At 43.0% G+C, this 57,671-nt stretch carries 44 protein-coding genes, 1 tRNA gene, 1 rRNA gene and 1 pseudogene (1 of these 47 running past the window's edge); 18 read left to right on the top strand and 29 right to left on the bottom strand.

Translation table 11 applies throughout. The features are described from left to right. The 3 genes in view from ACHA99_RS04740 to ACHA99_RS04730 are tightly spaced (at most 23 nt apart) and all read left to right on the top strand, a layout consistent with a single transcriptional unit that may run on beyond the window. A protein-coding gene (locus ACHA99_RS04740) for an RHS repeat domain-containing protein (RefSeq protein ID WP_393941362.1) crosses the window boundary here: on the top strand, positions 1–1,381 show its end. It extends 3,032 nt beyond the left edge of the window; the window shows 1,381 of its 4,413 coding nt (coding positions 3,033–4,413); its start codon lies beyond the left edge, outside the window; its stop codon occupies positions 1,379–1,381. Positions 1,382–1,404: 23 nt separating this feature from the next. Further along, positions 1,405–2,268, top strand: a complete 864-nt coding sequence (locus ACHA99_RS04735; protein ID WP_393941360.1) for an RHS repeat-associated core domain-containing protein — start codon at positions 1,405–1,407, stop codon at positions 2,266–2,268. A 1-nt stretch (position 2,269) separates the two neighbouring features. Beyond that, positions 2,270–2,557 carry a hypothetical protein gene (locus ACHA99_RS04730; RefSeq protein WP_310187288.1) on the top strand — a complete coding sequence of 96 codons (288 nt, stop codon included), beginning with the start codon at positions 2,270–2,272 and terminating at the stop codon, positions 2,555–2,557. 1,397 nt (positions 2,558–3,954) lie between these two features. Here ACHA99_RS04730 and ACHA99_RS04725 read toward each other — a convergent pair. From ACHA99_RS04725 to ACHA99_RS04705, 5 genes are all read right to left on the bottom strand, one after another. Next, positions 3,955–4,179, bottom strand: a complete 225-nt coding sequence (locus ACHA99_RS04725; RefSeq protein ID WP_219235984.1) for a bacteriocin-like peptide — start codon at positions 4,177–4,179, stop codon at positions 3,955–3,957. Between the two features lie 363 nt (positions 4,180–4,542). Beyond that, positions 4,543–5,229 carry a signal peptidase I gene (gene lepB / locus ACHA99_RS04720; protein WP_219235986.1) on the bottom strand — a complete coding sequence of 229 codons (687 nt, stop codon included), beginning with the start codon at positions 5,227–5,229 and terminating at the stop codon, positions 4,543–4,545. A gap of 103 nt (positions 5,230–5,332) precedes the next feature. After that, the gene (locus tag ACHA99_RS04715) at positions 5,333–5,518 is read right to left on the bottom strand and encodes a hypothetical protein (protein ID WP_219235988.1); all 186 of its coding nucleotides are present in this window, start codon (positions 5,516–5,518) and stop codon (positions 5,333–5,335) included. A 193-nt stretch (positions 5,519–5,711) separates the two neighbouring features. Continuing rightward, the gene (locus ACHA99_RS04710) at positions 5,712–7,886 is read right to left on the bottom strand and encodes a peptidase domain-containing ABC transporter (RefSeq protein WP_393941356.1); all 2,175 of its coding nucleotides are present in this window, start codon (positions 7,884–7,886) and stop codon (positions 5,712–5,714) included. After that, positions 7,886–9,133, bottom strand: a complete 1,248-nt coding sequence (locus ACHA99_RS04705; protein WP_219235991.1) for an HlyD family efflux transporter periplasmic adaptor subunit — start codon at positions 9,131–9,133, stop codon at positions 7,886–7,888. Before ACHA99_RS04705 ends, ACHA99_RS04710 begins: the two co-directional genes overlap by 1 nt. A 1,591-nt stretch (positions 9,134–10,724) precedes the next feature. Here ACHA99_RS04705 and ACHA99_RS04700 point away from each other — a divergent pair. The 3 genes and pseudogenes from ACHA99_RS04700 to ACHA99_RS04690 all read left to right on the top strand — a co-directional run. Continuing rightward, positions 10,725–11,651, top strand: coding sequence for a hypothetical protein (locus tag ACHA99_RS04700; protein ID WP_393941354.1), 927 nt, complete (start codon positions 10,725–10,727; stop codon positions 11,649–11,651). Positions 11,652–11,998: 347 nt separating this feature from the next. Next, positions 11,999–12,388 carry an H-NS family nucleoid-associated regulatory protein gene (locus ACHA99_RS04695; protein ID WP_393941352.1) on the top strand — a complete coding sequence of 130 codons (390 nt, stop codon included), beginning with the start codon at positions 11,999–12,001 and terminating at the stop codon, positions 12,386–12,388. Positions 12,389–12,680: 292 nt separating this feature from the next. Beyond that, positions 12,681–13,117: pseudogene (locus ACHA99_RS04690) on the top strand (IS5/IS1182 family transposase); the annotation flags it as partial. Between the two features lie 69 nt (positions 13,118–13,186). On the opposite strand, the gene ACHA99_RS04685 reads toward ACHA99_RS04690, so the two are convergent. From ACHA99_RS04685 to ACHA99_RS04675, 3 genes are read right to left on the bottom strand one after another with little or no spacing between them, the layout of a single operon-like run. Next, on the bottom strand, positions 13,187–13,606 hold the full coding sequence (locus tag ACHA99_RS04685) for a hypothetical protein (RefSeq protein WP_393941350.1): 420 nt from the start codon (positions 13,604–13,606) through the stop codon (positions 13,187–13,189). Next, complete coding sequence (locus tag ACHA99_RS04680; RefSeq protein WP_393941348.1) at positions 13,593–14,444, bottom strand: RHS repeat-associated core domain-containing protein; 852 nt, start codon at positions 14,442–14,444, stop codon at positions 13,593–13,595. The genes ACHA99_RS04685 and ACHA99_RS04680 overlap by 14 nt, the downstream gene beginning before the upstream one ends. A gap of 21 nt (positions 14,445–14,465) precedes the next feature. Beyond that, positions 14,466–18,692 carry an RHS repeat domain-containing protein gene (locus tag ACHA99_RS04675; protein ID WP_393941346.1) on the bottom strand — a complete coding sequence of 1,409 codons (4,227 nt, stop codon included), beginning with the start codon at positions 18,690–18,692 and terminating at the stop codon, positions 14,466–14,468. A gap of 942 nt (positions 18,693–19,634) precedes the next feature. Here ACHA99_RS04675 and ACHA99_RS04670 point away from each other — a divergent pair. From ACHA99_RS04670 to ACHA99_RS04660, 3 genes are all read left to right on the top strand, one after another. Next, positions 19,635–19,907 carry a hypothetical protein gene (locus tag ACHA99_RS04670; protein ID WP_393941344.1) on the top strand — a complete coding sequence of 91 codons (273 nt, stop codon included), beginning with the start codon at positions 19,635–19,637 and terminating at the stop codon, positions 19,905–19,907. Between the two features lie 97 nt (positions 19,908–20,004). Further along, positions 20,005–21,057, top strand: coding sequence for a hypothetical protein (locus ACHA99_RS04665; RefSeq protein ID WP_393941342.1), 1,053 nt, complete (start codon positions 20,005–20,007; stop codon positions 21,055–21,057). A gap of 91 nt (positions 21,058–21,148) precedes the next feature. After that, positions 21,149–21,757 (top strand): GIY-YIG nuclease family protein, encoded by a 609-nt coding sequence (locus ACHA99_RS04660; RefSeq protein ID WP_393941340.1) that lies wholly within the window; start codon positions 21,149–21,151, stop codon positions 21,755–21,757. 162 nt (positions 21,758–21,919) lie between these two features. On the opposite strand, the gene ACHA99_RS04655 is transcribed toward ACHA99_RS04660, so the two are convergent. Both ACHA99_RS04655 and ACHA99_RS04650 read right to left on the bottom strand, forming a co-directional pair. Beyond that, positions 21,920–21,995 (bottom strand) — tRNA-Lys (locus ACHA99_RS04655). 113 nt (positions 21,996–22,108) lie between these two features. After that, the gene (locus ACHA99_RS04650) at positions 22,109–23,335 is read right to left on the bottom strand and encodes a DNA cytosine methyltransferase (protein WP_393941338.1); all 1,227 of its coding nucleotides are present in this window, start codon (positions 23,333–23,335) and stop codon (positions 22,109–22,111) included. A gap of 515 nt (positions 23,336–23,850) precedes the next feature. Here ACHA99_RS04650 and ACHA99_RS04645 point away from each other — a divergent pair. After that, positions 23,851–24,087: a helix-turn-helix domain-containing protein gene (locus ACHA99_RS04645; protein ID WP_393941336.1), complete on the top strand. Its 237-nt coding sequence runs from the start codon at positions 23,851–23,853 to the stop codon at positions 24,085–24,087. 69 nt (positions 24,088–24,156) lie between these two features. Here the strand turns inward: ACHA99_RS04645 and ACHA99_RS04640 are convergent, their stop codons facing one another. The 4 genes from ACHA99_RS04640 to ACHA99_RS04625 form a co-directional block, all read right to left on the bottom strand. After that, positions 24,157–24,417 (bottom strand): hypothetical protein, encoded by a 261-nt coding sequence (locus ACHA99_RS04640; RefSeq protein WP_393941334.1) that lies wholly within the window; start codon positions 24,415–24,417, stop codon positions 24,157–24,159. 77 nt (positions 24,418–24,494) lie between these two features. Beyond that, positions 24,495–24,827, bottom strand: coding sequence for a hypothetical protein (locus ACHA99_RS04635; protein WP_393941332.1), 333 nt, complete (start codon positions 24,825–24,827; stop codon positions 24,495–24,497). 195 nt (positions 24,828–25,022) lie between these two features. Beyond that, on the bottom strand, positions 25,023–26,030 hold the full coding sequence (locus ACHA99_RS04630; protein WP_393941330.1) for a DUF1566 domain-containing protein: 1,008 nt from the start codon (positions 26,028–26,030) through the stop codon (positions 25,023–25,025). 127 nt (positions 26,031–26,157) lie between these two features. Continuing rightward, positions 26,158–27,459 carry a DUF2628 domain-containing protein gene (locus ACHA99_RS04625; protein WP_393941328.1) on the bottom strand — a complete coding sequence of 434 codons (1,302 nt, stop codon included), beginning with the start codon at positions 27,457–27,459 and terminating at the stop codon, positions 26,158–26,160. A gap of 167 nt (positions 27,460–27,626) precedes the next feature. Here ACHA99_RS04625 and ACHA99_RS04620 point away from each other — a divergent pair, with 167 nt between their 5' ends. Continuing rightward, positions 27,627–27,872 (top strand): helix-turn-helix domain-containing protein, encoded by a 246-nt coding sequence (locus ACHA99_RS04620; protein ID WP_263164851.1) that lies wholly within the window; start codon positions 27,627–27,629, stop codon positions 27,870–27,872. Here the strand turns inward: ACHA99_RS04620 and ACHA99_RS04615 are convergent. From ACHA99_RS04615 to modA, 4 genes are all read right to left on the bottom strand, one after another. Further along, positions 27,869–29,173 carry a tyrosine-type recombinase/integrase gene (locus ACHA99_RS04615; protein WP_393941326.1) on the bottom strand — a complete coding sequence of 435 codons (1,305 nt, stop codon included), beginning with the start codon at positions 29,171–29,173 and terminating at the stop codon, positions 27,869–27,871. The genes ACHA99_RS04620 and ACHA99_RS04615 overlap by 4 nt on opposite strands. Positions 29,174–29,409: 236 nt before the next feature. Beyond that, positions 29,410–30,495 carry a molybdenum ABC transporter ATP-binding protein ModC gene (modC, locus tag ACHA99_RS04610; protein WP_263174492.1) on the bottom strand — a complete coding sequence of 362 codons (1,086 nt, stop codon included), beginning with the start codon at positions 30,493–30,495 and terminating at the stop codon, positions 29,410–29,412. Then, complete coding sequence (gene modB / locus ACHA99_RS04605; protein WP_393941323.1) at positions 30,489–31,226, bottom strand: molybdate ABC transporter permease subunit; 738 nt, start codon at positions 31,224–31,226, stop codon at positions 30,489–30,491. Before modB ends, modC begins: the two co-directional genes overlap by 7 nt. Before the next feature lies 1 nt (position 31,227). Further along, on the bottom strand, positions 31,228–32,019 hold the full coding sequence (gene modA, locus ACHA99_RS04600; protein WP_393941321.1) for a molybdate ABC transporter substrate-binding protein: 792 nt from the start codon (positions 32,017–32,019) through the stop codon (positions 31,228–31,230). 205 nt (positions 32,020–32,224) lie between these two features. Here modA and ACHA99_RS04595 point away from each other — a divergent pair, with 205 nt between their 5' ends. The 4 genes from ACHA99_RS04595 (at position 32,225) to ACHA99_RS04580 (ending at position 38,155) form a co-directional block, all read left to right on the top strand. Beyond that, the gene (locus ACHA99_RS04595; protein ID WP_393941319.1) at positions 32,225–33,004 is read left to right on the top strand and encodes a TOBE domain-containing protein; all 780 of its coding nucleotides are present in this window, start codon (positions 32,225–32,227) and stop codon (positions 33,002–33,004) included. A gap of 438 nt (positions 33,005–33,442) precedes the next feature. Next, positions 33,443–34,675 (top strand): efflux RND transporter periplasmic adaptor subunit, encoded by a 1,233-nt coding sequence (locus ACHA99_RS04590; RefSeq protein ID WP_393941317.1) that lies wholly within the window; start codon positions 33,443–33,445, stop codon positions 34,673–34,675. A 2-nt stretch (positions 34,676–34,677) separates the two neighbouring features. Continuing rightward, positions 34,678–36,696, top strand: a complete 2,019-nt coding sequence (locus tag ACHA99_RS04585) for a MacB family efflux pump subunit (RefSeq protein ID WP_393941315.1) — start codon at positions 34,678–34,680, stop codon at positions 36,694–36,696. A 7-nt stretch (positions 36,697–36,703) separates the two neighbouring features. Continuing rightward, complete coding sequence (locus tag ACHA99_RS04580; RefSeq protein ID WP_393941313.1) at positions 36,704–38,155, top strand: efflux transporter outer membrane subunit; 1,452 nt, start codon at positions 36,704–36,706, stop codon at positions 38,153–38,155. 140 nt (positions 38,156–38,295) lie between these two features. On the opposite strand, the gene ACHA99_RS04575 is transcribed toward ACHA99_RS04580, so the two are convergent. The 10 genes from ACHA99_RS04575 to ACHA99_RS04530 all read right to left on the bottom strand — a co-directional run bounded on the left by ACHA99_RS04575 (position 38,296) and on the right by ACHA99_RS04530 (position 49,726). Next, a complete protein-coding gene (locus tag ACHA99_RS04575) occupies positions 38,296–39,438 on the bottom strand; it encodes a site-2 protease family protein (RefSeq protein ID WP_168826794.1) in 1,143 nt (380 codons plus the stop codon). 231 nt (positions 39,439–39,669) lie between these two features. After that, the gene (locus ACHA99_RS04570; protein ID WP_028759298.1) at positions 39,670–40,047 is read right to left on the bottom strand and encodes a DUF4144 family protein; all 378 of its coding nucleotides are present in this window, start codon (positions 40,045–40,047) and stop codon (positions 39,670–39,672) included. A gap of 233 nt (positions 40,048–40,280) precedes the next feature. Beyond that, positions 40,281–41,969 (bottom strand): DUF342 domain-containing protein, encoded by a 1,689-nt coding sequence (locus ACHA99_RS04565; RefSeq protein WP_393941310.1) that lies wholly within the window; start codon positions 41,967–41,969, stop codon positions 40,281–40,283. A 480-nt stretch (positions 41,970–42,449) separates the two neighbouring features. Then, positions 42,450–43,493 (bottom strand): methyltransferase, encoded by a 1,044-nt coding sequence (locus ACHA99_RS04560; RefSeq protein ID WP_263255723.1) that lies wholly within the window; start codon positions 43,491–43,493, stop codon positions 42,450–42,452. A gap of 183 nt (positions 43,494–43,676) precedes the next feature. After that, the gene (locus ACHA99_RS04555; protein ID WP_393941308.1) at positions 43,677–44,999 is read right to left on the bottom strand and encodes an alkaline phosphatase; all 1,323 of its coding nucleotides are present in this window, start codon (positions 44,997–44,999) and stop codon (positions 43,677–43,679) included. A 74-nt stretch (positions 45,000–45,073) separates the two neighbouring features. Continuing rightward, a complete protein-coding gene (gshB, locus tag ACHA99_RS04550) occupies positions 45,074–46,027 on the bottom strand; it encodes a glutathione synthase (protein WP_168826802.1) in 954 nt (317 codons plus the stop codon). A gap of 93 nt (positions 46,028–46,120) precedes the next feature. After that, entirely contained in the window at positions 46,121–46,852 is a 732-nt protein-coding gene (gene rsmE / locus ACHA99_RS04545; protein ID WP_105251496.1) for a 16S rRNA (uracil(1498)-N(3))-methyltransferase, read from the bottom strand. Between the two features lie 8 nt (positions 46,853–46,860). Next, complete coding sequence (endA, locus tag ACHA99_RS04540; protein WP_393941305.1) at positions 46,861–47,637, bottom strand: endonuclease EndA; 777 nt, start codon at positions 47,635–47,637, stop codon at positions 46,861–46,863. Between the two features lie 129 nt (positions 47,638–47,766). Continuing rightward, the gene (locus tag ACHA99_RS04535; RefSeq protein WP_393941304.1) at positions 47,767–48,426 is read right to left on the bottom strand and encodes a SprT family zinc-dependent metalloprotease; all 660 of its coding nucleotides are present in this window, start codon (positions 48,424–48,426) and stop codon (positions 47,767–47,769) included. 148 nt (positions 48,427–48,574) lie between these two features. Continuing rightward, entirely contained in the window at positions 48,575–49,726 is a 1,152-nt protein-coding gene (locus tag ACHA99_RS04530) for a hypothetical protein (protein ID WP_393941302.1), read from the bottom strand. 330 nt (positions 49,727–50,056) lie between these two features. On the opposite strand from ACHA99_RS04530, the gene blaOXA reads away from it, so the two are divergent. Continuing rightward, positions 50,057–50,881: a class D beta-lactamase gene (gene blaOXA / locus ACHA99_RS04525; RefSeq protein ID WP_113941554.1), complete on the top strand. Its 825-nt coding sequence runs from the start codon at positions 50,057–50,059 to the stop codon at positions 50,879–50,881. A gap of 165 nt (positions 50,882–51,046) precedes the next feature. On the opposite strand, the gene ACHA99_RS04520 is transcribed toward blaOXA, so the two are convergent. Next, positions 51,047–51,958, bottom strand: coding sequence for a LysR family transcriptional regulator (locus tag ACHA99_RS04520; RefSeq protein ID WP_105251501.1), 912 nt, complete (start codon positions 51,956–51,958; stop codon positions 51,047–51,049). A gap of 121 nt (positions 51,959–52,079) precedes the next feature. Between ACHA99_RS04520 and ACHA99_RS04515 the strand changes: the two genes are divergently transcribed. Together ACHA99_RS04515 and ACHA99_RS04510 are read left to right on the top strand one after the other, a co-directional pair. Next, positions 52,080–56,633, top strand: coding sequence for a biotin carboxylase N-terminal domain-containing protein (locus ACHA99_RS04515; RefSeq protein ID WP_393941299.1), 4,554 nt, complete (start codon positions 52,080–52,082; stop codon positions 56,631–56,633). A 950-nt stretch (positions 56,634–57,583) separates the two neighbouring features. Next, positions 57,584–57,671: ribosomal RNA gene (locus tag ACHA99_RS04510) — 16S ribosomal RNA — on the top strand; the annotation flags it as partial.

Raw genomic sequence — 57,671 nt, 5'->3', positions numbered from 1 at the left:
ATGGCGTGCAGAAGGGACTAATGGCTCAACAACGGCTTGTGATGCAAGTGCTGTCCCTGCGACACACAAGGTATTATTGAGTTATGACAATTTAGGTCAGTTGAGAACCGAAAATTTTCCTGATACGACACCCGATAAAACCTATAGTTATGATGCCAATGGTAACTTGACCACTTTACTGGCTGGTTCAGTAAACTGGACCTATTTGTACAATAGTTTGAATACTCTCGAAAAAGAAACTCTTGCACTCGATGGCAAGGACTTTGTACTGGACTGGGAATATAACAACTTAGGCGGGCTGAGCTCTCTTAAATCTCCCTCTGGAGCAATAGTTGATTTTGCACCTAATGCACTGGGTCAAGCGACTAAGGCCGGTAGTTATGCCTCTGGGGTAAGTTATCATCCTAACGGACAGATTAAGCAATTCACGTATGGTAATGGGATTATCAGGAATGTTGCGTTAGACACGACAGGACGTATTGATGCACTGACTGATATCAAAGCTGGCTCAGTCAAAAATAGTCTCGACCCGAGTTATGACTATAACGACAATTTGGCCCGTCTAATCGATTGGGTGGACCGCAACAATGATGTGGATAATCTCACTTATGATGGGGTAGATAGGCTTAAGTCTGCTGATGGCAAATGGGGCGCAGGTAGTTACAACTACGATGGTCTAGGTAATGTCCTCAGCCGTAATCTAAATAATTCTACCATTAATTACAATTACAATACGACGCTCAATCGCTTAAACAACCTCACTGGTGCCTATGCCTACGGTTACCAATATGATACTCGCGGCAATGTGACTAATAACGGGCGCTATAGTCTTGATTATAACTTAGGCCAGCAAATGACAGCGGCTAAGGGGATTAGCTATGTCTACGATGGTAATAATAAACGAGTCAAACAAACTAAGACTGACGGCAGCCACTACACAGTTTATAGCCAAGGCGGACAGTTGTTATATCGTGAGGCTGCAAATGGGACGAAAACAGATAGTGTATATCTAGGGAAACAGTTAGTTGCTGAAGTTGATAATGCTTTATTTGTAGGTACTCCCCCAGTCATAAGTTTAAATGTTCAATGGGTATTATCTGGAAGTCCATGTCCTCCAAAGATGCAATGTCCCGAGGTTCTTAATACTTGGGTACATAAAGTTACTTGGAGTAGTGCAAATACCACTTCATGTTTAGGAACAGTAGATAAAAGTGTGAATGGTGTATATCGAGGTAGTGAGTCGTTATCTGGAATTAACGGTAACCATTTGTATGCAGGTGACGGCACTGTTTATCAGATAACATTGACATGCTCTGGAGATGGCGGTCAAAAGACGGTACAAGCAATTGCAAGTGGGATTGGTGGTGGGAGCGATATGTGATGAATGTAAACAAAGGATTAATAATGAAATTATGGACACAATTCATTTTGCTGCTAGTGGCATTAATCAGTATACCCAGCTATGCAGCGACAGTGCGATACCAGCATACCGATATGTTGGGCTCAGTGGTGTCCGAATCTGATGCATCAGGCAACATTATCAGCCGCAGCCACTTTGAGCCCTTCGGCAAGCGCATCGGAGGCGATAAAGAAGGAATTGGTTACACGGGACATCTGCAAGATAAAGACTTAGGCCTGACTTATATGCAGGCACGATACTATGATCCATTAATAGGGCGCTTTTATTCCAATGATCCTATTGGATTCAGGGATGTGCATTCATTTAATCGGTATGCGTATGGAAATAACAACCCGTATAAATACACCGACCCAGATGGAAAAGCGGCCGAAAGTTGGCTGAACAGGCCAGCAGGTGTAACTATTCAACAAAATCAGGATGCTTACACTGGTGCAGCAGCGATTGCGGCGGTTGTTTGGACTGCAGGAGCTGCTTCGTCTTCCCCACTTTTGGCTGTTACGCTTGAAACAGCGGAGGTTGCGACTATTGCAGCTAGTGATGGCCCTGTTGGATTGCCGACAAATTTGGGCCTCAAGGCGGGAACAATTCAAACTGTTGATCCTAAGACATTATCAACAAATAGAACTGGGTTGGATGCAGGTAGACTAAAAACCCAACAATCGCTAGTAGCTGATGGTGTGAAGAGGGATAGTATGATTACAGTTGACACCGCAGGTAAAGTTATCGATGGAAATCACGGCGTTAAGGCGTCAAGTCAATTTGTGGGAGAAAAGGTGGATGTGAAAGTTATTGATATGCCAGATCCTGCACCTGGAGAACGGTTTGTAAAAGATTTGGAGGTTCATTAGTATGGTATGCCCAGATTATGTAGCAGAACATTTACTAAATATAATTGAGCGTGGTGTTATCAACTCTAGGTATTTTTCGGAAAATAATGATATTAAAAAAGTGTTTATTGAGACTAATCATATTCATAATTTGCCGTCTTTGATGAAAAATTTCTCAGTTAAATTGCTGGAACATTATTTAACCGTTGAGGCCGAAGAATATAAAAGATGTATGACCTCATCTTCAGTTGCTGTTTTAGAAGAAGACTGGGAGGGACTCAAAAATTATTTAAAAATGCATAAAGGGTGATACTGGGCATCCAAACCTTTTAGCCCTGCCTAGCTTTTGTAGTATGTGAAGAGTGGCCAGCTTTCTGCGGAACACTGGCCAACTTTTTTCGTAATGGTGGCCAATCTGTTTCGGAATCGTGGATGCGTTAGGGCGGAATATACATTTGTATATTCCGTCTTTTTTGACCAGCTTTCCGATTTTGTTTGGCCAGAAGTGTCAAAACAATCTGGCCAGCTTTCCGTGTATGATTGGCCACTTGGTTAGTGCCTTATGCTCACTTGTTGATGTTTGGCTAGGTAGCAATTAATTACCTCAATGAGTTCATTACAAATTTCAATCTGAAACTCACGAATTAGAGCTTGGAATCTAGCTAGCTTTTGTCCCAAAGTGAGCTACTTACTCTTCTGTCATGCTATTGCGTTTTCTCTGCTGATTAGAGAAACATTAAAGACTAATAGATATGTGACTATTTATGCACATTGTGCTGCATAAGCTTAGTTTAAGACAAGTTTGTCACTATAATGTGCAAAACACGTCGATTAAGCGCTAAAACACTCAGAAATCGCACTTTAATACATATTAAAGTGCATTTTTTACCGTTTAACATAATTGCTATGTATTGGTAAAATGAGCCTGTTACTGTAAATTATTTATACATTACTTACAGACAGAGTAGTGCAGCTTAAATTTTTACTGAAAAATTTAAATTTATGACTTTATATTGAATGATTATTTCATAAGCATTTGAACGAATCTATACTCGCTCATTCCTGTAGCGTCAGAATGGCTGATGCATGATTAATAATGAAATTCTTAATCATGATAAATCTGTCTTTCATTAAAGCTTTATGCGCAATTAATAAATGTAATGCAACAAAATTAATTGGCTATTATAAGTTAAAAATAATAAAAGCCCGCCCCCCAATAGAGTCGATTGCGAAAATGAATAATATTGTAAAAATACATAAGCTCTACTAAAAAGATGCCCCCTACGTTTGGGTGGGCTAAGTTTTTAGTCGTCGTATATTAGCACCTTTTTTCTATTTTACCCAACTAAACTGTGTCTAGGAAGTTAGTGGTGATTCAATGGTGGCTAAACAAAAACTTATAATGAAAATTACAAATGATAACCACATTAATTTTTCATGTTTCAAGTTTTTTATTGACTCGTCCAGTTCTTTAATGTTTCTAGAAAGCAACAAGTTTTTATTTTTAAATAAGAAATAAAAAAATACAGCTCCTGAAAATAAAGTTGCGCTAAGGAATTTATCACTGCTTGAAAGATATATTCCCAAGATGAGTGTTATGCATATAAATGAAATAATGATAAAGTTGACTGTTTTAATTTTCATATTATACCTAAAATTAACAACATTACTTGCGCCACAGGATGTCAGTGGCGCACATAAAATTGATTATTTACTGCCTAATAATTGTCTAGAAATTACAGTTCCTACCCCCCATCCTGCACCAAATGCAAAGCCTAAACAACCGCCAATGATCCCTCCTCGTGTTGCGCCGATTGAACTTCCTGTCATTACGGCTCCACTAACCGTTCCCGCCGCAGCCCCCCAATTAAAACCAGTTAATGCATCACCACCATTAATCTGCTCAATCTCATTCATTGTTAATTCTTGCATAATGATTTCCTTCCATTACAATTTCATAGTTATGTTTGCTAAGTCGGTCTAACCGCTTAGCGGCTTTCCAAAGGCTCGGTTTCCGGCAAAAGTTACCGAGCCTTTGTTTTAACCTGCTAAATGAAGATGTTAATCGGCATCTAACAGTCTAAAAAATCCTAGGCCCTATATTAAGTCCTACTTAAGATGCTGACTGGACTTGTAGAATTAGTCATTGGACTTTGCTTACCTTAGATGCATCCTTACCAATTAAAACAATTCTAGTTGTCTACTTAACGATTCCCTGTCTATGTATAAAGCAATTTGAAGTGAATGTTAATTCATATTTATAAATTTTAATTTAATGTTGGCTTTAGTTTTTACTTATAAATATACGACTTTTGAATCCGTAGATATTTTATATTGCGCCATTCCATCTACATTATCTATACTCACGGTGCCAAAGTATCTAGAATCATAACTATCGAATTTATTATCCCCTAAAAGATAAATTTCGCCATTTTTAATCAATATGTTTTCTTTATGAAGACACTCAGAAATTGGCTTTGGATTTTTATAAAATGTAATTTCATTAATGTAGACTTCAAAATCACAAACAAAAACAGCATCACCAGGAATAGCTGCAATTCTTTTTCCAACAGTAATAAAACTTGAGTCATCAGGTGATGGAATATTTTTCACTCTGACTATTTTATTTCTTTCAATATTCTTCCCTGTTTTATACATGATATAATCGGAGATGTTTATAGTGGGTGACATAGATGAACTTATAACACCAATCACTACATATCCTAATATAATTGCAGAGAAATTCTTAATAAAATAAAACCATATAAAAAATATTGCTAAAAAAGATGGTAGAATAAAAAAAATCTTTTCTCCTGAAAAATAACACAAAAAAACAATAAACAAAAAAGATGTAAGAGGAAGTGATTTAATATAAAAATCCATCAATTCAAAACTCGATGGCAATTGAAATAATCTAATTAATATAGTGTTTAAAGCAAAGTAGAAAGCCAATAACACTATAGTTGATGATTTTTTATACATTACTATAAGCCTATATAATATTCAGTCCCAATATTTTTGCGTAGAAATTATAAAAAATCGTATTTAAACCCGCCTTGTTTAAGGCGGGTTAATAAATAATATTCTAGTCTATTCTATCGCAAGTCGGAAAAAAATCAGTCCCACCTGTTTGATAGCCATATCCAGCTCCCATATTATGATCGCTTATAACGTTAAGGTAAGCATGCCAAACTGCACCGCCGCTAACCTCTAATAGCTGAGCAGTTGTTAGAGTTTCGATTTTTTTGTTTTCTTCAGAATTAATTTGCATAATGATTTCCTTTCATTAGAATTTTAACGTTATGTTTGCTAAGTCGGTTTATCCTTATTAGCGGCTTTCCAAAGGCTCGGTTTCCGGCAAAAGTTACCTGGCCTTTGTTTTAACCTGCTAAATGACTATGTCAATGTCATCTAACAGTCTAAAATGCTTGTCTTTTCTATCTTAAGTCATTCTCTGGGCATTACTATGCCGGCTGGGCTTGCTGTAATTCTTCTGCACTCATCATTTTCCCTTGGTGCATTAAGACCACTCTATCTGCCTGTTTAATAGTTTCTGGTCTATGGGCAATGATGATGCGAGTCATGCTCAGTGCTTTTATCTGCTCACTGATTTTTGCTTCATTCATAATGTCCAGATGACTTGTTGCTTCATCCATAAACAAAATCGAGGGAGACTGATATAAGGCTCTCGCAAGCAATAAGCGCTGCACTTGCCCACCGGAAAATTGGTTACCCATATCGCCCACTAAACTGTTATATCCCATTGGCATACGTGCAATATCCATATCTATCGCTGCATGCTGCGCGCATTGTTGCATCTTCACGTAATTAGGCTCTGGGTCAAAAAAAGTAAGATTGTCAGCAATTGAGCCTGATAGCAGGGTATCGTCCTGCATAACGGCTGCGATTTGTTGCCTATACTGGGTTAAGCCAATATGGTTTATATCTTGTCCATCAAGCAAAACACGTCCATTCGTTGGTATTAACAAGCCCAGCATTAACTTCACTAAGGTGGTCTTGCCGCAGCCAGAAGCCCCTACAATAGCTACCGATTCACCGGCCTGAATATCAAGGCTAAGGTTACTAATCACTTCAGGTTCATTCATTCCGTAACTAAAGCTGACATTCTCTAAACTTAAGCGTCCTTTAACGATGTTGAGCTGTGTAAAACTCTCTTGATGCGCCTCTTGTTCATGAAGAGCGATATCAGAAATACGGTCAAGGTGTAATCGCAACATACGAAACATAATTAACTGTTCAATTAAGCTTGCCACTCGATCAGTCATTTGATTTTTGTAAGCAATAAAGGCTAATACCATGCCGATGGTGAGGCCACCGCTCATGACAATCATTGCCGCCAAGTAAATCACAATGATATTTTCAATACCGAACAACAGTTTATTCATCGCATCGAAGCTGATTTTTAGCCTACCTAAACGAATATCTGCGTTAATGACTTCACTGTAACGATTTTGCCAAATACCTTGTCTCGCACTTTCACAGGTAAACAACTTAATTGTTTGAATGCCCCTGATATTTTCTAAAAAATTACTTTGCTCCTTAGCTTGAGCTTGAATCGACTCTTCGGTGGCTCTATGCAATGGGCGATATAATGCAAAACGCATCAAGGTGTATAATGCCACAGCAGCTATAACGACAAGTGTCAGTTTTACGCTGTAAATAAGCATCATTACCAAAACCGCAATTGACATCACACCATCAACAACCGTTTCAACTAGACCCGTCGTTAGCCGTTCTCGCACTTGTGCCAGCGAGCCAAAACGAGACACTAAATCACCAATATGACGCTTTTCAAAATAGCTCATGGGTAAGCGCAGGAGGTGGCGCAGTAAATTTACCCCCATTTGCATATTCAGTAGACTCGATACTCTCAACACTAACCAGCTACGCACACTGGTGGTAAATACATTAATGGCCACCAGTAGGCTAAACCCAATTGCCAGTACAATAAGCAAAGGCTGGTCTTGGCTTACTAATACCTCATCAACCACCCATTGCATGTAATAAGGTGTGACTAAAGCAAATACTTGTAGCAGTACTGACAGCACAAATAGCGTAACTAATGCAGCATTTACACCGCTGATTTTGGTCCACAATTGGCTTAAGCGCATTTGTTGGCGCTCATCTTGCTTTACAAATGCCTTCGTCGGTGTCAGTTCAAGCGCAATGCCCGTAAAATGCTTGGCAAACTCTTGTAGCGATAAAGTGCGCTTGCCAACAGCGGGATCATTTACGCTGATGTTCTTCTTGGTTACACCTGTCAGTACAACAAAGTGGTTCATATCCCAGTGAAGGACACAAGGTAAAGCTAATTTACCTATTTCTTCAAGCGGACATTTCAGCGCTCGGCTTGAAAGGCCAATGGAATCACCTAGCGCAATTAACTGCTGTAAATTCATCCCTTTTAAATTAGCGGTGAAGCGCTTGCGTAACGCCCCCATGTCTAACTTGTGACCGTTGAAGCTTGCTATCATCGCCATACAGGCAAGGCCGCATTCAGCCATTTCAGCTTGTAAAATAAGTGGCACACGCTTATTGCCAGAGAACTCAAGTAAGTCAACGGGACTATTGCTCTCGCTTGCCATCAAGGCGGCATGTTTGTCAGTTGCAATTGTCATTAACTCACCCTTCCACGCAGGCTGTAAATTGGGTCAAGTAGCCAATCGAGCAACGTGCGCCTGTCCAGAACGATGTCAGCCTCTAAGAGCATGCCGCTTTTAAGGGGGAATGCTTCACCATAAGCCTGCATATCTTGCGCGGATAAGGTTGTCCTTATGCGGTAAACAGGCTCTAATAACTTAACGGGTAAATCGGCTTCGCCATCGAGTAGTAGCGCTTTATCTACGCGCAATACTTCACTGTGCAGAAAACCAAACCGTTGATAAGGAAATGCATCAAAGCGCAATCTAGCCTCATCACCCTGTTTAACAAACCCCGCACTTCTTGTTGGTAGTAATAACTCTGCTACCAATGAAGAGCCCTTTGGGATAATGCTCATTAATGGACGATTACTTGCAATAAACTCGCCCTCAACAACACTTACTGCCGCCACAGTACCTGATTCTTGAGCGATTATAACAAATTTGTAACTATTCTCCGCTTCATTTAATTGTCTTTGAATATCAGATTGGCGCTTATGAACATCTGACTGTTTTAAATTAAATTGGAACGGTAAGCTCACTAATTCAGAGTGAGTTTGATTTAACTCGCGGTCAATCGATATTTTGTTCGACTCTAAGTTTTCTACTTCTTGCTTTACTTCAATTAATTTTGATAATTGAAGCTGATAATCAAGCTCTGATAAATAACCATCTTTGTAGAGCTTGTCGTGTTGTGTTTTCTGTGCAACTTGTATGTTTAATTTTTCTGCTAACAACTGTTTTTGTCTAGATAATACCTTCATCGATTCTGATAAGTCAGACAACCTTTTTTCTAGCCTAAGAGTCTCGGCTGCATTCAGCTCTATGTTGTTATCTAATTCTTGATTTAAAATACTTTGCTGTTGTTTTAACTCACTTATCAGTGTTTCGCTTAACTCAAAACCAGATGCCATGCTGCTTCTTATTATGACGGTGACTAATGGGTCGCCTGCATTGACATCACTACCTTCCTTTACGTGCAAGATATCCACATTGCCACTGCGATTAGCGTAGGTTTTTATCACACCCTTGTCAGGCACTAAATATCCGCGAACCGTTTCCTTGCGAGCGTAATGTGAAAAATATAAAAATAAAATAATCGCAGTAACTATTAATAATATAGATAGGGATACGGTATATATAGAAAGAGGTTGAGCTAAAGATATATCTCCATAAAGCCGTTGTTTTTGTTCGTCTACAACCTGCTGACGAAATAGATTTGACATAAGTTCCCTTTAACATTGCATCATTTTGGCTTGAATAATTAGCAGTTGCAATGGTAATGGTGTTACCTGTTGCTTATTTGAAACACATTAGTTTCAAATGTATCAAATTGAAATAATACTTTAGTGCCAATTCTTTTTATGACTTAAATTTATTGATATCCAATAATAAAGAAATGTATTTCGCGGCCATGTTGTTTTTTTATTGTGATCAAGTTGTTTTTGATTTTATTTTGTTTTGTTGCGGTTATTGTTTTTTTTGATTTTTATTTTATCATTTAATTGTGTTTTCGTTGGTGGCTTCTGCTTTGTGTTGTGGCACATTGAATCTGGCCCTTTAGTAAGAAGCTTAGACTTTACTCATCTCAATTTAGGAACTCTACAAATTCAAAGCTGTTAAGCGATACTTTATTCTGAGTTCAGTCTGAGTTGATTTTAAGAGTGAAACATTAAAATTTGATGGGTATGTGACTATTTATGCATATTATGCTGCATAAACTGAGTTTGAGAGAAGTTTGTCACGATAATGCGCAAAGTACGTCGATTAAACGCTAAAACACTCAGAAATTGCACTTTAACTATTATTAAATGCAGTTTGTTTAGAGTTGATGATATGTACGGTATTTTCACATAACATATATCAAGTTGGCCAATTTTTTCGGTCACAGTAATATTAAAATAGTACGGACTTTAGAAGGGACGTATCACTTTTCATAAAAGAGTGCCTTTCTGTATTTATTGTCAAAAATGGAGTTTTGATATATACGTCACATATGTAATTTGTCATAAATCAATAGATAAATGGTATTGGAAGTCATGAAAAAACAAAAAATCATTAACACTTAAGGAAATATTTTCAAAGGTTCTAAACTTTAACATTTATAACCTTAAACAATACGTTCGACCACTAGTGTTATTGATAGTGTTAATTATTTCAGTCTATCTAGTATTCCTTATTGGACGAGAAATAAAAACTGTCTACGATCACTACAAACACGAACAAAATAGAGATAAGGCTCTCGTTCGAGCTATCTCTAATCATCGAGGTACTTTGCAGTGTATAGAGTTAGCAGGCAAAAAAGGACTAGAGTTTAGTAGCCTTGAGCATCGAATAGAGTTTAGTAAGTGCTTTTACAAGTATCAATATAAAGTTGAACCTTCACTAAATGAGATAGAGATTATAAAAATTCATGAGGAGGCGAATATGGCCTATACACCTCCTTATTGGTTTTCCCCTAAATCACCAGTACCAACGAAGTGTGTGGATAAACCAAACAATTTAGAATGTAAGTAGCATATTCAAGATAAGTAAATGAACCACAATAACCTAATCTAACTCAAGGGGAAATTAGAGTGTCGCAGTTATTATCTGAATTCTGGCTTTATTAGCAAGTACTATTAAATTAACCAACTAAGATGCTGTATATATCATAAGACCTAGGTTTATCTATACCAAAAATCTGTAACAAACATTAGAGCATAATGAGTTTACATTTTGAGCTAAAACAATTAAAGTCAATAGGTTAACAATCTAACTAAATAGTTAAGTATCATAAAAACTGCATCTAATATCAGTATGCTTATAGAGAATAATATGGATTGGTTTGAGTTTTTTCCATCTTTCATGTCTGCAGTTGCTTCAGTAGCAGCAGCAATTACAGCTTTTGTTTCATTACGTATAAGTAAGCGATCAACTTCAATAGCAGAGTCAACTGCTCTAGCTGTTCATCATAATTCTGCATCTTTAGAGTACACAAAAGTAGTTGAAAATTTGAGTATTACAACAAGAGAATTGTCTGATTTTAGCTATAGTATGTGGGTAAATTGGGCAAGTGAACTAGAAGCCAAAGATAACTATAACTTAGGGGGCTGTAACCCAAGACCGTTACGTCACGTTCTCTCTAATGGTAGTGAAATGTTAGCAAATCATAGCTTTAATAATAACTCTTGGGGAGGCACACCTCGCCGCACCATACTTTCTGTGATAAGACATGGAATTGGTAGCTTAAGTGAAAGTGAATATCAAAAACTATTAAACAAAGCAGATGGTGCATATCATGATTTTGAAGGCGTATTTGGTATTCCTTCCAAGTCATCAGCAATAACATCTTCTCCAGCATTTCGTTGGGTTTGTTATCAATTAATCAAACGAGTTAAAGTCAAAGATTGGAAATTGGTTTGGCACGAAGCATGGGACGAAAACGGATGGTTATCTAGATATCAAACGATGTTCATAAAAATTAAACCAATGCTTCAAGATGCTCAAACAGTATTAAAATCAGAAAAATCTAAGTTAGCTCATACCTCATTCCCGATTAGCTATAATCCGGATCTTTGTGCAAAATACGATGAAATTCTAGAAGTACTAGATTATCTATTAGAAGATTGTAATGGAGAACTTCTAGAGGTTTATAAAAATTACCCGTTTAATGAAGATTTAAGTCAGTTAGTGTTGTGTTCATTGGCAACTGCATACTTTACATATATGCAATTGAACACTATTTATAAAATTAATTATTGAGTTCTATATAAAATCACTAAACTTAAGAGCTATTTAAAAAATCTATTTTGAATAACTCTTTTAAAATTTTTTAGTTGACTATTATTGAGCGATCTTGATTTGGAGTAAAATGTTCATTTTTATCTATATCAAGCTAATATAGACATAAATATGACTACTTATGCACTGTATTTTGCATAAAATCAGTTTTACTTCAAATCAGCAGAAGTACATACAGATACTTAGATTAAGCGCTAAAACACGCTAAAAGTGCACTTTAATAACTATTAAATGGAATCTCTTTGTGTATTCATTACAAATTGAAAATCAGCTATATTGTTGCGATACAAACTTATTAGGGAAATACAATGTCTGAATTTTTAGAGATTTTAACACATGCTCGTCGTTTAAAAGCTTCTGTTAAAGAGTTATCTGTTGCAGAACTAAAAGATGTGTACGAAAAGTTAGGGAAGATCGTTGCTGAAAGAGAAGAAGAAGCGAATGCTGAAGCAGAAGCAAATGCTGAGCGTATCGCTAAAATTGCAGAACTCCAGAAGATGATTGAGTCAGCTGGTTTGTCACTTGATGATCTTGGCGGTGTTACTGCTAAAGTAAAAAGCGCAAGAGCACCACGCCCAGCTAAATATTCAATTGTAGTTGAGTGCGAAACCGTCACTTGGACAGGGCAAGGTAGAATGCCAACTGTTTTCAAACAACAAATTGAAAATGGCCGTTCAATCGAAGACTTTTTGATCTAAATTCCTCGTCTATAACAGAACAGACTGATGATAGTCTGTTCTGCCCTAAAGCCTGTTTTATAGTTCAAAATGTAAATAGGATGAATCATAATTTAGCTATAGAAAAGTTAATGTGAAAGGACCTCGTTCAACCCTAGAAGTTATGCATGTCCCATCTTTTTTATCTTGCCTCAGAGAGGCTATCTTGCGACTTTTGATGACTCTAATGCAAGTCATTTTAGCCAGAGCGGGTTGGAGGTAAATCGAAAGTGCATTATGTTGTTGATCAAAATGAATGGCAGGATTTATTTACCTGTCGACCTTGCTCAATCCTTTACGGCGAAAATAGCTCAGGTATCGGCAGATGGGGCTAATAATATAAAGGGTTGTTATCAATTACTGCGACGTAAAGGCTGCAAAGATACCATCCCACCACGCTCAAATGCGGGGTTATGGGAAAAGGGGCATTCGAGCGATGAAGCGGTTGAAGTACTGAAAGCGGGTCAGCTGAAACAATGGAAAATCGATAACGGCTATCACCAGTGCTTTCTAACAGAGACAGCCATGAGCCGATATAAACAGTTGAATAGTCCAATGCTAAGTTTGCGTGATTACAATGCACAAGTTTCAGAGGCATTGGCCGGTGTAAAGGCGAAGAACAAAGTCGTTAGACTGGGTAAGCCCGTTCACAAGCAAGTTGCTCAATCGGGCAGAAGCCTTGGAATGATTACGTTCTATGAAATGATTTAATCAACAGCTCCAACAAAAAGCCCCTACCATTACCAGAAATGGTAGGGGTTTAAAGTCATTTTTATTATGTCAATACAAGCAATTCTCTTTGACTTTAACTATACTAAATCTTCTTAAATCCTCGGTTTCAACCTGCATATCAATATTCCAATGTACTTTGTAATCCAGTTTACCATCTTGATTTAACAACATTCTTTCAGGGTTAAAACTAGCAACACTATCAATATAAATATTTGATGTGGTCTCGCTGCCTAAGCCAAGCTGAAAACAGCTCAAATCAACGTAATTCTTCACTGAAGCCTGTGGTGTCAATGCAATTTTTCCGTAAATGACTGAATAATTAGCATTTGTATCTTTTTCAACTTTTGATAAGACTACAGACACTTTTACTTCTTTAGATTCAAAGTAAATTTCTGACATATCATTAGCTTCTCCACACCCATTAAGCATGAATGCAATTGCATATAAAAGTAGATTAATTTTCTTCATTTTTACCCATTATTACAGAATCTGGATTCTCTTTTACTTCTTTAATCCAACTGTTAGGTTTAACCGTCGTAGCTGGATTAGAAACAGATATTCCAGCACCTGAATTGTTAACCACATTAACAGCGGCATCAGTGCAGTTGTTGCTATAGATATTGTATTTAACTTCTCCAGAATTATGAGCAGACATACTACTTTCGGCACTTGATGAAATTTGAGCATCTTGCTCACTCGTAGTTGATATTCTTAGCCCATCAGTTGGAACACTGTCAGCACTTATTTGTTGGATTGAAACTCCAGCAGACGCATCCTGCCCTATTAGAAAACCTAGATTACCGCCACTAGCAGTTTCGCCCGCTGCACCTTGGTTAAAGGCGTTCCAATCACCTTTTCCGTCTTGGAAGTATAAAGATGTATGGCCGTTTCCACCGGCTGCATTAGGGGTAACCGCAAACACAACGTCATTTCCGTCGGGATCAACGTATTTATACGGATTGTTGTTGGCGTAGGCATACCGATTAAAGCTATGCACATCCCTGAATCCAACAGGATCATTCGCGTAGAAGCGACCAATAAGTGGATCATAGTATCGTGCCTGCATATACGTTAAACCTAAGTCTTTATCATGTTGATGTCCAGTATATCCAATACCATCTTTGTCGCCGCCCATGCGTTTACCAAAGGGTTCATACTGGCTGCGGCTGGTAATATTACCCGACTCATCAGATTCAGATATAACTGAACCTAGCATATCAGTGTGCTGATATCGCACAATACTAGCCATGAGATTAAAAGAAGCTATATAAATTAAACAAAAAAATATCAAGCTTTTATATTTCATATTTCCCCCTAACTAATAGATCTACAAGCTATAATTCGCAGTTATAGTTTGATTAGAATTTGTTAGACATGTCATGGTTACATTTAATGTAAAATACTGTCCTAAATTCAAGCTGCCAGACGTGCCTGATATTTCTGTCGTACCATTAATTGTTGTTCCTATTAAACGTTGAACTTTCCCTGTACATGAACTGACATTCAGAGTTATCCAACTAAATCCTTTTTTATCTTGTGTGCAGCTTAGTTTAGTTTTGCTCGAACCAGGAATAGGTACTTGTCTACATACTTTTGGAGGATTAGCTCTCTCAAACTTTATATAATGACTTTCTGCATTGTCAACCTCTGCGACTAACTGCTTCCCTAGATAGATATTATCTGTTTTCGTCCCATTCGCAGCTTCACGATGCAATAACTGCCCAGCTTGACTGTATACAGAATAATGTAAACCATCTGCTTTAGTTTGTTTAACCCTTCGATTATGACCATCATAGACATAGCTAATCCCTTTAGCTGAAGTCATTTGCTGACCAAGGTTATAGCTAATATCATAACGACCATTGCTAATAGTATTGCCTCTTTTGTCATATTTGTAGCTATATGCATATGCGCCACTAATATTATTTAATTGATTAAGATCGTTGTAGTGGTATTTTATTTTTGAGTTGCTTATGTTGCGAAGGGTAATATTTCCAAGACCATCATATGTATAACGAGCAGCACTCCATCTCCCATCGGCAGATATAAGACGATTCATGCCATCATATGCCATATTGTCGATTTCATTAAGACTATCTACATTATCAATCGAACTTACTAAATTGTCATTGTAATTATAACTTAGCTCAAGGCTATTCTTGACAGAGCCTGCTTTGATATCAGTCAGCGCATCAATACGCCCTGTCGTGTCTAACGCAATATTCCTGATAATGCCATTACCATACGTGAATTGCTTAATCTGTCCGTTGGGATGGTAACTTACCCCAGAAGCATAACTTCCGGCCTTAGTCGCCTGCCCCAGTGCATTAGGTGCAAAATCAACTATTCCTCCGGAAGGGTATTTAATCGAGCTCAGTCCCCCTAGATTGTTATACTCCAAGTCCAGTACAAAGTTCTTGTCATCGAGTGCGAGAGTTTCTTTTTCGATAGTATTCAAGCTAGTGTACAAATACGTCCAGTTTACTGAACCAGCCAGTAAAGAGATCAAGTTACCATTACCATCATAGCTATAGGTTTTATCGGGCGTCGTATCGGGAAAGTTTTCGGTTCTCAACTGACCTAAGTTGTCATAACTCAATAATACCTTTTGTGTCGCAGGGACTGCACTTGCATCACAAGCTGTTGTTGAGCCGTTAGTCCCTTCTGCACGCCATATCTGTTGGCGCTGTTCATTGTAACCAAATGCCGAAATCCCCGTTTCAGGACGCACCCGCTTACACAATTGTTGATAAGTATCATAAATTCGCGTTTCAGTCACATTACCTTGCTTAATGCTTGTCATTTGGCCAAATACATTATAATCAATTGCAACATCATCCGTATCAGGTGCCTCGATTAAAGTCGGTTTATCAAATGAGGGTTCACCGTAGGCAAGGTAAGTTGTTGTGGTTGTATTGTTTTCTCCATCAGTAACGACAACTTTATTACCTGAAAGATATTCACGACGACTGACGCTACCATCGCTCGTTCGAGTCTGAGTAATTACTCGTCCCAAAGCATCATATTCAGTTTCCATTCCAATCCGGTTACTTGCATCGGAACTTGGGAAACTGGCTAATGTTTGACGATTATCATGGTCATATGCAAGCGATTGATATCTGGCCGTTGATGGGGTGGATATATCACGCTCCTGTGTCAAAACAGGCCTCAACATACCATCATGATAAACCCGTTTTTCGTAATTCCCTTGTGAAATAGTCTGACGCAGGCTACCGAGAGCAACATCACTGCCACTAATTCCATCTCCTAGACTAGTAACAACAGCATAACTGATGACTTTGTCAGCCCACTTAGGGTCTGCATAGTCAATCTTTGTTAACCAACCAATGCGGTTATACGTGTAAGACGCATTATTGCCATTAAAGTCTGTGACACTTTTAGTGGTACCATCAGAATTAACTTCTAGTAAAGCAACGATGGTGTTTGATGTACTGCCGTTTGCAGTGTTACAACCATTAGTTATTGCACAGGGAAGAGTTATTTTTTGCGCTTTTCCACGGTAGTAGTTTTCTTGCTTTGTATATTTATTAGAGCCTGCATAATTAGTTAAAAAAATATTGCCATCTGAATGATATGTAAAGTTTTTTAATGACTTTCCATGCATTAACTCCTCTGCGACCAGAGGTATGTTTTTTGGACCTACTTCTTTATATATATAACTAGTAGTCGATGTGTTGTTGTCACCATCAGAAATCTTGATATTTGAAACCTGATTAAGGTGCCAGTTTTTAACGTCATGGAAATAATCTGTTTGTGTGTTCCTCTCTAAATTTAAAGGGTCGTATTTCGTCACACTTATAATACCATCAAATTGGTTGTATAAAAATTTAGAGAAGTAAGTGGTTTGATCTTCAATAATTTTAGTATTTTTAATTAATGGACTGTATATTAACAAATCCTTGCTCTTGGAATAATCTTTTGGAATTCCTTTATGACGAGTCCGTTCATATTCATACATAACTGTTCTACTTGGTTCTTTTGCATTGCGATTGTACACTTCAGTAGCCAAAATACTCCCGAAAAGATATGTATTTGACGCTCTGTTAATAAAATGCTTTACAAAAGAACCATCAGGATTATTTATTGTCAATGTTTTAGTGTGTTGAGGGTTAACACCATTTGGCACAGAGCCTGTTAAATAACTACCTGATGGACCTGCTCCATCCTCTATATCAAAAGCACCCAATGTATTAGAATAATCATAAGACCATACGTAACTGTCATTATTCGATGTGATTGACTTACTCATTAGTGCAAAAGTATAATGACATCTTTTTTCTGGGAAAATTACTTTTCTCGCTTCTATATTAGAGACATCACTCCTAATGTATTTATAAGTTAGCTTCATTTCTAAACCGTATGGGTTCTTAATTATCATAGGTTTCAGTCGAGACTCATCGGGGGCAAAAGCTCTGTCACAAGTGTACCTTCCTGATGAGTCTCCAACCCAATCAACATCTGTCGAATGTAGGTCATATGTCCACGTTTTCCCATCAGGCTGAGTCACTAACAGATTATTACGTAATTTTAAATCCCAAGTGTCTGTACTTGTGTTGATATATTTCCAAATACGGCCTGAAGAGTGAAGAACTGTATCACTTCCAGCTCTGGTTACGCTTAACTCTCTATTGTCACTGCTAATAATTCTTTTTAATGATAAATGGTTATACGTATCTCTCTCAATATCCGTTATCTGAGTATGGTCATATTCATATTTTACCCAATTACCAAACTTATCCTCAATCTTACTAACAAATAATGAATATTCTGCATATTTCATTTCGTAGGGGTCGATGGGTTTACGGAAAAAATACATACTTGTTGTAGCGTGGCCAAGAAAATAGCTCACACTTGGTAATCCATCTTCCCGTTTTATTGTGCTAAGAAAACTACCTATTTGATCAAAATAATATATTATTCCTTCAGGAGAAATGGCTTTGAAACCATCAACCCCATTTTCTGAAGAAAAACATTCAAATTTCCAATTTGATTTTGTTATATATTTTGCCGAAGAATATGAACTATTAGTTTCGTCAGGTATTAGCAGCTCTTCATCACTTATCCTTCCGGGCACACTTAGTTTTTTTTGAGAAAAAGCATAAGTATTATTCAGTCCTTGCATTGCTGTATTCGACGTTCTATCTGCTGATTGCTCGCCACCACGACAATATTGACCAATTTTCCACGATAGGGGTAAATTGCTATGACTCCCTTTTGTATAGCCATGCGATGCCTTTCCATAACTTAACCATATTCTAGGCACATCCTCTTGCCAACCATGAACGATTGGGAAATTCACGTTATATTTAAGCCTATAACTCACTTCAATTGGAAAATTCCCAGGGATATCTCCATCTTTACGCGAAAAACTCATGGTACCTGATGATACATCAAAGTGATCACCAAAATCCCCATTGATATTTAATTTATCATTACTTAATGTTTTGACCTGATCTGTTATTGATGCTTCATCCGCTTCAGAAAACAAACTAACAAACACCACCATGAAAAATAAAACTCTTATAAAATCCATATTTATTGCACCTCCATACTTCAATTTAACGCGCCGCACCATAATACATTCATCATAATGCAACCATCACCAAAATCATAAAATTCACGAATTCAAGATTATATTTATCATAAAATAATAATTACAGTGCAACGCCCTCAGTAAATTACCGCACGAAGTCTTTAATACTTGGGAATCGTTGTCTTCATATAACATGCTATTAACACCTCCATTAAGGCGAACAATCTTTATTGTTTAAATTTTTCGCTACTTTAACTCTAATTAATTTGAAACTAAAGAGTATTTACAATTTAGTGATATTATCAATTTACAGTACTAAATACTGCAGTTAATGATATTGGGGGTTTTATTTCCTTAGGAAACAAAACCCTTAAAATTGTTCAAATATTAAACTACATGGTTTGTTTCAGGCATACTGTAGTGGTATCGTGAATTTGGCCATTAAGTAAGAAGCTTAGACTTTAATCATGGCAATTAAGGAGCTCTACAAATACAAAGCTGTTAAGCGATACTTTGTTCTGAGTTCAGTCTGACTTGATTTTAAGAGTGAAACATTAAAGACATGATAGATGTGTGACTATTTATGCACATTTTCTACATAAATCGAGTTTGAGACAAGTTTGTCACGATAATGCGCAAAACACATCGATTAAGCGCTAAAACTCGCGAGAACTGCACTTTAATGATAATTAAAATGCAAAACTGAAGAGAGAGAGCAGTATGATAATTGTTGCTTGCAGTGTAATGGCCAAATTGTTTGGTCACTACAGTGGCCACTGTAACGGTGGCGATTCGTTTCTGTAAAGTAAGGTCAGAGAATAGATTTGGAAAATGTGCATACGCATTTTCCCGGATGGTTTATTTGAGAAAAAACTGATAGATTCTTTGCAATACAATCGTTAAATAATGCGTGTTAATAAAATATGGAAAGGAAATGTAATTATGGAGTTACAGATATTAGAAACACAATGGGACTTCAGGACTGATACTTTAGGGTTCTCTGTTTCAGATGAAAATGGGAAATTTTATAATTGTGGCGTTACACGAATCGCAATAAATGACTATTACGATACTAATGATAGTATAGAGCAAGCAGAAATAAACTTTGACGAAAACCAAGATTATATCTTAGATCTTGCTTCTAATTTAATTGTTAATGGTCAAGCCAATGAAAGAGGTCACTACATCATTACTAGTGACATTATCGGTGTATAAGTGTACACATAACTCGTCGTTTCATCGTTTCATCGTTTTAGCGGTTCGCCTTTGGCGCACCTGAATTCACGCGTTATACATCATAGGAGTAGCGCTTGTGACTCGTGGCTATCTAGATAATCTTGTGGGTAGTCCAGCTTACGCTGAGTCGACAAAGAATTGGCACATCACGCTTCAGCAATCTTCTTGTTATTGGTACGACCTGATTGTTAATCCGCCGGACTTCGTAAATACCAAAGACAGCATTTCCTCGCAACTAGAAGACCTCAGGGCTACAGTCGAACAAACCCTAGAGAAACGATTTATTTACTTCTTTGCGTCCCGAACTAAAGTCCGCTTCGACGTTACGCGCCCGCCGAAATATTCATTTTGGAACAAGTGGATTATCATTACCCTTCTGGTAGGACGAGATAGAAAACGCTACAAAATCAAAATCAAATTCCAAAGCGCAGAAGGGCAAACGTTAACTCCCAGAATAGAGGTGTCTGAACGCTTTATCCGCATAATTCACTGCGCGAAGGTTTCACAAACATTCTCCATTCACGACTTCCTTCAAACCTTTGATATTTGGATCGGAATTTCTACACAGGTGCACTACGTAGGCATTACCAAAGATCCTGCCGACAGGCCTCTCAGCCGAAAGCATCGCGGTATCACAGATACACTGTACAATGTGTCAAATGAAGAGAACGATTTTTTTGTCTTCATAAACCTGTTTAAAGTAATGTCGAACGCAAAGAACAACGCCCATCAATTGCACTTCGTGGTTGCGAATTCAATGATTGACGAAATTCCTACTGAAGAAGAAGGTGTCGTCGTTGAAAGTGCGCTGATAGCGTACTTTGACTGTGCATCACAGCAGATCAACCGTGGAAATGAGCGTGCAAAATTAAGCAACAGACTCGCATTCCTTGCTGAGAAGCACAATATTCAAAGTGTCTCCGTGCATCTCGAAATGGAGTCCCCAAACGAATATTTTGCTTTCGGGTCAGATTCCATTTCGGTGGCACTCAGCCATACGTTCTTATTTCGCTATGCGAATGGAAAAATTGAAATGGAGCGCTTCGCCTCGGAAGATGAACTTCGAACTAGTCAAGATGAAGCCAATGACATAACTTTTCATTCGAGTGGATGTTCTACCTATTGGTGATCCCCTAATTCCAAATTTCATTATGTTACAAATTGCATTAAAGTTATAATTGTTTAAATTGATTTGTTTTTAAAAGGGAGTGGATTCCTAGATGAGCCGTGATGTAAAAGTGCAAAGAAGTAAGGCGCTTGAGAAGTTAATTACTGATGTTGGTGTTTATGCTCTCTGCGATTTAGATGGTATCCCTCTTTATATTGGGCAATCTGCTGATGGGATTAGAACGCGGGTACAAAGGCATCTTACGAGCGCAAGAAGTGATGTTATTGCTAACCGACAGCTCGATATATGGGAAGTAAGTGAGGTGTGGGCTTGGCCACTAGGTAAGAAGCTGACCAACATTTCAACTAAAGAGGAAAAAGGTACTCAGAAAAAAGCTATAAACGAATTAGAGAATTACCTAATTCATTTTTACAATGAAAAAAATCCCTTGGTTAACGGTAATTTGCCGGCAAAAACTTCAGACCTACCAAACATTCCAGAGAAACAAGTTGTGAAAATTATGTCTATTGAAGAAATCTCTTCTAGGCAAGATCCTGCACGAAGATTACCACGACAAATGGAGCACTTGACCCACCTGTTTAGCCATATTCTAGAAGTTAAAAACAACTCTGAGCAGCGTAGAATGTTGAGGGTACATTTTAATCGAACTCAGAAATACTACACCGAATTCATGAAAGAATCTGGAGAGGGAGAGATTTGATCATTTAAGGTTACTAGTCAGTGATTTGGTGGTGTGCGAGTACTACACCACTGAGTAATCAAATTTCTATGTAAATTGCTTTTATTTAGTCAGGAATTGAATTTAGATAGATATTTCTATTGGATTATAAAAAAATCTTGAGATGTGAAATCTATGAAGCTTTGGTGGGTCGTGAAGGATTCGAACCTTCGACCAATTGGTTAAAAGCCAACTGCTCTACCGACTGAGCTAACGACCCTCGTCAAAGTGGGGGCATGTTACCCTGAACATACCTCCTAGGCAAGAGGATATTTATGATTTTAGATACAAAATTGCATATTTTTGGCGTGTTAAAGTGTGATTGAGTGAAGTTTAACCTGCCAGTTTGTTTGTCTTCAGATCTAGCCTCGAAACGGTATTCAAATAATCGTTTCTCATCTCGTTCTGGTTGGTAATGAAGTATTCGTTCATTCTCTTTGCTAAAGGTGAGAGAAGATGCTTACTTAGGTATCTAACTGCTGGTACTGCTACTGCATCACCCATTGCTTTGTAGCCTTGGTTGTATGAACCAGGGATGACATAAGTATCACCAGCGCCCATTAGCCTTGCTGTTTCTTTTATTGATAGTAATCGTGTACCTAATTCACCATTTCGATAAATTACAAGGTACTGCCTGCTACTTCCCCCTGATGGTGTTCTTAAGCATCCTGCTACATTATCAAAGCGAATTTCTAATACTTGTTTACCATTTCTAATTCTTTTATAACCGGGAAAAACAGTATGACCTTTTTTAATGGCATCTTTTAGTTTGGCCATGTGGTTTTCAGGGATTAAGCTGATGTTGTGTTTTACTTTTTCTTCCGTATCGAAAGGTAGGTCTAACTCAATTAGTTCATCTAATCCTACTGTACGTTTTGTCGGAGGGTTTAAGTTCCACCACATCCAGTTTTGGACTTTCGTTGATACATTGATAATGGCCTTTGAGTGAGCCCAATTTGGCCCATCACAAATAAACCCATCAAGAGGGATGTTTTTATCGATGCCAATGACAAATACTCTTGGGCGAGATTGTGGCACCCAATTCACTGCATCCAACATTACAGCGCCCACGTTATACCCTCTAGATAACAATGAGTTGTGAAGAGCAATGTAATGCTCTCCTTGTTTGGAAGATACCAAACCAACCACATTCTCAGCCACTACTATAGGGGGTTTTTGTGACATTTCGTCTATTATGCGTAACCACTCCCAAACCATCCCACTTCGATTGCTCATAATACCATTCATATTTCCTGCTAAAGACAAATCTTGACAGGGGAAGCTTGCCCACGAAAGCTCATGAATTGGCAAATCCAATCCACTAACTTTTTCAATCGAATCGAGGTGAAAGACATCTGGGCTGTGGTTGGCTATGAAAACTTTTTGCTTCTTTACACAAATATCGTTTGCCCACACAGTTTCGAATTCAGCTTTGATTGCTTCAGATACAAGGCCGCTACCTGCAAAAAAATCGACACATCTAAACTTAGAATTATCATTTGATATTGAGACTATATCATTTGTAGCGTATTGAATTTTAATGCCATTTCTCATTTTCATAATATTGTGTCTATTCTTGCTTCTGATAAGAAGTGTGAATTCGGGAGGCTAAGTGCAATCAAAAGAGTTTTTTCGATCTTACATGAGTGAGCTCGCCAGTTGCACCATTTTTGTTTGCTTTTGGATTCTGCGTTGACATGTAAAGTAGACAATAGCCTTATGTGCTTAATAGTATTACAGTAGTTCTAAGATATCTAATTAGGTTGAAGTACTTCAGATCGCAAATTACATTTGACTGTAAGGTTAGTGAGCTGACGCAATTTGTTGCAGATGCGCTGCTAATTCTGATGAACTTTAAGTTGCCATTACTTCGTTCTCTTCACCCGCGTATATTTCTGGCTCAGTTTCAGTTCCTTCATTGGTCGCCGTAATCACGACATAACATTTTGGTTCATATTCTCGTTTTTCTGGCCTTAGCATCGGATCTTAATCACTATCGTATGTGACTCATCGTCCGTTGTGCCTAAGACACAGATTTGGGAACATCCTATCTTTTGTTATGTATGGGGCTGGCTATGAGTATTAAACAGGCAACAGCGTTAACTTTGAAGCAATTGCGCAACGAGGTTGGACTAAGCCAAGAACAATTGGCAAGGAAGTCTGGCATTGATCGCACTTACATTTCTGGAGTTGAACGCTCAGTTCGCAACATAACCCTTGATTCGCTCGAAGGCCTAATTGATGCGTTAGGTGTGACTTATGAAGAGTTTATCCGTAGATTACATATTGAGCTGATTAAACAGGGGTCATAGCTGCTCAGTTTGAGTTACTTTTATAGGCTGTTTTCATCTCAGGCAATGCGTAGTATCAAAGTAATGGAGTTAACCCAACTCATTAACTAACACAATCATTGAGTTATCGTACTTTTTATTTCCTTGAATAACTCTATTTGCTTCATTTTCGGCAGCGTACCAAGCCTGACCCAGTTTAGAATCACGATCCTGCTTGTAGGCGGCATAACATTCTTCGGGGTCTAAATCGTGTTCCTCAAAGTAAAGAACAGCTAATTCTAATCCCTCTTGCGCTAGATAGTCAGGAACATCACCAACTCCTTCAGCGCCTAATTCAAATTTATCCATCATTGTTTTTCCTATGTTTTCTTTCAATTGAGGCGTTTGCAACAGTCGTCGCTAAATCGCTCAGGATTGTGGTCCCATGATTAATGGGCTGAGGCTAACTGTCTCAGATATGCCGTTAATTCAGAAGGGCTTTCAGTCGCCAATACCACTTCGCTATCCTCACCCGTGTAGATTTCTGGGTCAGCCTCTGTACCTTCATTGATTGCCGTCATCACAAGATAGCGTTCTTGGCCGAGTTCGCGGCTATCAGGTTCTTCATAGTCGACCCAAAGGACAAGGTACTGAGAACCTGCTTTAAAGGTAAAGCTTGGGCTGACATCATTGTGCCAACTCTTATCTATCAACCAAGGAAAATCTGCGAGGTTAAAGCCTAAATTAAAGTTTTCACCAAACTCGCGTTTATAGTGTGTCATTTCAAGCTCCTGAGTTTTATGTCGGTATCCTATCATTTGAAACCATCTAATGGCGAGGGTATGACAGGACAATGGCTTGTTGATATTGCCAGTCTCTTATTTACAGAAAGGTATTCATTTCAAAAGGTAATCTTTGGACTGGAAGTGGTAGGCATTGCTGCGCTTTACCTGCAATGCCCACCTGATTGGTTATTGTTATTTAGAGACGTTTCTTATTAACCTAACATGCATGTTAACGACTGAATAATTCCAACTCCCGTATCCATGTGCAAAATTAATGTTCCATGCATACCCAATATTGATAACATTGCCGCTTGCGGTAGATGTCCAGAATGGTGCGGCGGGAGTTTGTGGAAACGCAGCTTGTGCAATAACTGGACTGTCAAAATCACCCTCACATACCCTATCGCCAACCTTCCAATATCTTGGTTTGCCTGATGAGCAGTAAGTGAGTAAATTCAGCTCATCTTTTGTCGGTAAGCGCCAATCGGAGTAATTACCATCTGAGTATGACATTGCGTTTGCAACCGCCCAAGTGAAGCTGCTTGCCTTACCTTGGCAACTCTTGTTCTGCCATGTTTGCCCGATACTGCAACGCATCCACATCTGATTGGACAACAAGTCTGTAATGGTGCCATCGCCATTATCAAGATAACGCGTAGCAAGCGAACCATCACCAGTTGGGGTAAATGTAGCATTGATTTGGCAATCTGATGTCACTGTGCCTGTGGTGTACTCATTGTTATTGAGCGTACCGTTACAGCCTGTGACGGATTCAATTTGATAGCCGATGTTCGTTGAGATAGTAAAGCTGGTATTGGTGTTGTAACTGACATCAATACTCTCGGGACTGATTTTGCCTCCGGTTGTTGCTTGCGTGGTGATTTTGTACGTGCTGAGTTTGAAAGATACGGTGACTGCACACTGGGCATTTATGACCGCTGTTGTATAGCTGTTTTGGGTTAATGCGCCGCCGCAACCACTGATATCATCGATTTGATAGCCGGTATCGGGTGTCACGGTGAAGGTCGTTGCATGGCCCGATTCAACCATGTTGATTGCTGGGCTGATTTTCCCGCCAAGGCTTGCGGTTGCAGGGATGCTGTAGACCGTTGGGGTGACTTGTCCGTTGTCATCGTTGCTGTCACCCTCCGAGCCGCCACAGCCAGCGAGTAATGTTGTTGCAAGTATGCTTAAAAGCAATGTGTTTGCCTTTGATTGTGTTGTCTTTGACGACGTTATGGCGAGTTTGATGCTTGCGTGTATGCAATTATTCATAGATGTTCCCTGTTATGTTGTCCTGATTAAAGCAGGCAGTTGGTCGTGATGATTACTTCGTTACTTGATTGATGAGGATGTTTTCTGGTGTGAATATTTCGCCGATAGCCTTGTTGAGTGAGTTACTGTAGATGTCATCTAGGGCATTGTTGGCGGTGATATACGGGGTGTACTCTTTACCTTCTCCCAATGACAGTTGCCACCTTGCGGTATTCACTTCAAAGGTATCGTCGAGATTGATGAGGAACTGAATCGTCAATGATGCGCGTGTGACCTGAGAGATAAAGGCTTCATCGACTTTTCCAGTTACCGCTTCAGAGGCTTTTTGACCCACTTGCTTGAAGTGTTTCAGCTTCATATTGCAGGTATATACAACAGTGGTAATGCCATTACTGGCTTCTTGCTCGCCCCAAGCTGTGCTGGCGCAAGGCGTCCATTTATCAAACGCCTGACCTATGTTGGTTTGCTTATAGTCTTCGAGGAACCCCTCTTTTACATAGATAATATTTAATGGTTCACCGAAACGAATGCCGAGAATGATTAAGACGATAAGGAACGCAACAAACGTAATAACCGCAGAGGCTATGATACCTAACCAGCCCGTCATCCACTTTGGCATCCAAGGCCATGTGGTTTCACCAAGCTTGTAATAACGGTAATAGTCATAATTAGCCGTAAGACCAAAGACAATAGAATTGATGATAAAAGGAAGCTTGCTCAGGTTCTTGTCAGTAATGAGTGATGCAACTGCTATGATTATCAGGTTCAGCAGCATTAGCATGAGAAACAGATAAATGCCTTTCTTCCACATGCCCTTAGCGAAGTAGTACCCCGAGCCAAACACAAAAGCGAGCGCATTCATGTTAACCACATTCTGCCCCTTTAATTGTTCCTTTTTAGGCCTTGAGGTATGTGCAGGACTTTTTGCTGAAGCAAAATAGCCCAACTTGTCAGCTTGTCTAAGGTCAAATTCAGCAAACACCTTTTGCCAGCCTTTACTTAAATCATCATAGGACTTCACTGTAGGCTTGGTGGCCGTAGACGGCTTAGTCTCAATCGATGGCTTCGCTACTTGTTGTGGTGTAACTGGGGCGGTGGCTACAGGGACTGCCGTTGCGGCTTGAGTTGTCACGGGCTTGATGTAGGTAATGATACCCACACCGTTCAGCTTGGCTTTTAGTGCGTTAGCCTCACTTTCGCTCAGAGCTTTCTTAATGCATATCGGATTACCTGAGAACAACAGATGTGCTTTTTCCTCGGGGACTTTTAGAAACTTTGCCAGTGCCTGACTCAGCTTATGGCGGTCTTTTCCTTCTGCTATCTCACCTTTAAAAATGACGTTGTAGGAGTTCATTACCTTTCCTTGTAATACGGGTTGAGCTATAGGCTTTACTAGGTCAAGTAGACCTATGTTTGCTCAAGGGTTTAAATGAGGATTATATGCACCAAATGCGGATTATAATCCGTGGTTAGTTGGTAAGCAAATTCCCATAGTGGTTGCCTTGTGACGAAGGAGACACTATGAAAACATTAGCGACTGAATTTGGTCATGCGATGCGTAAAATGAGAAAGCACAAAGGCTTGTCTCAAGATGAATTGGCGTTACGTGCAGAGATTGACCGCAGTTATATCGGCCGTATAGAACGAGCTGAGGCGAACATCACGCTCGATATGTTGTACAAGATTGCAGAGGTGCTCGACTGTGAGCCACATGAGTTGCTACCGAGTCGAACATCACTAAAAGGTCAGGTGTTACCTAAATCTTAAATACAGCCTCGCTGTTTGTAGCTGGCTTGCCACTCTTTAAACAGCTCAGTCAGTCTTGCTTCATTTTGCTTACCACCAGACGCTCTTTTGGCTCTTACTTTGGATTTAGCTTTGCCTTTGCCTAGGTCAACACCCGACAGCTCTTTACTGTACATCTTCGGCGTCACGTGGCTGTAGTGCTGTTCAATCATGGCAATGCTAGTGCCACATTGTTTAGCCAATACTTCCATGCTGACGTTACCTGATATCAGTTGCCAAGTAATGTAGGTATGGCGCAATGAGTAAAGTGTTCTAACGCCATGGGGTGATGACTTTAAACCTGCCGCTTTTATCGCTTTATCAAAGGCTTTACCGAGTTCATTGGTTTCACTTCCGTCGACTAAGCGAAACAGCTTGTCAGAAGGCTTTCTGTTTGGGAAACGCTCTCGTAACTCTTGAACGCTGGAGAAAATTTCATCACGGCAAACCACTTCTCGGACGCCCGTGTGTTTGACTGTTTTCCCCTTGGTCACAGTGATATAGAAGATAATATTGTGCTCATTGGTATCGATGTGGATGTCACCCCATGTCAGGCTTTCCATTTCTGTTCCTGGTCGAATACCTGTGTTCACCGCAAACTCCATATAGTCCATCAGTAGCTCACGAATTTGGCGGGTTTTCTCTTTACGGCTGTTTTGCTCAAGCTGATATACAGCATCGAATGCTTTGTCGTATTCCTCTGGTGAAAAATGCGCGCGACGTTGTGATTCAACCCCTTTGGTAGATAGTGAGGGGACTTGTGCTGCCAGCATCCACTTACAATCTACGGCTTCCTTAAACACTAATTGCAGGGCTGCGTTGTGGTTCAGTAGCGTTGATTTTGCGGGTTTCCGGCCAAGTAACTTTTCACGCCATTCATCAAAATCACGCAGCTTTTCATTATTAATCGAAGTGATGAAAGTGCGATCGAAGAAGGGGATATGGTACTTGCGAAGCACCTGAATGTAGGTCGTAAACTTGTGATTTTTGTCTTTGTCTTTGTCCTTCTCCTTTTTGATAATATCTGCCATGGTATTAATGGTTTTTTCAGCCACATCACGAAAGCGCTTGGAACTCACCAGTTGATTACGGTCTGCCATAAATTGGTATTCGATTTGAATCCGATAGGCCATACCAATGGCTTTCTCTTTTTCTTTCTGCTTGGTGGCTTTAGAGTGCCACTTACCAGCCACTTTGATGCGGGCATACCAACGCTCGCTGTTATCTTGTTTATAGACGTATAATTCGTCTGAAATGTCATGCCGTTCGACTTGTTTGCTCATGGTCTGATTCTGATGCTATTTTGCAAAGAATTTGCAAAGTTTGTACTTGTGTCGTAACTATATGAAAAGTAATAGTGATATTACAAGCGTTCTATTCAAAATTCCCCGCCCTTAAAAGCGTGCCAGTTCGAGTCTGGCCACTGGTACCAAATCCTTCTGATGAAGGAACTAAAACCGACCTAGAGTCGGTTTTTTTGTGCCTGAAATTTGGTTTTCGCTCGGTGCTCTAGGTTGAGCTAGTGGGATTCGGCGATATCCATTTGCGTCATAGTCACGCCTTTGATTTGTGCATAAATCGCTTTTCCATGAGTGAGTTGCAGTTCGTCGCAGGCCCAAGGGGTGATGTTGGCCCAAAGTTCATCACGGCCTAGGGCGATTTTTAATTGGATTTGCTCGCCGTTATCACTGGGGTATAACTCTTTAATTTCTCCCTTTAGCAGGTTGCGGATACTTGAGCCTTTGGGGAGCTCAGTGCAAACCGAGACATGATTTGCCTGAATACGCACTTTGAGTTTCTTTGCCGTTTCAGCCAGGTAGCCACTTACCCACAAATAGTTTCCATCATCCATCACGAGTCGAGTCATGGGGTAGTCGGGATGTCTGTCGGCGACCTTTGCACTGAGGAGTGAGCTGAGTTCCTGCAATGGCACCCAAGGGCGCATTTGCTCGCTATTCCACACTTCACTTAAGGCCCCTTGGGCGATCAATTTCCCCTGATGCAGCACCAGCATATAATCCGCCAGTTGTAAGATCTCATCTAGGCTGTGGCTCACATACACTATCGGCAGTTTTAGTTCCTGCGATAAGGTTTGCAGGTAGGGCAGCAACTCGCGTTTACGGGGTAAATCGAGTGACGCTAGCGGTTCATCCATCAACAGCATATCGGGCGATGTCAGCAGGGCACGGCCAATGGCAACCCGTTGTTTTTCACCGCCCGATAGCGTGCTGGGATAACGACTGAGGAGTTTTTCAATCCCTAGTAGTTGCACAATTCTATCGAACAAGACTGGGTTAGCTGTACGCATACCATAGTTGAGATTGCCCTTCACGCTATAGTGCGGGAACAGTCGTGCTTCTTGAAATACATAGCCAATTTGGCGCTTCTCTGGGGGAAGGTTCACTTTGCCTTGTTGATAAAGCAGTTTGTCGCCGAGGCGGATTTCACCGCTATCTGGGGTCGAAAGCCCGCCAAGTAGGTTCACTAGTGAGGTTTTACCCGCACCCGAGCGGCCAAAAACGGCTGTCACGCCCTGCAATGGCAATTGGGTATCGACTTTCAGTTGCAGTTGTCCGAGTCGTTTTTCAATATTGATTGTTAACATACGCTTGCCGTCCTCTGCAGGGCTTTTTTACTCAGCCATTGAGAGGTGAGTAAAGATGCTAGTGCGATCACTATCGAGATAATGCATAGACGCATGGCCTGATATTCGGCCCCTGGGGTTTCAATAAAAGAGTACATGGCGAGCGGAATTGTACGAGTTTCACCGGGAATATTAGAAACGAAGGTAATAGTCGAGCCAAATTCCCCTAGGCTGCGAGCAAAGGCGATAATCATGCCTGACACTATCCCTGGAGAGGTGAGCGGCAGTGTGATGGTGAGAAATACTCGCCATCGACTGCTACCTAAAGTGCGTGCGGCCTGCTCGAGTCGAATATCAACAGTTTCAAAGGATTGGCGTATGGCTCTGACCATCAGCGGGAATGACACTATCGCCGCCGCGAGGGCAGCACCGCGCCAACTAAAGCTAAAACTGATGCCAAACCAATTAAATAACCACTGGCCGATAAAACCTTGGCGGCCCATGCTGATCAGCAAGAGGTAACCCACTACCACGGGCGGTAACACCAGTGGTAGATGGAGCACACTGTCAAATATAGCCTTGCCAGGAAACTCGACTCTGGCCAGCACCCAAGCGCATAAAATGCCCAAGGGTAAACTGGTGATAACGGCAACGGATGACACCTTTAAACTGAGTAGTAGTGCGGCAATTTCATAGTCGCTTAAAAGAGAGCCACTTAGCAGAGAGCCGCTTAACAAAGAACCACTCAGCACCCTAATTCACTCCAAAGCCATATTTCTCAAACACATTTTTTGCGCTTGGGCCCTGCAGATACTCATTGAACGCTTTGGCGCTTGCAGTCGATTCTTGTTTGACTAAGGCGATAGGGTATTCAATTGGGCTGTAACTCGTTTCTGGGAAGGTGCCAACGATTTTGATCTTTTGGGCGACTTTCGCATCGGTTGAATACACTATGCCTAGCGGTGCTTCACCCTGTTCGACTAAGGCGAGGGCGGCGCGGACATTGTTAGCGCGGGCGAGTAATGGCTCTGCGACTTGCCATAGCTTAAGGTTTTCGAGGGCTTGCTTGGCATATTGTCCAGCGGGCACATGATCAGGGTCGCCAACAGCCATACGGCCGCCTTTTAATGCGGTTTTAATATCCCAATCGCCATTGAGCACCACTTCTGTGATGGGACTATTTTTCTCGGCAATCAAGACCAAGGTATTTTTTAGTAAGGTTTTACGACTGTTAACATCGACCGCTTTAGCATCGACCAGATAATCCATCCACTTTTGATTGGCCGAGACAAACAGATCTGCGGGCGCACCATTAGCCACTTGTTTTGCCAGTGTTGAAGAAGAGGCGAAGGAGAAGACCACCTTAGTATGGTGTTCTTTTTCATATTGCTGGCCGATTTCGTTAAGGGCATTGGTGAGCGATGCCGCTGCAAAAACAGTCACTTGCTCATTGTCTGCCGCAAAAATTGGGCTAGATGTCAGTACCATTGTGAATAATGAAGCCGTGGTAAAACGCAGTAATTGCTTAAGGTGAATGGATTTCATTGTATTCCTCCGTGATAAAAAGTGATCGATATATACCAATATACATATCGATCATTCAAGCCCTAAACAATCAATTAGTGATCTGTGTGCGGTTTCTTGCGGATTAATGGTATTGATTCGCTGAAATATCTCGGCAATCTTATTGGTATCCTCAAGACGATGAAGGACAATAGGACTCAAGTCAGACTTGGGTGCGGGATAAACGATGGATTTACATGCATTACTTACGCTTTCCCTCGGGGATAAGCCCTTCGCCAATCCTAGGCGGATAAGCCTGCTTGAGCAGGTCGCCAACACCGGCTCGATCAGCCAAGGCGCCAAGCTTGCGGGGATCAGCTATAAAGCGGCGTGGGACGCGATCAATGAGATGAACACCGCTATGCCCGAACCCGTAGTGTGTAGCGAAAAGGGCGGCAAAGGCGGTGGCGGCGCGAAACTCACCGAATTTGGCGAGCGTTTGCTCAAGGTGTATTCCATCACCTCCCAAGTACAAGCAATGGCCTTGGCCGCCTTGCTTGATGAGTCCGTCGACATGCACAGTTTATTGGATGTGATGGCGCATTTCTCACTCAATACTAGCGCCCGTAATCAGTTAACGGGTCGTATCAATGGCATTGATTCATTTGGATTAAATGACGAAATCAGCGTGACCTTAGCGGGCGGGCAACAGATTCAGATTTCAGTGACCCATTCGAGCCGCGAACGCTTGCAGTTAGCCATGGATAAATCTGTGTTGTTACTGTTTAAAGCGCCCGCTGTACTGGCGACGACTCATGCTTGCGAAGTAGATGGGCAAAATTGCCTCAGCGGCCGTTTGCTGAGCGTGACTGAACTTGGTGGTAAGGCCGAATTAGCTATAGATATTGATGGTAAAGACATCATCTATTCAGTGATGCCACTGACTCAAACGCAGGCGTTGGCTGTCGGCGAACCATGTTTCGCCTGTTTTGATGCCACGCAGGTGATCCTCGCCAGCATGAATTAGCCGGATGGAGTGATTAATTCGGTTAATCATTGGGTTATTCACTGGGGATGGCCTGTGACTTGGTGTTATTGTTTTCGCAATGGGTTGGTGGGGAATCTAATGGTTTCTTTTGTTTGCAAACACGACGTTGATTTTTATTGAAAAATAATTAAGCGAAGAATAACGAGTATTGCTTAAATTATACGGCTGTAAAATATAGACCCCGACAATTTATCACCTAACGATTTGGTATCGCGCTAAATCGGCATCGCTGCCTAAGCACTACTCAGCCGTACTTGGCATGCAAATTTCTACACAGATATTTGCAAATCTTTACCTGTTAACGACACTTCCTTCGTCTACTGTCTTTGGCTAACTCTATATACTGTTGGAACAATTTCAGTTCCCTAGCAAGATGCATGCTTGCTGTCTTTAGCATTGATGGACACGACAATACCGATGAAAAAATCCTCAAAGCGTAAATTGCTGCTCGCGTTAAGCGGCTTAATCCTCCTGAGTGGCGGTGCTTATTTTATGTGGCATAAGCCTGAAACGGCACCTGCCTATGTGACAGAAGCGGTGCGCCGTGGCGATATCGAAAACTCAGTGCTGGCCAATGGCATGTTGCAGGCATCCAAACTGGTGAGTGTGGGCGCGCAGGTATCGGGGCAAATCTTAAGTTTGCCGCTGGCACTGGGGGATGAAGTAAAGAAAGGCGATTTAATTGCTCAAATTGACAGTCTAGCGCAGCAGAATAATTTGAAGGATGCCCTCGCATCACTCAAGAGTATCAATGCCCAGTTCCGCGCCAAACAGGCGCAGATCCGCCAAGCCAAGTTGGAGTTCAGCCGCCAGCAGCAAATGCTTGCCGATAAGGCAAGTTCCCGCGCCGATTATGAAGTGGCCGATGCTAATTTAACGGTTTATCAAGCCGAGCTTGAGCAATTAGAAGCGCAAAAACAACAGGCTGAGATTAACGTCGACAGTGCCCGAATCGATTTAGGTTATACCAAAATCACCGCGCCGATGGATGGCACTGTGGTGTATTCGGCGGTGGAAGTGGGGCAAACCGTTAACGCTAATCAAACGACGCCGACGATAGTGGAAATGGCGCAGCTGGATACCATGACAGTAAAAGCACAGATTTCCGAAGCCGATGTCGTCAATGTCCATCCGGGTCAAGCCGTATATTTCACGGTTCTTGGTAAGCCGAATCATCCCTACCGTGGCATCTTGAGGGCGATTGAACCTGGACCGATTTCGATGGATGGCGACGATAGCAATATGAGCTCTAGCGACTCAGACGCCATTTATTACCATGGGTTATTCGATGTTGAAAACCCAGACCGCACCTTGCGTATCGGCATGACGGCGCAGGTGTCCATAGTGTTAGCTAAGGCCGATGATGCGCTATTAGTGCCTGCGCAAATATTACGTATAAAGCCGAGGGAGAAATCAGCGTCTCCAGAGGCTAAGTCTGGCGAGCCTAAAGCCCGCAGTGGCCCGCAATATCAAGTGCCTGTACTAGTCGATAACCAAGTGCAATATGTGGATGTCACGGTTGGGATCAACAACAAAATCAATGCCGAAATCATCGCGGGCTTGAAAGAAGGCGATCAGGTCGTGCTTGGCATGCCGTCCGCCGATGATGGCAGCAGCAAATTCCGTCGTCCACCTAGCGTGAGGTTTTAACAGTGACAACGGCATTACTTGAAATTTCAGGTTGTTATCGCACTTTTCAGGCGGGTGAGCAGCAACTCACTGTGCTGAAAGATGTGAACCTGTCGATTGGCCGTGGCGAGATGGTGGCGATAGTAGGCGCTTCTGGCTCGGGTAAATCGACCCTAATGAACATTCTTGGTTGTTTAGATAAGCCGTCAAAGGGCGCGTATTGTATCAATGGCCAAGATACCTCAACGATGGACGTGGATGAGTTAGCGCAGCTGCGCCGCGAGCACTTTGGCTTTATCTTTCAGCGTTATCATTTACTGGGCGATTTGACCGCCATAGGCAACGTCGAAGTGCCCGCCGTGTATGCGGGTAGAGAACGCACGGTTCGTAAAGACAGAGCCGAGCATTTGTTAACGCGTTTAGGCCTTGGCGACAGGCTCGACCATAAACCCAATCAGCTCAGTGGTGGTCAACAGCAGCGGGTCAGTGTGGCGCGCGCCTTGATGAATGGCGGCGATGTGATCCTTGCCGATGAGCCGACTGGTGCGCTGGATAGTCACAGTGGTGAAGAAATGATGCAGCTGTTGCAGGAGCTGCACAGCGACGGTCATACCATCATTATCGTGACCCACGATATGCACGTGGCCCAATATGCCGACCGCATTATCGAAATCAAAGACGGCGTGATCATCAGCGATGAGCGCAGTCAGGATAAACAGACGGCTAAGCCGCAAAGCTCGACGTCGCAAAGCTCAACGTTACAAAATACGGCGTCACAAAAGCCTAACGGTGCAGTGGCAGCAAAAGATGGCTCGCGTGCGCGGGTGGCTTCGTGGGACAGATATGTCGAAGCACTTAAAATGGCGCTGGTGGCGATGTCGACCCACAGGTTACGTACCTTCTTGACTATGCTCGGGATTATTATCGGTATCGCCTCTGTGGTTTCTGTGGTGGCCTTAGGTGAAGGCTCGCAGCAGGCCATCCTCAAAAGTATCAGTTCGATGGGGACTAACACGATTGATATTCGCCCCGGTTCTGGTTTTGGCGATAGACGCTCGGCGCGGGTGCGCACCTTAACCGCAACGGACGCCAATGCCCTTAAAAATCTGCCCTATGTTGATAGCGTGACGCCAAGCATTGGCTCTACTGCAACGGTTCGTTTTGGTAATAAAGCGGTATCGGCATCGGTGAATGGTGTGGGGCCTGAGTTTTTCCGTGTAAGAGGGTACGAGTTAGCGCAGGGCCAATTTTGGGATGATGCAAGTGTCGCATCGCTCGCCCAAGATGCGGTGATTGATGACAACACCCGTAAGGAGCTTTTTCCTAACAGCGCTGCCGACAATAACTCGGCGATAGGGCAAGTGATTTTCCTCGGAGATTTACCCGTACGTATCATAGGTGTGACTCAACCCAAAGAAAGTGCTTTTGGTAACAGCGATGCGCTTAATGTGTGGGTGCCTTACACCACAGTTTCTGGCCGTATGGTGGGTAAAAATTATTTGGATGGCATTACCGTTCGACTCGATGAAACTGTGCCGAGTAACGCGGCGGAGCAGGGCATTATCGCGCTGCTTAAAATGCGCCACGGCACGCAAGATTTCTTCACCATCAATACCGATACCATTAGGCAGAACATCGAAAAAACCACAGCAACCATGACCTTACTGATCTCGGCTATCGCGGTGATTTCCCTTGTCGTTGGCGGAATTGGGGTGATGAATATTATGTTAGTGTCTGTGACTGAGCGGACCCGTGAAATCGGTGTTCGTATGGCGGTGGGTGCGCGCCAGAGTGATATTTTGCGCCAGTTCCTTATCGAAGCCATTTTAGTGTGTTTGTGCGGTGGCACCTTAGGCATCGCCTTGTCCTACTTGATTGGCGTGGTGTTTGCTCAAACGGGAGGCAGTTTCCAAATGATTTATTCCACCACCTCCATCGTTGCCGCCTTTGCCTGTTCGACCTTAATTGGTGTGCTATTTGGTTTCTTACCCGCCCGCAATGCGGCGCAGTTAGATCCCGTTGATGCATTAGCCAGAGAGTAATAACACCATGAATACTAAACTTTTTAATCAGCCATTTTCGCTTCGTAGCAGTACTATTGCTGTAGGCGTGGCTTTGGGAATCGCTTTGCTAAGTGGCTGCGGCAGTGTTATGCGTTCAGACTTTGAACCGCCTGCATTGGCAATTCCAGAACAGTGGCAACACACCACAGTGAACGAGCAAGTAAAAGTCGACCCTTGGTGGCAGCAGTTTCATCAGCCCGAGCTCGATAAGCTGGTCAGCCAAGTGTTGATCACTAACAATGACTTAACCCTGGCGACCTTAACGCTGCGTAAAGCACGCTTGCAGGCAGGGCTAACGCGGGATGATCTATACCCACAGTTATCGGCAAACCTTGACGCTTCCCGTAATCAGCCATTTGAGGGTGGCGATGCGACTAAGAGTTATCAAGCGAAATTGTCCGTGAGTTATGAGGTGGACTTGTGGGGCAAAGTGTCGGCCAATATCGACCAAGCTCAATGGGCTGCGCTGGCGAGCGCCGAAGATAGAGAAAGTACCACCCAAAGCCTAGTGGCGACCACCGCATCCTTGTATTGGCAGATAGGTTATTTAAATCAACGGATTGATTTAAGCCAAAAGAGTATCGAGTACAGTCAGCAAACGCTGGCATTAACCCAAAGGCAGTATGATTCTGGGGCCGTGACGCAAGTGAATGTGCTCGAAGCTCAGCGCAGTATGGCGGGACAAGAGGCTGCTCATAGCCAGCTTATTCAGCAATTAACTGTGGCTAAAAATGCTCTCGCGATATTACTGAATCAGGCACCTGCAGCTGTTCCTGCGCAGAGTTTAGCCTCAGGGGGAACTTGGGTTGAGATTAAACAGCTCCCCGATATGGCGGTGCCGGACGTTAGCGTGGGTGTACCCGCAGATTTGTTAGTGAGACGCCCAGATGTGAAGGCCTCCTTGTATCAACTGCGCTCCGCCTTGGCGAGTAAAGATGCGACCTATGCGAGTTATTTCCCAAGCCTGAGTTTAACCGGCGGTGTTGGGGAGTCGACCTCTGAGTTAAAAGAGTTGTTACGCAATCCCGTTGGCAGTTTAGGCGCAGGGCTAGTCTTGCCCTTTTTGCAGTGGAATCAAATGCAAATCAATAATGACATTGCCGATATCGATTATCAAACCGCAGTGGTGAATTATCGCAAGACGCTTTATTCCGCCTTTGAAGATGTCGATAACGCGATTTCGGCTAAGCAGCAATATCGCTATCAAGGGGAGAAATTGGCGCAGCAATTCAGTGCCGCGGCAGCCGTTGAAGCCATTTATGAGAGCCAGTACCGCAATGGCGCTATCGGTATTCAGAATTGGATTGATGCCCAAGAGAATCGTCGCAGCGCCGAGGCGGCTTTACTCGAGAATCGCTATAACCAACTCACCGCCCAAGCGACGCTTTATCAAGCCCTTGGCGGCAGCGATATCGCTCCGCCTTTGGCAAAGGAATAGCGCATTTTTGTAAAAGCATCACAGCGCGACAGAAAAATAAAAAACCGCTATTAATAGCGGTTTTTCGTTTTTATATAACTCAGGCAAGCGCAAGTCTCTGAGTGCTAGTGCCTTTGCGCTGTGCTTAGCCGTTAAGCGGATTAGCTGCGTAATATTTGCAGCGGCAAGCTGAGCATATCATCGCCCGTTCCCGCTAAGTGCCAGATGATGCCGACTAAGGCACCAACCGTGAGCAAGTACCAAATAACCGAGAAGATTTGCCCGTATCTGTCTAATGGCAGCAGGTGGCTTTGATGGCGAGTGCGCCACTCGAAGATGATTTCTAAGCTACCGATCAACAGCAAGAAGCCCAATAGCGCTAAGCCTAAGGTGTAGCTGATATACACACCAAAAGCGGCACCAGCGGCGCAGGCGACCAAGCCCATAATGCTGTTCATCGAAAAGCTGATGCTCTTTAAAATATGGCCACCATCGAGTGGCAGAATAGGCAATAAATTAAATAGGTTAAGCAGCGCATTAAAGGCGGCAAGGCCAGCAAAAAACACATTACCCGTTGCGTGGTAAGCAATCAAGGAAGCGATGGACATCAAGAGCCCAAAGGTCGGTCCCATGATAGAAATCACCACATCTTGCCAACGCGTATTAATTTTCTCATCGGAGAGCGCGAGTCCGCCCATAAAGGGAATAAGGTAAATCCCTTTGGTCTTCATCCCAAAATATTTCATTGCGCGAATATGGCCATATTCGTGAAATACCAAACAGGCGATAAGTGCGAGGGCGAATTGGAAGGAGAATAGCCAAGAATAAGCGGCAACACTGGCGCCCGCTAACACTACCTTTATGACTTTAGCGCTTTTTAACAGCTTAAAGCCGAGGGAGGCGAGTCCTATCATGCTGATTTTTTGCTGCTTAACGATGGGCGTTTCTGGTGTTTGGCGTTCGATATCTTTCTCTGTCCGTCGCCCTTGGTCGATAATCTTGTCATCCATCAGCAAGCAGTAATCGAGGCGGAAAGGCTGCCAAACGAGATCGGTTTCGAGGCGAACTTGGATTTTAGCTTCTGTTATGGCGATGGCTTGCTCACCACTTTCTGTCACCAATGGGCTGCTGTGGTGGGTGAGCTCAAAGACATGGACTTTGAGGCCGCCATTATCGACGGAAGCTTCTTTTTGTGAGACTAAGGTGTTGTCCCAGTAGAGTTGTTGCCAGCCCGCGAGCGAGCCTTCTAAGCGCAGTTGTTTGCCTAAGCAGTCAATCTTAAGTAGTTCCAATTTCGGTTCCATCTATTTGTATATTTAGTGCCAACTTAAACGTCATCCCTTGAGTCGACGCAGAAAACGGTTATTTTGGAGTGCATCTTAAGCGCTTTACCGTCTGGCTTAGCGCTGTTGCACCGCGGCAAATTATGCCTGTGAATTGATTATGAGGATATTAGCTTTTAAGGTCATATTGTTTTTTATTGATTAACTGAGTCATTGATAGCCATTTATTATGGCTTATCATGTGTTTGCTGTTTATTCATCGAGGGTACGAACAATTTCGATTCCTTGGGCAATTGTCGTGAAAGCCAGTTTAGCAACACAACATTGTCCTAGTGCTTGGGCATGATTTTGAACCCATTTGATAAATTCATTGAGTGGTAAATCCTGTTTTTGGCGCAGTAATCGAGGTAATTCGCCAACAGGATCTTCATGGATTTTTTGTGGACAGGCACTGATAAGGTATCGCTGCCCTTTGGAGTCTAATAATTGATCGGTTTCGATGAAGTGATGCTGATAGAGACAGGCCAGTTCGAGCCAATCTCTTTGATGTTCTAGGTAAAGTAATTCGTCATTTTGAGTCAGTTTTACAATCGCTGGCCATTCAATACTGGACATCTTAACGCTAGTCATTTCAGATCCTTAGGAAGTTTAAAATGGGCTCTGAGGTATTCTCTGAGATCAATCGGCGGCAGTAGACAAGGATTAGGATTTAGCAAGAAGGTGACTTGGCATACTGCTGCGTGCGTTTATCTGTGAGCAGTATGCCACGCTTGGAGAAGATAGATAGAGGCCAGAACGAGTTCAGAGGTTTGGCTACCGAGCGAAAGCCGCCTCAGCACTGGCGTTAAGGACCCTAGTGAACCTTATATGCTCGGTGCAGCTTTGGCTTTGGCGTTATAGTCAAAGTTAATCTCTTGATTAACATTGGCAATACAACAAGTGCCGTGTTCACGTGCCGTACGGTGATTTGCTGGACCTATATGCAGCTCAACGTTAAGGAATACGTGTTTAAGCACTTCGATACGGTATTTTTCGTAGTAGCCTTCGACTTCTTGTTTAAAGGTATCGAATTCAAGCTCTTCACGGGTACGTTCGTCCATGATGCGATTCTTTTCATCAAGCATCATCTTGATTTGCTCAATCATAACCGCGTCAGCTTGCCATTCTGACTTGGGGGGCAGTTTATTGAGGCGAGCCTCGATATCTAAACTGGCGACGACCATAGCTTTAACACTCTCATCGAGTAGCTTGAGATCTTGCTTGAGTTCAGCCTGTCCCATTGCGCAGTAAACGTCAGTTTTAGTCCCTGCCGTTGCGCCTATGACAACCGCCGTGATGCCTTTTTCAGCGTGTGCAACTCCGCCAACCAGATCACCACGACGACCGCTAGGATCGCTGACCGTTAAACTGCCGGCGGTTTTGGTATTACTGTGCAGCAACTGTTTAGTGACTAAGATATTTCCTTTGGCAACTAATTGAGAATATTGCACAAATTGGGCGCTGATCTGCCCTTGAGAATAGATATTGGTAGAGTATTCATTGGCTTTAATCTGGCGGCCAATGATGCCTTTACTCACAGTGACATCACCTTCTGCTTCAAGGGTGGCGGAGTCTACAAACCCCATCACGGTAATATCGCCTGAGCTTTTAACTATCATGCCCTCGTGGACATCACCTGTGATTAAAATACTGCCCTTGAAGGTAACATGGCCTGTGCTGATGTCGACGTCTTTAAGTTGCAGTACATCATCGACATTCATACCTGTACGGGTTTCGACGGGTTGCCCTGGCACTGTGGCGATCAGCTTATTGGGATCTTTGGGATGAAAAGCTGTGCCTGTACCCGCTTGAAGCACGGCATCCTTACCTGGTTTTTGTTTAAGAACTTCGCCCTTGATGTTGTAGCCCGGAGTGCCTTCGGTGGCTAAATGTTTAACCATTAAGAGATCATTGGCTTTAACAACGATCATTGCGCCTAAATTGCGCATATCGACACTGCCATCTTCGCGCTCTTGTGGCTGAAGCAAGCGCTCCCGCGCAAGGAATACTTTGCGTTCTAATACCGCATTGAGTCCATTAACAGGGGCTTTGCCTTGGGCTATTTCACTTTGGCAGATTTCCCCTGGCTTGAGTGTGCTGAGTTGCTTTAGTAGAGCTTGAATTTTGAGTTTGCTTAGCCCCATGCAGACGTTGTTTTTTTTGAGGTGAGTGAGGATCTCTGGCAAATCTATCTGTTTACCACCCCATGCTGCGGTAAGTTTAAGACTGGCTTGCATTTTATCGGGACTAATCTCGATAGCTATGCTGCCATCGCGACGTTCGGCCAAAGTAGTATAGAGCTCAAATTTTCCATCGTCTTGATTACAAAGAGAGTTGATTTTAGCGACGGTTTTAGTAATGGCTGGCTCTAGCGGAAACAGGGCGGCGAATTCAGGTAAAGACAACAGGCGCATTATGTCTTCATGGGTGACTGGACCATGGACATTAGGGATCAGGCGCAATTCAGCTTTTGTCTTATCGCTGTTTAGCTCTATGAGTTCAGGGTCCAGCATAGGGGCATTCCTAGTAATTGCGTTTTATTCTTGTTAAGAAGCTGTTTTGAGTATAACAGTAGAAACTTAGGGTAAAGAAGCCTTTTTGGCTGCAAAATCAGCAAATGTTGTCATTTTGTTGTTAATGGTCTATGAGTGAATTTTAAAATAGTTTTTTATAAAAAATTGAGTCTTATAATCAGTGTTATCTCTGGTTTTATAACAAAAATTACTGAATAAACCACAACTTATATTGATTTTAGGTTTAACCATTATTTTGATGTTTTAAATCGAATCCCTATGTTAGGAACGGCTATTGAGTGACTATAAGTGAGAGATTGTCAGAATCGCTGGCATGCGGCAGATCACAATATTGAATTTTGTAACACGATGAAAGTGAGGTTTTATCTGCAAACAAACAGGGATTGGGATAAGAGTGAGTGGCTGGTGTCGACAATAACGCGCTTCTGCGAAAGCATCTGCGCGTTATTAATCAAACAGCTATTTGTGCTGGAAGTAATACAATTTGTACTTGTTGTTATCGGCAACCACTTTCAATTGGCCAAATTCGGCGGCGATAATATCGGAATAGGGCAGGTGGCGATTGGCGACTATTTGCCAAATACCATTATGTTGTAATTGCTTAGCACTATCGGTGACAAAGTTCTGCGCTATGCTGGTGGTGCTGGCGAGGCCATCATGAAACGGCGGATTAGAGATAATGCCGTTAAATTTTCCTGTGGTTTGCGCGAGCCCATCGGATGGATACACTTTTGCTGTCATGCCATTGGCCGCCAGGGTGAGTTCACAAGAAGCTAACGCCATGGCATTAATATCAACACATTCTAGGGATAGGCTCGGTTGTGCTTTTAGTAGAGCTGCGGTGATCACGCCTGCGCCGCAACCAAAATCGAGCACTCTGCCCGAGAGTGTTGGTAGGTGTGATAATAATAATTCAGTGCCGAGATCTAACCGTTTTTCGCTAAATACCCCGACTAAATTACAGATACTGATCTCGCCTTGCGGCGTTGTGAGTTGATACTGACTGACCCAGTCGCTAAGTTTCATTGCCGGGGCGCTGCCCTCTAAATTGCTACCAAACAGCAGGCAGTGGCGGGCGTTATCGAGCTTCATCCCCGTCGCAAAATACTCAGGCAAGAGTTTAACTAAAGACTTAATGCCGCCTTTGTTTTCCCCAACCACTAACAGTTGGCCGTTAGGCACAAGATGGCTGGCGGCGAGGTTAAATAGATAAGGTGCGAGGGGTTTAGCCTTGGGGAAATAAACGATAACCGTATCGTACTTTTCAGGTTTAATTGGGTCTTGATGTGGCAGTTCGTGGCCGAAGTAGCAACGCAGTTTTGAATTCGCGTGCGGCGCTAAGTGTAAATAATGGTGATAATCCAAGGCGAGGGCATCGACCGAGGCCGCGACATCGAGCAGGGCTTTTGGCAGTAGATCGGCTTCATGATTGAGCACTAACACCTTATGTTGGCTTAGGCTGTCTTGATTACGAATAATGACTTGCGATGGATTAGTTAACACAGTTATAGGCACCTATAAACTTAAGTGTGGGCATTATACCCGTTATTCACGCCCGAGCCAGTTTGCATCGAATCACTGCGCTAGACCTAATAAAATCCCTAATAAAAAGACCCAATAAAAAAGGCAACTGCATTATGCGGTTGCCTTATGTGATTGCCTTTAATGAACGGAATCGATCAACGCTTAGCTCTTAGGTTTCTTCGGTTTTGGCAATAAGCTGAAAATCTTATTGGCGATATCAGTATTGTCTTGATGGCCGTTAAACAGCTCAGATGCGGGACCTGCGGCAAACACTTGTACGTCTGTGCCTGTATGGCCGTCGGTTGTCCAACCCGTATCAGTTCGCTTATCAATAACATGGCGAATTGCAACCGCTATGGTTTCTAACCCTTGCATTCTGGCGACCGTTAATTTTGCGATTTCTTCTTCGTTGAGCTCAAAACCTAAACCGCGGGCAAGATCGGCCTGCCATTGTTCACCGCTGATGGCGGCTAAGGCTAATGTGTCGGTACTGGCTGAAATGTTACGTAGGATTTCAGGGTTCCAGTTGTAGTTTCCATCGACGCCAATCGATAGGCCGCCGGTATTATGGTCGGCGGTGATCACCATCAGGGTATCAGGATGTTCACGCACGAATTGCTCAACCACTTCAATGGCATTGGAGAATTCATCCATTTCACCCATGGCTGTAGCTATGTCGTTATTGTGACCCGCCCAGTCGATGAGGCTTCCTTCGACTAACAGTACAAAACCTTGGTCATTCTGCGACAGTAAACTGAGTGCTTTTTGGGTTAAAGTGCTGAGTTTTTTCGCATCTTTTTCATCAATTGCCCAAGGTAATTGGACTTCGGCAAACAAGCCCAGCACTTTAGGTTGAGTGATGCTGGCGAGGTCTTCAAAACGAGTAATATGTTGATAACCCTTGGCTTTAAATTGCGCTAATAGTTCAGGGGTAAAGTATTTTTGACCACCGCCTAAGAATACATCGGCGTTGGTTTCTAGATAGCTGAGTGCTAAAGCGTCGTAGTTTTTACGGCTCTCGTTGTGGGCTAAAAAGGCTGCAGGCGTGGCGTGGTTTATCTGGGATGTAACAGCCACACCTGTGCTGAGGCCAAGGGATTTGGCTTTTTCGAGTATGGTCGGCAGCGGTTGCTTTTGGGTATCGACCGAAATCGCCCCATTGTAAGATTTAACGCCAGTGGCGAGCGCTGTAGCTGCCGCGGCTGAGTCGGTAACATAACCACTGACACTGGCAGGATAAGTGCTCGCCATCCCTACAAGTAAACGGTCGAATACGGTTTGTTCGACTTCCTCTGTGTCAGGATTATCTTTGTAGTAACGGTAAGCGCTAGTGTAAGACGGTCCCATACCCTCACCTATCATGATGACAATGTTTTTGGGACGCGACGGTGCTTTCGTTGGACCTGTTTCTATGTTGGCCCAAGTCGGAGTCGATAGTAATAAACCTATGCCGAGTAACAAGAATGGCGCTTTGGTGAAACTCATATCACATCCCTAGAAAGTGGCTAGGCGCTTGTGATGTCAAAGCGCCTTAAATCAACAAACTCGTTGGTAAATTTTTATGCTTTGGTGTTAATGCGTGCTTCAATAGCATCCATTAACATGCCGGTGATGTCGACATCAAATGCTGCTTGGATCTCACGGATACAAGTTGGACTGGTTACGTTGATCTCAGTCAGCTTGTCACCAATGACATCGAGGCCGACAAAAATCAGTCCACGCTTTTTAAGTTCTGGACCAATGGCGCGGGCAATTGCCCAATCGCTGTCGGATAAAGGTTGAGCCACACCGCTTCCGCCTGCCGCTAAGTTACCACGGGTTTCGCCTTTCATTGGGATACGCGCCAAGGCGTAGGGCACAGGCTCACCATCGACCACTAAAATGCGTTTATCGCCTTTGGTTATCTCAGGGATAAAGGCTTGCGCCATGGCATATTGTTGGCCATAGCTGGTCAAGGTTTCTATGATGACCCCAAGGTTTGGGTCGTCCTGCTTCACGCGGAAAATCGAGGTGCCGCCCATACCATCAAGTGGCTTAAGAATAATATCGCCCTTCGCTTGGTGGAAAGCGCGGATACGTTTGGCATCACGGGTTACGATCGTTTCTGGCGTGAATTCGCTAAACCATGCGGTAAACAGTTTCTCGTTAGCATCACGTAAGCTTTGTGGCTTGTTAACGATCAACACGCCTTGTTCTTCGGCGCGTTCAAGCATGTAAGTTGCGTAGATAAACTCAGTATCAAATGGCGGGTCCTTACGCATTAAGATCACGTCGAGTTCGCTCATCGGCGTGTCTGTAGCTTCGCCGAGTTCAAACCATTTGCTTGCATCATTGAAAACAGTTAACGGACGCATATTGGCCATAGCCACACCGTTGACCATGGCAAGATCGGCCATTTCCATATAAAACAGCTGATAACCTCTTTCCTGCGCGGCCATTAACATGGCAAAACTGGAGTCTTTCTTAATGTTGATCTCACTGATGGGGTCCATCACTATGCCGAGTTTTATCATTAATCTGTTCCTTATTTGTCGCCGTTTGCAGGCAAAAAAGCATTTATTGGATAATGGGGTGCCATACCACCGCTGTGTGCGGCTGTGGACGGTCTAGCCTAAATCACCAAATCTGAGTTGTAGTGCCGTAATGGCGGTGAGCGAGGCGGTTTCGGTGCGTAGCACTCTAGGGCCAAGCAACACATCGGTAAACTGATAGGTTTCTGTCATGGCGATTTCTTCCGCCGACAAACCGCCTTCTGGGCCAATTAATAGTCGCACGCGGGTATGCGCCAAATCTAAGCCATTGATGCCGTGTGCGGCACGTGGATGCAAATTGAGTTTAAGCGCTGAGGTCGGCTCACTGCACCAATCGTGCAAGTCCATCGCTGGGCGAACCACGGGCACTTGACTGCGTCCCGATTGCTCACAGGCGCTCACGACGATCTTTTGCCATTGCTGAATTTTTTTCTCTAGGCGTTCGCCGTTGAGTTTCACACCGCAGCGATCTGAAAACAGCGGCGTAATCGTATTCACGCCAAGCTCGACTGATTTTTGAATGGTGAACTCCATTCTATCGCCACGGGAAATCACTTGGCCTAAGTGCAAGTTGAGTGGCGACTCAGATAAATTGGCCTCACAGGAGAGCAGTTTTACTGTGACATGCTTCTTACCTGCGTCAACAATTTCAGCAAGATAATCATTGCCATCACCATTAAATAGACTGATATGTTCGCCGTTGCCCATGCGTAGCACCTTGCCGATATGGGCCGCGCCATCTTCGTCTAAGTTCAACTGTTGATTGATGGCTAATGGCTGAGGTTGATAAATTCTTGGGACTCTCATTGTCGACCTTATTCGGCTAATTGTTGACGCTGTGGTGGCGCATTACAGGCATTCTGCACAAAGGGGTTATGGTTACCTTGGGTTTGCGCTATGGCGTTATCACGTTTGCACTCAATAGTATCAACTGGATAGGTTTTATCCCATGCCTTAAATAATTTTAATTGGCTAGAGGCGATTTTAAGACCATAGGTCTGCTGCATATATAGGTAGGTTCTGGCTATCTTACCGCGGGTATTCGCGGGAGGTTGTGCTTGACGATTCTTAAAGTCGACTACCATAGCACATTGGCCATATTGGTCGGCCTTACCGTTCCATTGGCTAAATCGGAAGTTGCTGCGATCGCCATTGACCTCACCAATTGCGGGCACCAAATTATGCATGTCCGATTCCATCTTATTAAATTCATTACTGTTATCGGCACAGTTTTTACGGCCACCCTTTTGCCAGCATTGGAGTTGATGGCCAAATTCCCAGGCGGGGACTATGTGTTCCCACTCGATACGGTTGGCACGGGTTTCCTGTTTACGGACTTGATAACCACAGCTGGCGAGATCGGGTTTCCACGATTTGCCTTTGATCTGAATTTCACAGCCACAGTAAAAGCTAACTGCGGGCAGAGTACCTTGGCGACTGCCTGCGTAGAGCGCCTGTGACTTGGTTTTCGCTTGGCTGAAACTGCTGGGATGTGACACTGAGGCACTTGCGGGCACAGATAAGGTCGCCGCCCAAGTGATTAGGCACAACAAAAGTCGCCGTGAATTAATGGTTAAAGAAGCTTTGTTCAAAATTTATCCCAAAATAACAAACACTACGCGAGCCTTTGGCTCATCTTTTATGGCGTGATGGTAAGGGAAATATCGCTGTTTATGCAAATTGAGTCGTACTTAGGTGGGGGTTTTGTTTGCTGAAAGTCGCTAGATCGCAGTTAAATGGGTCTTACAGCGTTTACAGATATAACGACTTTCACCACGCAGCACCTTGTTATGGCGGCGAATACTCAGTCGAATCGGTCCACAGGCGCAGCGATACTCAACATCGTGACTCGTAACTGAAGTGGTATTAAAGCTATGTGTGGTACTCGGATTGACCTTAAATACCGTTAACATCAAAGATTGCCATTCTTTACCGTGGGGCTTGGTTTTGCCAAAAAGCTGAAAACACAGCAAATGACAAATTTCGTGGGGGACGACCTCAGTCAGAAATGCCTCGCTGTTTTCGCGTAGCAATACAGGATTGAATCGCAAGCGATTCTGTTGCAGATGAGCTGTACCCGCACTCTTACCCCTTAAACTAAATTGAGTGACTGGGCGTGGAAAAGTGCGCTTAAGCGATATCTCGGCCTCTTGATAACAGGCTTCAATTCGCTCTAGTACTTGAATTTGTAGTGACGAGAGTGGGCGTGATGAACCGGTGAAAATATGCGCCTGAGTCGGATTGGGTGCTGGTGGACTCGTTATCACCTGCGACTTATCTTGGCTTTGGCCTAAGGCTGCGTGCGTCGACCTTGACAGCGGGGCAAGTGCTTCACTGCTGCGACGGCGTAAGGCATTGAGTAAGTCAGCGGGGTTCAGCATAGGGTTAGCGTTGGATCTCGTCGGTTAAAGATAAAATTGAGTGCTTAAAACTTATCGGTGATTAAGCCTGCCTAAGCGTTCATATCAGAAGCGTTCGCATCATAGCGAACGCTATCTGACAATGCCAGTTTCAGCCAGTGTGACTTGGCTATAAACTCGCTGTCGCTTGCATCACCATAGTGCGTACTTGTTCGACTATGGCTTGCTCAGTATCGGCGTCATAGCCTTTGACTCTTGGGGTGTGAATGTGGCCGACCTTGGCATGGCTATTAAACTTATGCTGCAAGACTATGGCACGATAGGAGATTTCATTAGAAAGATAACCGCCGCCAGAGCCTTCGACTGACATTTCGTTTTGCAGTTCGTTTAATGACGTCGCGCTAAACTCGCCGCGGGCAAGGGTAGTGACAGTATGGTTATCATTGACTTTCCATTGACCATCTTTGACTTGCATAGCCGAAACAGGCAGTGAAAATTCCACAAATTCGGGGCCGATAAAATCTTTACCATTAAGTTTTGGGGCAACGGGTGCGGTTTTTGTGCCGCCAGTGAGCACGTTTTGGTTATCGGGCGCCGCTGCGCTGCGATTTCGCCCAGGGAAGCGTTCGATATCAAAATCAGTTCGGCCCATGCTTACGGTGAACACAAATTGGGTTTTGGGATCGCGATAAATCGGGCTCAATAGCGACTCGATAAGCCCTTGGTCAAAATCTGCAAAACGTACTGGCACCATAGCGGTTTCGATTTGTGCCGTTTTACCATTAATTTCAAAGCGAAAACCATCCAAGGCGAGGGCGACTAGACCGGAAGGATTACTCTGGGTGATATCTTTGTCGAGGAAGAAAGGATCGAAACCAGTGAGAAATATTTTGATTTGGACATCACCATATTGAATATCGCTAAAACCCCGTGAGGCTTTTTCAACCGCACTCATTAATATGTCTTGTTGCCAATCGGCCATTTTAAAGTTGGCACTGGTGGTTTTTAGACTATTAAGCATGGCAAGGCGAGCCCAGTATAAAGGTCGGTCGTCAAAATGCCCTGACTGCACATCGCGGACAGCTTGTTGCCACAATCTGTGTCCTTGGCGCGCCGCTAATTGGGTGGCGTCAACTTCGTTTTTCTTTGAGTTCAGCTGAGCCAGACCATCGTCAAGTGCTTGATAGCGAGTGACTACGTCGCCTATGGTTTTTTCGGCTGCTGGTAGGCGGGAAACTTCAACGTCACCAAATAACTGCACGGCACTGGCTGTAGTCATTAAGCTGGTGGTGAGGATGAGTGTTAACATTGGCTTTAACATGTTTGGCTTCCCTGTAGTGATTAGACGTTATTCATTGGAAATAATGATTATGTTTTTCATTCGGATAGGCTCTTATGCCAAAAAGTATGCACTACAAGCTGAGGGTAATAAAGTTAAGCTCAGTGATCTTTGTGATCTTATGCCAATATCTTCTATCACAAATCATGTGGATCTGGCATTAATCCATCTGCAACAGTGCAATAGGGTCTAGTTTGCCTCTTTTTTGCCACAATTGGTCAGCAGTTTGCTAGGGCTTGCCAAAACCCTAAGTGATAGCCTTAATCACTTTTTTAGTTCATTGGATTGTTTGTTTTTCTACAAGGAGACTTTATGCGTTTGTTCACCATATCGGCTGTGCTGGTGATGTCGTCTATTTTAGTGTCGTCAAGCTTAGTGGCGCCGACTTTTGCATCTACTACAGCTAAGGAGTGGCAAGAAACCCGCAGTTGGGATGCCAGTTTTACTCAGCACCAAACTAAAGGCGTAGTGGTGTTATGGAATGAAAACAAGCAACAGGGATTCACTAATAATCTTAAACGTGCCAATCAAGGTTTTTTACCTGCATCGACGTTTAAAATTCCTAACAGTTTGATCGCGCTAGAGCTTGGCGTGGTGAAGGATGAGCATCAAGTCTTTAAGTGGGATGGTAAAAGTCGAGATATCGCAACTTGGAATCGTGATCATAACCTTATTACTGCAATGAAGTATTCGGTTGTGCCTGTCTACCAAGAGTTTGCTCGCCAAATTGGTGAGGCGCGTATGTCGAAGATGATCGCCTCGTTTGATTATGGTAATGAGGATATTTCGGGAAATTTGGATAGCTTTTGGTTAGATGGTGGCATACGAATTTCTGCTACTGAGCAAATCAATTTCCTACGTAAGCTTTATCACAACAAGATACACGCTTCTGAACGCAGTTTACGTATTGTTAAGCAAGCCATGCTGACTGAAGCGAATTCTGACTATATTATCCGTGCGAAAACCGGTTATGCAGTCAGAGCAGAACCAAGCATTGGCTGGTGGGTAGGTTGGGTTGAACTCGATGATAATGTATGGTTTTTTGCGATGAATATGGATATTCCCGACGCCGCAGGTTTACCATTGCGTCAAGCCATTACTAAGGAAATCTTAAAACGGGAACGCGTTATTCCTTAGCCCATGCTAGGTCGCGTAAGCATAGCGTATCCAAACCTTGCGAGAATTGCGTATGAAACGGCCTACTTAGCTGACATCAATCAGTGATACTGAAAGCCTAGACTCAGATCTAGGCTTTTTTATTGGGCTTTCTTGAAACAGGCTTCATTGATGCGACGGGAAACATTAACCCATTAGGGATTGCAGGCTTTCTTGGCTGCTGAAGCGTTTTACAAAGAAATCTAAGAAGACACTGATGTTGGTGGCCAGTTGGCGTCGGCTCGAATAAACCCCATAAACCTTAAAAGGTTCAATCGGCCACTCCTGTAAAATTGGTACTAGCTGTCCATTAGCAAGTTCGGTCTTACAGGCTGAATTGGATAACATGGCGATGCCAAAATCATCTATGGCTAATTGCTTCACCATTATCGGGCTGTTGACCCTCACTTTACGCTGAAAGTTCGCCATGGTTTTACGCGAACCTTTACCCAGTGGCCAAATTGGTGCTGAGCGAGAAGTCCCCAATAAAATCCCACTGTGCAGGCTGAGTTCCTTTGGAGTCGCGGGTGTGCCTTTGAGTTTTAAGTATGCAGGGCTTGCCACTAAAATTGGCTGGCGTTCAAACAGTAATCTTGCGACTAAGTCCGACGATTGAAGTGGGCCATATTTGATGGCTATGTCATATCCTTCACCGACTAAACCAATATCGTTGTCGGTAAACTGGACATCCAATTCAACATTGGGATATAAACGCATAAATCCGCTACAGAGGTTAGCGATAAGTTCTTGGCTAAATGACACTGGGATTGCAATGCGTAATGATCCTGACACATCATCGTGAGTATTCTCGATAACTGCCTTGGCCGCTTCTACCTCATTGCGAATCGAATCACAGTGTTGATAAAAGAGTGCCCCGATTTGGGTCAAACTCAAATTACGGGTGTCGCGCTGTAGTAATCGCACGCCAAGTTGTTCTTCTAGCTGCGCGATTTTGCGACTTATGGTGGATTTTGGGTGGCCGGTTTCACGTGCAGCTTGGGAGAATCCCTTCGCTCTAACTACGGCTGCAAATAGCATCATACCGTTTAAATCTGGCATGTTATTCCCACTGTCTCATATTTGGAACAAAGCGTCCTATGCAGTTTAATGGCATTTGACGGGATAACAAAGTTATATTTATTGGCTAAAAATTTTCAGAGGCTAAGCAGAGGATCTTTTGATGACCAGCAATAATCAGCCCAAACACATGACTCAAGCCCAAACGCCCGATCCGCTTTTTTTACAGGCCGAGCATTTGGCAAAAGATTTTTCTCTGTTTCCTAAGCACAGTAAACAGAGTTTATCGGAAGAAATTAAAGGTCTTTTAAATGAGGATGCTATTCAAGCAAACTTAAAAGACTTGGCATCTTTAGATGTCGACGGTTACGTTGCTAAAGTGATCCAGCCGACCCAAGATAAAGGTCGTCCTGGTGCAAAACGTATTATTGCCGATCTTAAAGGTCGTTTGATTACGGAAACTCACTTGGGCTCTTTTTACAGTGCTGAGGTCGAGCTGAACTTTGGTTCACGCACTCGTCGTATTGGCTTTATTGCCCAAGAACGCACTACCGCTAACGGTGCTTGGATGCCTGAGCATCATTACGCCGCTTGTAAAGCAATTCGTCATTTCGCCGAATTGTCTATGCCTATTATCTATTTAATTGATACCCCAGGGGCGGATGCTGGCGAAATCGCTAACAGCCAAAACCAAGCGCATTCAATTTCTAAAGCTATCGCAGAAAGCGCCAATGTTGACGTACCGACAGTCGGTATCGTAATTGGTGCTGGTTATTCTGGTGGCGCAATTCCATTAGCGGCGGCGAACATTCTGTTGTCGTTGCGTGACGGTATTTTCAATACGATCCAGCCACAAGGTCTGCAAAGTATTGCCCGTAAGTACAACTTATCTTGGCAAGAATGTGCGAAATCTGTGGGTGTATCACCAGAAGAGCTTTATACCTCAGGTTGTATCGACGGTATCATCGACTTTTCACCTGGCGATCGTGACGAGCGTCAGCACAATCTGCGCCGCGCTATTATTAGCAGCGTAGAAGCGGTTGAGCGTGCAGCGATGAATTTTGTGCGTGAATCTAAAGATTTACGTGAGCATTATGATCGCAGTTTAACTCGTTTCCTTAATCCATCTAAAAACTTGATGGCTTTGGAACTGAACGCAGAATTGGCTGTGGCAACGAGCCCGACCAGTCACCATAACTTGTTTGGTAGCGCCTATCGCTATTTGCGTTATTTAACGCTACGTAGCCGTATTCATTCTATTTCTCAAGAGCAATATGGTCGTCTGTCACGTGCTAGCGTGCCAGAAGGTGATCTGTTGGCACGTATTCAACAGGAACAAGACCGTGTGTTCCAAGCTTGGTTGTCTAACCCTGACAAGCTAGTTTATGACGAAGATTTGAATAAATTATGGACTAACTTTGTCGCTAAGCGTGACGAAGTCTCGACCGAGCGTAACATGCTGACACGTTTGATTTTGGGTGAGCCAAAAGAGAACTATAAAAAAGCACGTAAGGCGCTGTTATTCAACATCAGCTGGTCTTTGTATCATCGCTGGAAGAGCAATGCGGCTAACAACTTTAAAGGGCTTATTCAGCACTTAGAAAATTTGCCAAAGTCTGTGACTCAAGCTAAATGGCCTGAGCTGAATCAACTGACTGTGCTGGATGTGGTGGTAAATGAAGAACTGCGTGAAGACTTTATTTGGCAATGCCATAACATTCTGATCTTCAATGCCTTGTATGACAACGTTGTGGGCAGCTTAGCGTCAATCGCTAAAGAAGCCATGATGTCGAAGAGTTTGTCACGTAACTCAGTGAATAACCTGTTGCACAAGTCAATTGACCATGCATTGTCGACGCAAGATACCTCGAACGACAAAGCTAAGTTCTATAAGTGGCTCAAGTATTTTATGGGTCAATCGAACCGCGCCGATTTGTTGGTGCGAGTAGAGCAGTGGAAGAGTGTGGGTTTCCCACAACTTAACGACAGTCTATTCGTGGTACTGACTTACTTCTTCGAGCGTTTACTGCCTGAGTATTTCGATAGTGAAAGCGATACCAGCAAGTACACTGGCGCGATCAACCCTGTGCGTATCGGTCGTCGTAAGGACTTCTGGAACCGCTTGACCATGGGTTATCAGGATCTATTGATCCAAAAAGTGCTGCGTGACGAAAAACGTAAAGGCAACATGACTTGGGAAAATGTGGTGAAGCAGTTCTTTACCCATTTCGAAGAGATCAACTGCGACAAAATGTCGGCTAACTTGCTCAACTTCCCAGGCTTCCGTTTATCGATTGAAGACGCATTAGATAAAGGCATTCGCCCATGTGGTTTGATCACAGGTATTGCTGACTTTAAAGAAAAAGGTCAAAAAGTGCGTGTGGGTGTGGCTGTGTCTAACACCGCATTCCAAGCGGGTGCATTCGATATGGCCAGTGCTGAGAAATTCTCTGCACTATTGATCGAGTGTGCTAAGCGTAAATTACCCGTTGTGTGCTTTATCAGTTCAGGTGGTATGCAGACTAAAGAAGGCGCCGCGGCGCTATTCTCTATGGCTGTGGTGAACGATCGTATCACGCGCTTTATTCGTGATAACGAATTGCCAGTACTGATGTTTGGTTTTGGTGACTGTACCGGTGGTGCGCAGGCGAGTTTTGTGACTCACCCATTGGTGCAAACTTACTATCTGTCTGGTACTAACATGCCATTCGCAGGTCAAATGGTGGTGCCAGCTTACTTACCATCAACGGCAACGCTGTCTAACTACTTGTCAAAAGTACCTGGCGCAATGGCGGGCTTAGTCCATAACCCATTCAGCGACAATTTAGACTCTCAGTTAGCGGGTATCGATCCTCTGATGCCAATGCCTTCGGCAAAAATTAACGACGTGATCATCAATGCACTGTCGACCTTAGTGGTTGAAGCTACTGTTGAAGAAGAAGTGATCGTGCAGAACGATCCACGTAAGTTAATGAAGCCAATTAACAAAGTATTGGTTCACGCCCGTGGTTGTACTGCGGTGAAACTTATTCGCAAGGCGCATGACAATAATATCAATGTGGTATTAGTGGCGTCGGATCCTGATATGACGTCAGTCCCCGCGGACATGCTCAAAGAAACTGACAAGTTAGTTTGTCTTGGTGGTAACACCTCGGACGAAAGTTACTTGAACGCATACTCAGTGCTGAAAGTGGCCGAATATGAACAGGTTGATGCATTGCATCCTGGTATTGGTTTCCTATCAGAAAGCCCGCAGTTTGCTGCATTGTGTGTGAATAACGGTGTTAACTTCGTCGGTCCTAGCGTGCATTCAATGACGACTATGGGTAACAAGTCGAACGCAATTAAGACATCGCAAGCGCAAAACGTACCTGTTGTGCCTGGTTCGCACGGTATTCTGACCAATGCTGAACAAGCCGTAAACGTGGCGAGCGAAATCGGCTATCCAGTACTGCTTAAAGCGGTACAAGGTGGTGGCGGTAAAGGTATTCAGGTTGTAAAACGTCCTGAAGACATGATTGGTTTATTCCAAAAAACCGCAACTGAAGCGGCCGCTGCCTTTGGTAACGGTGACTTGTACTTAGAGAAGTATGTGACATCACTACGTCACATCGAAGTGCAGTTACTGCGTGATAAGTTCGGCAACGCGAAAGTATTAGGTTTGCGTGACTGTTCGGTTCAACGTAACAACCAAAAAGTGGTCGAAGAATCTGGCTCAACTATGCTGCCGGATGAGCTGAAGCGACAAGTGCTGGCCTATACCCGTGCCTTAGGCGACGCGACCGATTACATGGGCGCAGGTACTGTAGAGTTTATCTATAACTTAGATGCGAACGAAGTCTACTTTATGGAGATGAACACGCGTCTGCAGGTTGAGCATCCCGTCACGGAAGCGACTTCAGGTATTGATATCGTTAGCGCGCAGTTTGATATTGCTGCTGGCCGTTCAATTGCAGCGTTAGAACCGAAAGAAATTGGTTATGCGATGGAAGTACGTGTGACGGCTGAGAAAGCGGCGCTCGATAGCCATGGCATACTGCAACTGATCCCAAATCCGGGCAAGATCACTGAGTGTGTGTTCCCAGATCATCCAGATGTGGAAATCATTTCGATTGCTGCGCCAGGTAAAGAAGTATCGCCATACTACGATAGCTTGATTGCGCAAATCATCATGCGCGGTGAAAACCGTGAAGATGTGATTGCCAAACTGTACGAATATTTAGACAGTGTAGTGCTGAAAGGCATTGCGACTAACATTCCGTTACTCAAGCTGATCTTGAAAGATGGTACCTTCAACGAAGGTGTTTACGACACTAACTATCTGCCACGCTTAATGGCTGAGCTCGATATTCCTGCGTTGATCGCAGAAATGGAAGCTGCCGCTGAAACTGTGGAAGTAGACACTGAGTCACTGCGTGTTGGCGAAAGTAACGAACTGAAAGTGTTAGCCCAAGGCGCTGGTATCTTCTATACCTCTTCTGCACCGGGTGAAGCGGATTTTGTGAAAGAAGGTGACATAGTCACAGTCGATCAAACACTAGCACTAACAGAAGCGATGAAGATGTTCTCGCAAGTGACCTTAGCCGGCTTTAACCGTCAGAGTGCGATTCTGTACCCTGAAGATAAGAAGTATCGTATAGAGCGCATCCTGAACAGCAATGGTCAGCAAGTGTCTCAAGGCGACTTACTGTTCGTGGTCTCGCCTGTTGAAGAATAAGCTCAGCGTTTAACGCCATAGCTGAATGAGAAAATACCCGCCATTGGCGGGTATTTTTTTGCTTCTAAATTATTGCCACTATGCCACTAAATTTTCTGTCATTAAATATAGGTAAGCGAACATGCCACTCTTAATGTGCATGACGTTTTTGACAAATCAACTTAGCTTTAATAGATAAGCTCATAACTAACAAGTGGCCAATCTCAGCTTTGTGCAATACGACCTGTATCTCTGATTAAGTCGGCAAAGAGTTTCTTTAATCTGTCGTTCGCCCATTTATCAGAACAAGTAGCATCAAGAGCCCACATCTGGCCTCGAGAATTAACGGAATCTCCATGCTTTATTCGTAGTAATAGAGGCTCATCAAACCTCATTTTAAGTTGAAACTGAGTCTAAAATGAGCAGGGTGTGGATAACTTTGGGGGTAAGTGGTGGGTATGATGTGGCTAGATTAGATAATTAGAATTAACTGCAAATTTCCTTAAAATAGGGGTTGCACAAAAAGTTTCACTGCCTATAATGCGCATCCACTGACACGGCAGACAGCGTTAAGCAGCTTGGTGTGACAGTTTACTGATTGATGAGTGTTGAGAAAGTTTGTAAAAACTCCTTGACGCGAAACGGGAAATGCGTAGAATACGCAGCCCTAGCCAACTGGAAGCGTTCGACGCTCAGTGTGGTACTCACCTTCTATTATGAGGTTGAGTTGCTCTTTAACAAGATAAAACAAGAAATCTGTGTGGACACTCACAGGTGTTGAGTTAATCGAAACTGCTTAACCTTCGGGTTGGCAGTCAAAAATTTAAATCAATGTCTTCATGAGTGTTCATAGTAATATGTACATACAGTAATGTATGAATTGAAACGCAATGCTTCTTAGTGAGCAAAGCGAATCAAAACAGTAGGATTCATTGAGCCGCTGATTCCTTCGGGATGAAGCAACAAAACTTTAATTGAAGAGTTTGATCATGGCTCAGATTGAACGCTGGCGGCAGGCCTAACACATGCAAGTCGAGCGGCAGCACAAGGGAGTTTACT

The organism is Shewanella sp. S23-S33, assembly GCF_043359565.1.
Taxonomy (GTDB): Bacteria; Pseudomonadota; Gammaproteobacteria; order Enterobacterales; family Shewanellaceae; genus Shewanella; species Shewanella oncorhynchi.
This window is presented reverse-complemented; position numbering and strand designations above follow the sequence as displayed.

Coding starts and splice junctions, on each gene's coding strand:
- gshB (WP_168826802.1), bottom strand. CDS start 46,027: ATGATAAAACTCGGCATAGTGATGGACCCCATCAGTGAGATCAACATT.
- ACHA99_RS04700 (WP_393941354.1), top strand. CDS start 10,725: ATGGATTGGTTTGAGTTTTTTCCATCTTTCATGTCTGCAGTTGCTTCA.
- modC (WP_263174492.1), bottom strand. CDS start 30,495: ATGTTAACAATCAATATTGAAAAACGACTCGGACAACTGCAACTGAAA.
- ACHA99_RS04705 (WP_219235991.1), bottom strand. CDS start 9,133: ATGTCAAATCTATTTCGTCAGCAGGTTGTAGACGAACAAAAACAACGG.
- ACHA99_RS04555 (WP_393941308.1), bottom strand. CDS start 44,999: ATGAGTTTCACCAAAGCGCCATTCTTGTTACTCGGCATAGGTTTATTA.
- ACHA99_RS04520 (WP_105251501.1), bottom strand. CDS start 51,958: ATGCCAGATTTAAACGGTATGATGCTATTTGCAGCCGTAGTTAGAGCG.
- ACHA99_RS04710 (WP_393941356.1), bottom strand. CDS start 7,886: ATGACAATTGCAACTGACAAACATGCCGCCTTGATGGCAAGCGAGAGC.
- ACHA99_RS04675 (WP_393941346.1), bottom strand. CDS start 18,692: ATGGATTTTATAAGAGTTTTATTTTTCATGGTGGTGTTTGTTAGTTTG.
- ACHA99_RS04685 (WP_393941350.1), bottom strand. CDS start 13,606: ATGAAGAAAATTAATCTACTTTTATATGCAATTGCATTCATGCTTAAT.
- ACHA99_RS04635 (WP_393941332.1), bottom strand. CDS start 24,827: ATGACACACTATAAACGCGAGTTTGGTGAAAACTTTAATTTAGGCTTT.
- modA (WP_393941321.1), bottom strand. CDS start 32,019: ATGAAATCCATTCACCTTAAGCAATTACTGCGTTTTACCACGGCTTCA.
- ACHA99_RS04565 (WP_393941310.1), bottom strand. CDS start 41,969: ATGCTGGACCCTGAACTCATAGAGCTAAACAGCGATAAGACAAAAGCT.
- ACHA99_RS04660 (WP_393941340.1), top strand. CDS start 21,149: ATGAGCCGTGATGTAAAAGTGCAAAGAAGTAAGGCGCTTGAGAAGTTA.
- ACHA99_RS04625 (WP_393941328.1), bottom strand. CDS start 27,459: ATGAACTCCTACAACGTCATTTTTAAAGGTGAGATAGCAGAAGGAAAA.
- ACHA99_RS04595 (WP_393941319.1), top strand. CDS start 32,225: ATGGATTTACATGCATTACTTACGCTTTCCCTCGGGGATAAGCCCTTC.
- ACHA99_RS04530 (WP_393941302.1), bottom strand. CDS start 49,726: ATGTTAAAGCCAATGTTAACACTCATCCTCACCACCAGCTTAATGACT.
- ACHA99_RS04715 (WP_219235988.1), bottom strand. CDS start 5,518: ATGCAAATTAATTCTGAAGAAAACAAAAAAATCGAAACTCTAACAACT.
- ACHA99_RS04640 (WP_393941334.1), bottom strand. CDS start 24,417: ATGATGGATAAATTTGAATTAGGCGCTGAAGGAGTTGGTGATGTTCCT.
- ACHA99_RS04580 (WP_393941313.1), top strand. CDS start 36,704: ATGAATACTAAACTTTTTAATCAGCCATTTTCGCTTCGTAGCAGTACT.
- ACHA99_RS04515 (WP_393941299.1), top strand. CDS start 52,080: ATGACCAGCAATAATCAGCCCAAACACATGACTCAAGCCCAAACGCCC.
- ACHA99_RS04735 (WP_393941360.1), top strand. CDS start 1,405: ATGAAATTATGGACACAATTCATTTTGCTGCTAGTGGCATTAATCAGT.
- ACHA99_RS04620 (WP_263164851.1), top strand. CDS start 27,627: ATGAAAACATTAGCGACTGAATTTGGTCATGCGATGCGTAAAATGAGA.
- ACHA99_RS04570 (WP_028759298.1), bottom strand. CDS start 40,047: ATGACTAGCGTTAAGATGTCCAGTATTGAATGGCCAGCGATTGTAAAA.
- ACHA99_RS04575 (WP_168826794.1), bottom strand. CDS start 39,438: ATGGAACCGAAATTGGAACTACTTAAGATTGACTGCTTAGGCAAACAA.
- rsmE (WP_105251496.1), bottom strand. CDS start 46,852: ATGAGAGTCCCAAGAATTTATCAACCTCAGCCATTAGCCATCAATCAA.
- ACHA99_RS04615 (WP_393941326.1), bottom strand. CDS start 29,173: ATGAGCAAACAAGTCGAACGGCATGACATTTCAGACGAATTATACGTC.
- ACHA99_RS04670 (WP_393941344.1), top strand. CDS start 19,635: ATGGAGTTACAGATATTAGAAACACAATGGGACTTCAGGACTGATACT.
- ACHA99_RS04695 (WP_393941352.1), top strand. CDS start 11,999: ATGTCTGAATTTTTAGAGATTTTAACACATGCTCGTCGTTTAAAAGCT.
- ACHA99_RS04645 (WP_393941336.1), top strand. CDS start 23,851: ATGAGTATTAAACAGGCAACAGCGTTAACTTTGAAGCAATTGCGCAAC.
- blaOXA (WP_113941554.1), top strand. CDS start 50,057: ATGCGTTTGTTCACCATATCGGCTGTGCTGGTGATGTCGTCTATTTTA.
- ACHA99_RS04650 (WP_393941338.1), bottom strand. CDS start 23,335: ATGAAAATGAGAAATGGCATTAAAATTCAATACGCTACAAATGATATA.
- ACHA99_RS04680 (WP_393941348.1), bottom strand. CDS start 14,444: ATGAAATATAAAAGCTTGATATTTTTTTGTTTAATTTATATAGCTTCT.
- ACHA99_RS04590 (WP_393941317.1), top strand. CDS start 33,443: ATGAAAAAATCCTCAAAGCGTAAATTGCTGCTCGCGTTAAGCGGCTTA.
- lepB (WP_219235986.1), bottom strand. CDS start 5,229: ATGTATAAAAAATCATCAACTATAGTGTTATTGGCTTTCTACTTTGCT.
- ACHA99_RS04535 (WP_393941304.1), bottom strand. CDS start 48,426: ATGCTGAACCCCGCTGACTTACTCAATGCCTTACGCCGTCGCAGCAGT.
- ACHA99_RS04730 (WP_310187288.1), top strand. CDS start 2,270: ATGGTATGCCCAGATTATGTAGCAGAACATTTACTAAATATAATTGAG.
- ACHA99_RS04725 (WP_219235984.1), bottom strand. CDS start 4,179: ATGCAAGAATTAACAATGAATGAGATTGAGCAGATTAATGGTGGTGAT.